This is a genomic window from Verrucomicrobium sp. BvORR034 (assembly GCF_000739635.1).
Lineage (GTDB): Bacteria > Verrucomicrobiota > Verrucomicrobiia > Verrucomicrobiales > Verrucomicrobiaceae > Verrucomicrobium.
In genome coordinates this window covers 1-57,671 of sequence record NZ_BATQ01000092.1, presented here as the reverse complement: position 1 = coordinate 57,671, position 57,671 = coordinate 1, and the positions used below count along the sequence as shown (strand labels likewise).

Below are 57,671 nucleotides of genomic sequence, written 5' to 3'. Positions count from 1 at the left end.
TGGAGTCAACACATAATTTATCTTCCCCAGCCAGTTCTTAAATCGTCGGTCTTTAGTCGGGTCTTCTACTTGAAGCAAGTCACCCAACATTCCGAGACGATCCAAAACATCATGCCCACATTCAAACTCAGCAAGGGTTTGCCTTAGATGTAGATGCGTCCTGTCATAGTAAACCATTTGCTTTAGCTTCCTATAGGCTACGCTGACAAAGTCAATTTCCATGAACTTGCTTGTTAATTCGTTGATGAATATGATGCTTTAGGCACAAAACCTTGACACGACGACAAATAACATGCCATTTTCACAATTGATCCTGAACTAAGAAACGCGCCATTTCAGGGACGTGCACACCTTTGAGAAATTCCTTACACTTAGCGCGAGCCGCTTCTTCCGCCTGGCGCACCCTCTCATCATGCGGTTTCGAGAGCAATCTCTTAAGCACACCCGAGACAATGACACAGTTTACTGGAGCGCAAGACGACAAGGCAGCAGTCGGGTCCATCCACTTTGCGGTGGAGACGCTGGCGTGGCCCGGGCTCACTTCGGTCGTCTCGTCTACATCAATCAGATAAGGAATCACAAAAGCATAACGTAATACATTTTTAGCGGTGTACCGCGAAATGCACCCGGGAACCGGGAATGGTCTGCATCTTGACTTATTGGGCATGAAACCCGTCTCTTGACTTACGCGATCGCAAAGTGCATCTAATATTGTCTCGTCTGAAATTGTCTGTCCAGGAACGATGCGCACCATTCCTCCTGGCAATGCAAGCATGTTAGAGAACTCATACCCCTGCTTTTCAGCCTTTTGGACAAACAGCACTTGCTCACCACAGCGAGCGTACAATACAGCTCCAATGCCTACTTCGCTACCAGCAATTTGGAGAAAACTCCCCTGATTCGAACATATCTCCAATAGCCTTGGAATGCAACTTGTATTAGACTCAGTCATTTTGGAAGCAACTTGAAGTAAAGGCGCACGAAAATCACGAGCAAATGCTGCAGTTAAGGATGTGCAGCAACCATACTCGGACTAGCGGTCAACTCCCGCCCCGTCGCCGTCTGAGCCCGGCTGATATTGATCACAACACCCAGCGCCAATGCCGTGAGCGGGACATCCACGGCGCAGTTGGCCAGTTGGATTTGCGAGGCCGAGATCAATTCTTGTACCGTCTCAGCTTTCATGGAGGTCTTGAAGCTGACACGAGCAATGGCACTGGAAAGGATCCAGAAGGTCCACCAGATGGGCAGCAGCGGGGCGTGGGAGCGGTTGGGCACGCTGGAAAGCCAGAGGGCCTTCATGGCCTGGTAGGGCTTCCAGAGATTCGCGATGGGGATGAAGAACCAGCCTACGGCCCAGCCGGGAGTGATTTCCTGGGGATAGCCAAAGGCCCAGACGTTCTTTTGGGAACGGACGATCCAGACGCAGAAGACGACGGCGGTGACGACATAAACGCCCAATTGGATCAGGCCGATGGCTCCCTCGCGCAGGTCATTCAGCTCCCCCTCCTCTTCCGTGTAGGGGCGCTGGAGGAGCTCAATCTGCATCCAGCTCGATCCGGCAGACAGGACATTGAGCACGAGGTCCAGCGCCAGGAAGATGATGAGCGCCACCTTCAAGCCCTCGACGGAACGATAGACGTACGATTTCTCCATGGAGCAACCAATGGAGCAGATGGCAGCGGGCAAAGCAAACCACTAATTTGCACTGATGGAACACTTATTAGATCCAGAAGGGTTATTCGAAGCCCCCCACTTCGAACTTGACCTGGCGGGGAAATCCCTGATCCGGATCCTGTCATCGCTCCTGGGGAGATCGGACGAACTGGCAACCGAAGCGACAAAGGCTTTCGATTCACAGGGTATCCAACCTAGGCCAGTCCTCGTCCACAGTCGTCATCCCCTCTCCTCATGCTGAAAGACCTCTTCGATCAATACCCGCACTACCACCACCTCGTGGCCTCCACGCAACTGGTGCTGGCGATGCTGGGCATGGGCATGGTGACGAAGTCGCGGGACTTTGTGGAACTGGTTTTGGAGCCGAAGCCGATGATCGCGGGCGTGCTGTACCAGGTGGTGGGCATCCCGCTGCTGACGGCGGCGATGGTGTTCCTCGTCAAGTTCCCGCCGGAGGTGGTGGTGGGGTTCATCATCATCGCCGCGATGCCGGGAGGTTCGCTGTCGAACATCTACACGCATCTGGGCCGGGGGAATGTAGCGTTGTCGGTGGCCCTCTCCGGAGTCACCACCCTCCTCGCCCTCGTGACCGCGCCGCTCATCATGAGGCTGCTGGCGGGCGATTACCTGCCGCCGGAGATCACCATGCCGGTGGGCATGGTGATCCGGGAGATCTTCGTCTTCCTCATCATCCCCTTCGGGGCAGGCATGGCCTTGGGGCGGATGCTAAAGGATGACACCGCACACTGGGGCTCCAAGTGGGTGGTGCGGGTGAGCCTCTTCTTCTCCGCCATCCTCGTGGTGGGGTCCCTGGGCAGCGGTCGCATCGATTTCAGCCGCTATTCCGCCCAGATCCCCGTGGCCGTCTTGCTCTACTGCCTCATCATCCAGGTCGTCATCCTGCGGGGCTCGCAGTATGTCCTGAAGTTCTCCAGCCGGGATGCCATGGCCCTGGGCATTGAGTCGAGCATGAAGAACATCAACCTTGCCGTGCTGATCTCCGCGTCCCTCTTCGGCCTAGAGGGCAAGAACGCCGAGTATGGCGCCGGAGTGCTGTTTGTGCTGCTCCTGTACGGCGGCGTGAGCCTCGGCGTGGCGGCGGTGCCCGCGCTTTCCCATCTGCGGCAGGCGAGGAAAGAAGGTCACTCTAGGTGAGCCAACGTTGGCCGCGCTTCTGGAGGCCGATGCCGGATCATTTCACTCCCCCTTCGCTGGCTCGATCTCGTCCGTGGGGTCCTCCACTCCATGGCCGAGCCCTAGGCCTGCCATGCCGCCCATGCCCATGCCTAGCCCCATCGCACCTCCACCTCCGCCCCCGCCGCCGCTGCCACCACCACTGCCGCGCTCACCTCCGCCCTCGGCCTTCTCTTTGGCCTTGCCGCGGTCTCCAGAGCTGGCTCCGCCGGGTCGGGTCGGTCCCTGCATGGGGATCTCCAATCCTGAGGGAATAGGTTCCAGGTCCAGGGCTTGGCGAATGAAGTCACGCAACGAAACGACCAGCTCATGCGTGTGCAAATGACGTCCGGCGACCAGCTCACGGGCCGCATGGGAGGCCATACGCACTTGTTCCTCGGTACCGAGCAGAATGATGTCTGAGAGCGCTGCCTCCACCGCATCCCGCATGCGCCGGGAGCGGTCCGATCCGCTGTTCAATTCCGCCGCCGCGATGCCCCCTTCCCCAGTATCGCCAGGAGAAGCCCGTTCGGCGCGTTTCCGCAATTCACGCCGATGGATGGGATCCACTGTAAGGTCGCCCGTGAAAGAGCCGCCCAGCGTCTTGTACGCCGCGATGAGCACGCGCAGGCGTTCGTTGATCTGCCTATTCGAACGCTCCCGCCTTTGTTGGATGGTGGACATGATCACCAGACGCAATCCCATACCGACCAGGGTGACGAGCGCCAGCGTCAGCAAGGTGGAGAGAAGACTCTGCCAGGAACTGAGGTCGATAGGAGAGCGGGATAAGGGAAGAGGCCTCAGCAAGCCCTCAGAGGCCACCGGCCCAGTATCTGGTACTGGTCAGCACCTCGTTCGCTGAGGATCAAAACAACCTCCCGCGCCGTCCAGGACACAGGTGCCACGGACTGGTCTTGGACCTGATGCTTCCCATACAAAAGGGTCATGTGAGGGACGAAGCGACCTTCATGCATGGGACCAAAAATGGCGCGATCCTCTTCGAGGATGGCCTCATAAAGGCGCTTCAGCTCCGCATTGGCATCGTCGTCTTGGGTAAGGACGAGGGGGCGATCTCCATTGCCATATCCGAAAGTGTTGAGCCGGTCAAAGGTGATCTCGAAACAAGGTGTGTGAGGAACGATCGCCTCTGCGGCTCGCTTCATCGCCGAGCTGAATTTCTCCAGTACATCCTCCGGAAGCGTGTGAAAGCTGTCGCCGTTCAAGGAGACATGTAACTTGGACAAAGGCCGCAACCGGCCACTCGTACGATGCTCTTTGAGGAAGGAGGATCCGATGCCGAGCGCCTGCTCAGCCGTGAACCGATCTGGCAGGACCGCCAGGAACAGATTGAATTTTGGCGGTGTTCGTGGGGCAGCCTTTCGCGGCTGTTGCGGAGGCTTTCGAGACCCGAAGGATTCACCCCCGAAGAGTTCAAGTTGATCACTCATGGTGCAGACCGTGGCTTTGCAGATCGCTAGGTTCAGGTTCGATGAAGAGAATAAGGGTAAGGCAAACGATGCAGCGTGTCTCCTGAAAGACAAAGACAAGACCACCCCCTTCCCTCAAAAAAGAAAATGAGGAGGCATGTCGAGTTCCCGCGATCCTAGTCGACTACCCTATGAGGCGGGGGCCCTGAATGGCACACCGTCGAAATTCCAGATCAAACCTAATCTACGAACAACCATGAGATTCCTGATGATGATGATTCCCCGCGGTTACCAACCCGATACGCCGGCGTCCGAGAGACAGGAGGATGGCTACGAGCCGACGGCAGAGGAGATGGCACCCATGGGGCGGTTTAACGACGAGATGGAAGCGGCCGGGATTCTTCTGACGGTGGACGGCCTGCACCCGCTGTCCCGAGGGGCGCGGGTGGCGTTCGCCAAGGGCAAGCCCACCGTAACGGACGGGCCGTTTATCGAGACCAAGGAAGTCCTTGGCGGCTTCTGGATCATCCAGGTGAAGTCCAAGCAGGAGGCCCTGGACTGGGCCCAGCGCTGCCCGGCCTCGGATGGCGATGTGATCGAGTTGCGGGAGATCTGGGAGATGGAGGATCTGCCGGAGGAGGTGCAGAAGCGCGCAGCGGAGCGGGGCAAGTGATGGGGAATGACTGAAAGTGAACCACTAACTGACACTAACGAAACGCTAATGGAATAACGTTGGATCGGAAAATGTTCAGGGCTGAGGGCGGGGATGCCCAGGTTCCCAGTCTACTTCGCGACCTCCGCCCCCTTGGCTGCGCTCTCGCGGCTCTTCACGCCGGAAACTGAAAACACTGTGGCGACCGACGCCCTCGACCATCCTGAACACAAGAAGCTCAGGGCTGTAGGCCCGTAGTCATACCAGCCGTGGGCATCACCCACGGTCATGATAGCAAACAATTGCTGAGGGCTGTAGGCCCGGCCTCATTCAGGGATGCCTGTCGGAGCTTGGCTCGGTGACTTCGTCCACTAAGCCCGGAATCAGCATTCAAAGCCAGATTAAAACTGCGGGTTTATCGTGCGTGGAGTCCACGTCGATGGAGCAATGGTGTCAATGATACCTGCATCCAAGGCTTCGACTGGAGTGAACGAACGCCCTCTCTCGATGACCTCTTCTGCCTCAAGGGCGGTGAGATTCGTTAGAGTTCTCAAGCGCTCTTTCGTCTGGGCCTTGATGCGGACGAACAGCTCATGAGTGCCAGGATTAACGCTAGTGGATATCACTGGTCCGCATTGAACCAGCGAATGCGCGTTTGCCACTCTTTGCCCGCGTGTTCCGGCCGCTAGGAGCAGGAGTGCCATGCCTGCTGCCAACTCTCTTGCTGCGACGTGAATGGGAACCCCCACGAACTCCATGGTGTCCATGATGGCAAGCGCTGCGGTAACGGCACCGCCTTCTGAGTTCAGGACAAGCGTAATCGGGTCCCGCTTGTCTTGCATCTGCAAGTACAGAAGTTGGGCAATGACACGGTTGGCCATTTCATCGTCAATCATCCCGACTAGCTGGATTTCCCGCCTGCGCCAGTCCATTCCTGCAAACCCAGGCTCGGTATTCGATGCTTCAGGTACGCCAGATATCCCAACCTGCTGGCTGCTCTGGGACTGGGACTGTTTACGACGAAACCACATGAGAACACGAGAAATTGAAGCTACCGCAATCAGGACGGCACCATGGCAAGTTGTCAATGATCAAGTCAACAACACAGAGACGCGCTTCGTTGCCCCGTCCGATGATCAGTGTCAGTGCCGAATGAACGGACTTTACAGCGCCCCATCCGTCTCCAATCATTCCTGTTCCCCACCCCCATTTCTTCCTTTCTGCACCTAGCGATGACCACCCGACTCGACCCGAAATTTACCGCCCTCCTCACTGACACCGCTGCCAAGCTGGAAACGCTGGAAATCTGGCCTCGCGTGCTGACGGAGGCGGCCCCTGCCCTGCAAGAAACGGCGGTCGATCTGGCCCAGCAGCTTCGTGAGTTCGCCACGACCCTTGTGGAAGCCCAGGAGGCCAAGGTCTCGGCGGAACTGGCAGCCAAGGTGGCAGCCCTTCAGGCCAAAGAGGAAGAAGCTGCGGCCCGGGAGGCAGAGAAAGCCCGTCTGCTGGCTGAGAAAGAAGCGGCCCGGATCGCCAAGGAAGAGGCAGCCGCAGCAGCAGCGGCCGAGAAGGCCCGACTGGCAGCCGAACGCGAAGCAGCCAAAGCCCAGGCCGCGGCGGAGAAGGAGGCTGAGAAAGCCCGTATCCAGGCCGAGAAGGAAGCCGCACAACTGGCCAAGGAACAGGCGGCCGCCGAAAGAGAGGCGGAGAAAGTGAAGCTCCTGGCAGAACTGGCAGCAGCACGTATCGCCAAAGAACAAGCCGCGGCCGAAATGGCAGCCGAACGAGCTCGTCGTCTCGCGGAAATGATCGCCGCAAAGGAACAGGCCGCAGCCGAGCGGGAAGCGGAGAAAGCGCGGATTCAGGAAGAGAAGGAAGCCGCCCGTCTTGCCAAGGAACAAGCGGCTGTCGCAGCCGCAGAAGAGAAAGCCCGCATCGCAGCGGAGAAGCAAGCGGCCAAGGAGCAAGCGGAAGCCGAGAAAGCCGCCGCCAAGCTGGCCAAAGAACAGGCCGATGCCGAGAAGGCCGTGGAGAGGATCCGGCTTCTGGAGGAGAAGGAAGCAGCCCGCCTTGCCAAAGAGCAAGCGGCCGCTGCCGCGGCCGAGGAGAAAGCCAGGCTCCAAGCTGAAAAAGAGGCCGCGAGAGAACAGGCCGCCGCTGAAAAAGCCCGCCTTCAGGCAGAAAGGGAAGCCGAGCGCATTGCCAAACTGGAAGCAGCGGAAAAGGCCAAGGCCGAACGGGAGGCCGCCCGCGAGTTCGAGCGTGAACAGGCCCGTCTGGAAGTCGAAGCCTTGAAAGCTGCGAACGCGGCCCTGAAAGCCAAGCAGGCCGCCGAGGCCGAAGCCGCCCGTCTGGTGGAGGAAGAAGCTCGTGCCAAGCGCGAAGCCGCTGCTGCCAAGATTCGTGCCGAACAGGAAGCAAAAGAAAAGGTTCGTCGCGCCGCTTCCCTCGCGGCCATGGCAGCGGAGAAGGCCGCGTTGGAGGCAGAGAGGAAGCGGCAGTTAGAGGGTCAAGGGGTAAGGGAAGAGGGATAAGGGTCGTTAGGCCGGTGCGTCAGCACGTCAGTACGTCAGTGGGATCAATCGAGCGCGCTGCTGGTGGTTGATGCGCAATGGACTTGCCCCGCAGGGTTGCCCTTCGCCTGCACAGAATGCTTGCCTTTCGTATCCGCGGTGATCCTGAGGCAGGCTAAAGCCTACGACTACTTTCGTCTTCCCGCGGAGGCGATGTTCCTCGCCACACCACGCAATCTATAGTTGCACCCCATCCGGTTCTCCCTCAATTCCGACACCATCAGACACGCGCACTCGCCATTTCCCACCTTTCGATTCACCCACCTCTATGAAACTCACTCCCCTCGCCTTTTCGCTTTCGTCCACCCTGGCTCTCCTGGTGACGGGTTGCCAGTCGGAACCTGAGGGCAGCGATCAGAGTCCTGCACCGAGCGCGAGTTCCAGTGCCAGCAACAGCCGCTTCTCTTCGGCCGCCTCCGTCGATGCTTCCGGCTGGGTGACCACCGCCAGCGGGCTTCGCTATCAAGTGCTGGCCTCCGGGCCTGGGACGGGTCAATCCCCTGCCCCCTACGATTCCGTGACAGTGCACTACAAGGGTACGCTGACCAATGGCAGCGTGTTTGACAGCTCCATCGAGCGCGGTCAGCCCGCGACCTTTGGCGTGGGTCAGGTGATCCCCGGCTGGACTGAGGCCCTGCAGCTCATGAAGCCCGGAGACAAGTGGATGCTCTACATCCCCTCCCAACTGGCTTATGGCAGCCGCGCCGTGGGTGGGAAGATCCCGGCGAACAGCGATTTGATCTTCCAGGTGGAATTGCTGAAGGTGAATTGAAACCACTGATCTGCACTAATTGAGATCAATAGGCATCTTAAGAAACCGCTGACAGACACTCGCTGACGCTTACAGAGTTCGCGGAAAGAAGTCAGCACCAGCGCATGGTCAGATGAATTCTGACCGTGCGATGGCGGAACACTCTGAGGTCTGCCCCTACTTCACCTCCACGACATCCACCACATTGAGCTGGATGAACTGGCCGTTATAGGGTTGCGGAGCTGGGGCAATGTCGGGGACGACGAGTTTGGAGAAGTTGGTGATCATGCGGCCGTTCTGGCCGTTGCCGTGAAGGGTCAGCGTGGCACCGCCTTCGATCTCGATCGTGGCCGTGTAGTCGATGGTGAAGATGCGGTGGCCGACCTTGTCATCGCGATTGAAGAAGAAGTGCGAGGCGGGCGAGGAAACCGTAAGCTGATAGATGTTGTAGGTGGCGTTGTTCGGGCTGCCGCCGATGTAGAATCGCTCGCCCACCTGCTGACCGTCCTTGTACATCATGGGCTCCACCACGCCGCGCACGCGCAGGGTGACCTTGTACCGCTTCCCTGCCTCGCCTCCGAACTTCTTGGTATCGGTGAATTTGTCGTTGGTCGCCGGGTCATCCGTCTTCCGGGCGGAGATGCCGTCCGCGCCGGGTTTGGGGTTCTCTGGCATGGGGTCCTGGCACGGGAATTCGAAGCGATAGCCGTCGAGTTCGCCAGCGAGTTTTTTCAGATCACCGTCAGCAGCGCGGGCGGATAGGGTGAAGGCGACGACGGTGAGGAGGGAGAGAAAGCGCATGGGTGATTTAGTAGGCAGTGGACAGTTGGCGGTGGTCAGGGTGTTGAGGCTGAAACTGTACGGAGTACAGGCTTCAGCCTGCGGAAATTAAACGTTATGAGATGGATCCGTACCAGCCTCGTGAACTAAACATTCATCCCCAATGGCCATCTCCCCGTTAAACGTCTAACTCACAACTCTTAACCCCTAACTTATAGCTTGATTCCAGGAATCCCCTTCAGGGCATCTTGAAGAGCCTTGTTGGCTTCCTTCTCAATGTCTTCGACGTTGGGAGTAGCGGGCTTGGAAGCGGGGGCTGAACCTGCACCGGCTGTGGAGGCGGGAGTCTTGGACCAGTCGAGACCTTGGGTGAAGACCTTGACGTTGCTGCCAGTGCCTTCGGGCTGGATCATGATGGTGAGATCTGCGCCGTTGAGCTTGCGCTTGAGGATCGCATTGCTCTTGCTGATCAAGCCCCCTGCGCCGTCCTGCCAGCCTTGGGCTTTGAGCTTCTTGGAGAAGTCGGTGGCCACGGTGCTGACTGGAGCATCGGCCTTGAAGAGAATGTGACCGACGACGGACTTGTACTCAATGTCGCGGGCACCAGTAGGCAGTGGGAGGTCGGCGATCGGAAGTTTCGGGCCGGAGGCGAAGGGCTCGGACTCCTCTTTTTCTTTCTCCTTCTCCATCTTCTTGGTAGTCGATGGGGACTCAGCGGCTTCAGCAGCAAAGGCCCCCTTGGGCAGTGGGGCGGAGAACGTGAGATCAACGTTCCACGTCTGGCCAAAGAACTCCTGCTCCTTGCCGGTGGTCAGGCGTCCGGAGACCTGCGTGTCCGTGACGGTGAAGCCTTCCATCTTGATGACGCCAACCGAGGAAAAGGGCGACTTGGAATGGGCGGTGTGAGCCACTTCGCAGCCAAAGATGCCACCGTCCTTGAACACGCTGATGATCAGCGCGCTACCCAGTTTTTTGAATCCCGCATCGAAGTCCGGTTTTTTGGAAGCCGAGGGATTCTTCTCTGTGAACACCAACCGAATCGCGGCCTGGTCGCTGAAAGGCTCACGGGTTTGGACGACGAGGTGTTGGATCTTCCCGTCTTTGCCATCTCCGAGGAAGGTACCGCTGACGGTGGCTTTGTCAGATTGTGCGTGGAGGGATCCGGTCAGAATGACACCGGCAAGGAGCGCCAAGAGATGGGTCGGGCGAAGGCGGAGAGAGTTCATGGTTTCCGCAAGGCTTCATGGACGGCGTCCGAAATGCAAATGAATTTCAGGGCGAACCACTGATGGAACACTGATCAAGCATTCATGGTGGAAAACTGAAATTTCTGGAACTGCTGACGGACACTGACTGAAGCTCACGTCACAAGATGCAGATCATGCCGAAGGCATGTCAGCGATGTTGTTCGGCGATGGCAATGACTCTGGCACCACCTTCAGGGTACCATCATTTCACATGACTACCAGGGGTATCGCTACGCTCAACCCCTGGCTAATTTCTTTGATGCCTCCGGCATCAAGCGCCAGAAAGACAGCGTCCGGCGATTTGATGCCGAAGCCATGACAGATGGTAGCCAGGGTTCGAGGGAGTGAAGCGACCGAACAACCCTGGAAAGCCGCCCGAGAACCCGCATCCTGAAGGGATGCCAGATCGCCGGCCATGACTAGGTATCGATCGCGATCACCCGGATCAGCCCCCTACTTTTCCACTGGATATCCCTGCCACACCCACTCCAGCGCTTGCGGCAAAAACTGCGACTTGGCGGGGCCGACGCTGTGGCCGGTATTCAGGCAATAGACATATTGATAGGGGTAGCCTTTTGCCTTGAGCACCTTGGCCATGCGATGGTTCGCCTCCACCCAGTCGTGCATGTTGTCGCGCATGACATTGGGGTTCAGGAGATCACGATCCCCCACGGCCATCCAGATGCGGAGGGGCTTGACAGGGCTCGCGGGGATGAGCTTGTCATGGAAGTCCCATGCGCCGCCGGGCGTCTCGGGGTTGAAGGGCCACTGTTGGTTCACAAAGGTGCCGGAGGTGGTGATCACGCGATGATAGAGGTCATTCCGATACCAGGCCATGGCGAGCGCTGCAGAACCGCCGGAGCTGTTGCCCATGGTGGCGCGGCCTTCCGCGTCCTTGGTGAGCTTCACGCCGTAGTTCTTCTCCACCAGAGGCAGCACTTCGTTCTCGATGAACTCGGCAAAGAGCCCGGACATCGTGTCATACTCCCTACCCCGTTCATGCCCTTGGGCATCACCGCCGCCGCTGGAGATCATGATGGCGATCATGGCGGGCACACGCTTCTGGGCGATGAGATTGTCCAGCGTGCGGACGAGGTTCATGTCCGGCTTGCCCATGCCGGGACCATCGTGCGTGACGATGAACGGGGCCGCAGTGCCTGCCTTGTATTGGGCCGGGACATAGACGGTGATGGTGCGCTTGTAGTCGATGGGATGGGTCTCAACGATCAGCGTCTTGGGATTGTTGGGATCGACCGTGCCGAACACATCGCGGGCAATACCAGGATTGAAGAGCTTGCAGTCCTTCGAGTCGATCTGGAACTGCTTGACCTTGCCTTGGGGAACGCCCTCCACTGCCTTGGACTCCGGAGCCGGAGTGTAGTCCGGGCCGATAACGAAGTCCCCGTTCACATTGACGGGCGGGTTCACCCCAGGCTTGCCATCCAGGCGGGTGAACTTGGGTGCACCGGGAGCGTCGAACGGCCGGGTCGGAGGTTGGGGACGGTCGGGTTTCTTGGGCTGGCTCGACGGCTGGGGTTGCTGGCCGAGGGCCGGCAGGGACACGGCGACGAGGCCGAGACAGAGGAGGGATCGCAAGGACGATGGACGCATGGGAGGAACGAGGGAAGGAGTGCGATTGAAGACAAGGGAACGCGATTGGAGGACAGGATTCATCGACGATCTGGAGAGCCCTGATGAGAAGACCTTCATCTTGGACGGAGAGTGTGGCCATGGTCCGGCGAAGTCGCGCAGATGGCAATCGGCATGGGTTGCCGAAGTGGCAGGGAGATTCTCACTAGAAGACAGCCTAATGAGCGGGAGACGAGTTGGACGCCTGGGAGACTTGCGACTGACGCACTGAAGTGCTCGGACTACTTTGCTGGCGCTCATTGGGCACGCAGTGGACCTTCGATATTGGGGGATCTCCTCCCCCAACAAAAAACGCCCCGGACCTCAATGAGATCCAGGGCGTTAACTCATGCTATTGAGCCATCAGGGTTCTATCCCCAACTTGCCAATCAAGCCAGGTCGAACCGGTCCAGGTTCATCACCTTGGTCCAGGCGGCGACGAAGTCGCTGAGGAACTTCTCCTCGGAGTCGGCGGTCGCATAGACTTCGGCCACGGCACGCAGAATGGCGTTGGAGCCGAAGACAAGGTCGTTGCGGGTGCCGCTCCACTTGGGCGCACCGGTTTTGCGGTCGATGGCGGCGAAGGCGTTGCCACAGGGGGAGACCTGCTTCCACTCCGTGTCCATGCTGAGCAGGTTCACGAAGAAGTCGTTGGTCAGCGCCTCGGGGCGCTCGGTGAGAACGCCGTGCTTGGCACCGCCGGTGTTGATGTTCAAGACGCGCAGGCCGCCCACGAGCACCGTCAACTCTGGTGGCGTGAGGGTGAGCAGCTGGGCCTTGTCGATAAGGATGGCTTCAGCCGGGATGGTGTAGCGACCCTTGAGATAGTTGCGGAAGCCATCGGCGATGGGTTCGAGCACACTAAAGGACTCCACATCCGTCTGCTCCAGGGAAGCATCGGCACGGCCCGGGGTGAAGGGCACGGTGAGGTCCTTGCCGGCGTTCTTGGCTGCCTGCTCCACCCCTGCGGAACCGGCGAGCACAATGAGGTCGGCCAGGGAGATCTTCTTGCCACCTGTCTGGGCGCTGTTGAACTCATTCTGGATGCCTTCCAGCTTCTCCAATACCTTGGCGAGCTGGGCGGGGTTGTTCACCTCCCAGTCCTTCTGCGGGGCGAAGCGGATGCGGGCACCGTTGGCACCACCGCGCTTGTCCGAGCCACGGAACGTGGAAGCGGAAGCCCAGGCGGTACCGACGAGCTCGGACACCGTGAGGCCGGAGGCAAGCACCTTGGCCTTCAGAGCGGCGACATCTGCGTCATCCACCAGGGCGTGATCCACCAAAGGAATCGGGTCCTGCCAGATGAGCTCCTCAGCGGGCACTTCCGACCCGAGGTAACGGGCACGGGGGCCCATGTCACGGTGTGTGAGCTTGAACCAGGCTCGGGCGAAGGCGTCTGCGAACTGATCCGGGTTCTCCAGGAAGCGGCGGGAGATCTTCTCATACTCAGGGTCGAACCGCAGGGCGAGGTCGGTTGTGAGCATGGAGGGCGCGATGCGCTGGGACTTGTCATGCGCATGCGGCACCGTACCGGCACCCGCGCCGTTCTTGGGACGCCACTGGTGGGCACCCGCGGGGCTCTTGGTAAGCTCCCACTCGAAGCTGAAGAGGTTCCAGAAAAAGTTGTTGCTCCACTTGGTGGGCGTGCTGGTCCAGGTGACTTCCAGACCGCTGGTGATGGTGTCGCCACCCTTGCCGCTGCCGAAACTGTTGCTCCAGCCGAGGCCTTGATTCTCAAGGCCGGCGGCCTCGGGCTCCTTGCCCACGTTGTCGGCCGGGCCGGCACCGTGCGTCTTGCCGAAGGTGTGACCGCCGGCGATCAGCGCGACGGTTTCCTCGTCGTTCATAGCCATGCGACCGAAGGTGTCGCGGATGTCCTTGGCAGCGAGGATGGGATCAGGATTGCCGTCCGGACCTTCCGGGTTCACGTAAATAAGTCCCATCTGCACAGCAGCGAGGGGGTTCTCCAGGTTCCGGCTGTGAACCTTGCCATCGGCGTCGTCATCGGAGACGAGCACGCCGTGGTCTTCCACCACGCCCGGGGAGCCATGCTTGTAGCGGACATCGCCACCGAGCCAGGTGGTCTCGCGGCCCCAGTACACATCATTGTCCGGCTCCCAGGAGTCTTCACGGCCACCGGCGAAGCCGAAAGTCTTGAAGCCCATGGTCTCCAGCGCGACGTTGCCGGTGAGGATCATGAGGTCCGCCCAGGAGATCTTGCGACCGTACTTCTGCTTGATGGGCCAGAGAAGGCGGCGAGCCTTGTCGAGGCTGACGTTGTCCGGCCAGCTGTTAAGCGGCGCAAAACGCTGCTGCCCCCTGCCGCCACCCCCACGACCATCAGCCGTGCGATAGGTGCCGGCGCTGTGCCAGGCCATGCGGATGAAGAGCGGGCCATAGTGGCCGAAGTCGGCCGGCCACCAGTCCTGTGAATCCGTCATGAGCGCGGCGAGATCCGCCTTCACCGCAGCCAGGTCCAGGCTCTTGAACGCCTCAGCATAGTTGAACTCCTTGTCCATGGGATTGGACTTGGAGGAGTGCTGATTGAGGAGGTCCACCCGCAGTTGGTTGGGCCACCAGTCACGGTTGGTCGTGCCACCCCCGGAGGTGGCGTGGAAGACAGGGCATTTGGCTTCAGTGCTCATGGATTTGTTTTCGTGAGGAGTTGGAATGCGACGGAGTTGAAAAGATGACAATGACGTGAGTCCAGAAATACGCGCCGCAGCGCAATTTCAGACAAGGTTCCTGGCCTGTAGTTGCCATTTCGGCAAAGCAAGGCCCGGGACGAAGCGTCAAGTTAAGAGGTTGAAACTGAAAGTCCTATTGATTGTCCCTATGCCATTCATAGGAGGACGCTATGGCAGCAAGCCGGAGCAAGCGGCGGGCGGTCAGTTTGCGGATGGGCATGTGGAGGCGACCGGGGGGCGCTCGCAGATATTTGTAGCATGTAGCTGCATTTGTGAAAATGCGGATCAGGGGCGCAGGCGAACGGAGGATGCCGCGAGTGAATCGGACATCGCCAGGCTACGCAACGCTCCTCGTTCTCACGGACACAGCTACACTGAGGTGGCCATTCATTACACCACTCCCGTGAGGTAATAGACCGCGATGACCACAAAGACGGCGACCGTCTTGATCAAGGTCACGGCAAAGATGTCGCGATACGATTGCCGATGCGTCAAACCCGTCACGGCCAGCAGCGTGATCACAGCTCCGTTATGCGGCAGGGTGTCCATGCCGCCGCTGGCCATGGAGGCCACGCGGTGCATGACCTCGGCGGGCACCCCGGAATTGAGCGCGGCGGGGATGAAGGTCTCCGACATGGCAGCAAGCGCGATGCTCAGGCCACCGGAGGCGGAGCCAGTGATCCCTGCCAGCGTGGTGACGGTGACGGCTTCGCTGACGAGCGGATTGCGAATCGTCTCCAGCGCCCGGGTCAGGGCCACGAAGCCCGGCAGCGCTGCGATCACTGCGCCGAAGCCATACTCGGCTGCGGTATTCATCGCGGCCAGCATCGCGCCTGCAATCGCGGGCTTCGAGCCCTCCAGGAATCGGGAGGAAACCGCCTTCCAAGCCAGTACCAGCACCGCGGCGATGCCCACCAGGAGAGCCCCCTGCACCGCCCACACGGCCGTCACCCGGGAAATCTCCTGCGTCACCGGAGCCGCCTTGCCAATCGCAGTGGGGAGAAAGGAATGCGTCTCCCCATAGAACTGCGGGATGGCCCCGGTGAGCACCTTGTTCAGCACGCCGACGAGCAGTAATGGAATGAGAGCGACCAACGGATGCGGCAAACGATCATGATTGAGCGAAGCGGGTTCGTTGACCAGATTCTCGCCATATCCCTCCCCTACCTGCTCGGCCCAGCGCCGACGCCAGTCCAGATACGCCAAGCCACAGACCAGGATGAACAAACCGCCGATGCTACCCAGCCAGGGAGCGGCGTAGATGGTGGTCTTGAAGAACGGCGTGGGGATGATGTTCTGGATCTGCGGCGTACCGGGCAGACAGTCCATGGTGAAAGTGAAGGCCCCGAGCGCGATGGTTCCAGGAATCAGCCGCTTGGGAATGCTGGCCTTGCGGAACATCTCTGCCGCGAAGGGATACACCGCAAAAACCACGACAAAGAGCGAGACCCCACCGTACGTGAGCAGCGCACACACGGCAACGATGGCGGCGATGGCCCGCTTTCCTCCCACCAGGGCAATAACAGCGGTGACGATGGACTGCGCGAAGCCAGACAGCTCAATGAGCTTGCCAAAAAGCGCGCCCAGAAGAAACACCGGGAAGTAAAGTTTCAGGAAACCAGCGAGCTTCTCCATGAAGAGCCCGCTGAACATGGGGGCGACCAGACTGGGGTCCGTGAGCAACACCGCCCCCAAGGCTGCCACCGGCGCGAAGAGGATCACGCTGTACCCGCGATAGGCGATCCACATCAGGAAGATCAATGCCCCGAGAACGATCAATACACTCATCATCTGATGTCTGGTGGTGAGAGCGGGGTGCGGTTCACTGGGCGGTCCAGCCGCCATCGATCGCGAGATCCTGCCCCGTCACATTGCGGGCTGCGGCACTCATAAAAAACTCCACGGCCCCGGCGATTTCTTCGAAGGTGATGAAGACCTTCTTGGGCATGGGCTCCAGCATGATGCGCTGGATGACATCCTCCTCCGAGATGCCGCGCACCCGGGCCTGGTCCTTGATCTGCGCATCCACCAGCGGCGTGTGCACATAGGAGGGGCAAATCGTGTTGCTCGTGATATCGGTGCCTGCCGTTTCCAGCGCCAGGGTTTTTGAAAAGCCCAGCAAGGCATGCTTGGCCGACACGTAGGCTGACTTGCATGGAGACGCGACCAGGGAGTGGATGGAGCCAATGTGGATGATGCGGCCAAAGCCCCGCTCCCGCATGCCGGGGAGAACACTGCGCGTCATGAGGAATGTACCTCTAAGGAGCACGTTTATGAGCAGGTCCCATTTTGCCGTGGGGAACTCATCCACCCTCGCCACCTGTTGCAGACCGGCATTGTTGATGAGCACACTGACCGGGCGCCCCGCCAGCCCTTCCCAGAAGCTGAGCACTGCCTCCTCGTTCGTCAGATCCAGGCCGAAGGGCTCCGCCTCACCCCCCGCTGCTTTTACTTGATCAGCCGTTTCCCGTGCGCTGTCGGCCTGCAGATCCGTGGCGATGATGGCATGCCCCTGCGCAGCCAGACAGAGGCTCAGCCCACGGCCGATCCCGCCTCCTGCGCCAGTGATGACGATAAGTTGTTTCATAGATGAGATAGATAGAGATCGCGCAGCACACGGCGCATGACCTTGTTCGACGCCGTGCGCGGCAGTGCATCGATCGGCACCACGTCGTGGATTTTGAAGAGCGGGTTCAGTCTGTGTTTGATCCGGTCTTGCATGGCTGAGTGGAGCGCCCGGGTGTCTGCTCTGGGCTGGGCGGCACCGACCACATAGATGACCAACTGGTCCGGCCCTCCCCCCGGAGCCACCGCAATGGCAGCCGTCTCGATCACGCCAGGGACAGCCTGTAGCGTGCGCTCAATCTCCGCGGAGCTGACCTTGATTCCGCTGAGGTTCATGGTGTCATCCGCCCGTCCGTGGGCGCTCCAGTAGCCGCCCGGCAAGGTTTTCATCTGATCGCCATGACGCCGCAGCACCTCTCCATGAGGGCCCTCCGGGCACCCGGCATAGTAGGACTGGTGATGATCCCGGTTAAGCAGGCTGAGAGAGAGGCCAATGGAAGGTGGCAGCAGAAACACCTCCCCCTCCCCTTCCTTCGTCTCCTGCCCGGCTTCATTGAGGATGACAAAATCACCGCCAAGCGCTTTGGCGTTGAAGGTTCCAGGAATACATGGACGAGTCACCACCCCGGTGATGTACCCACCGCCGATTTCGGTACCGCCGCAGTACTCGATCACCGGGCGTCCACCTGCCTGCGCCATGAGCCAGCGCATGTCATCGGCATTGGAGCACTCCCCCGTGGAGCTGAAGGCCCGGATACGAGAGAGATCGCAACCGCTGAATGTGTCCGTCTTGCGCCAGGTCTTCACCAGCGTGGGGATCACACCCAGCATCGTCGCACCCGAGTCCTGCACGAACCGTCCAAAAGCCGACCCTGCGGACGCTCCCTGCCAGAGAGCCATCGCAGAGCGGTTCAGCAGGCTGGCAAAGATCAACCACGGCCCCATCATCCAGCCGATGTTCGTAGGCCAGACGAGCACGTCCCCTGGTCGGATGTCATGGTGGAAGTGAGCATCCGCCCCGCATTTGATGGGGGTGGCGTGCGTCCAGGGGATCGCTTTGGGTTCGCCCGTGGTGCCGGAGGAGAAGAGAATGTTGATCGCATCTTCTGGGGTTCCTTCCGCAAACGTCGTGGTGCCCTCCTCCGGCAGAAACTCCCCCCACGTGATGTCCTCAGCCCTTGCCAGGGCGCTGGACGCTTCCAGCACCACGGCACGGGGTGTGGCGGCTGCCACGACGCTGGCGTAGAGCGGCAACTGCTTGCCCCCGCGCAGGACGGACTCCTGGGTAAACACCACTGACACCGGAGCGATGCCCAGGCGCACTGAAATCTCAGGGGGGCAGAAGCTGTCGGCAATGCCCACCACCGCGCATCCCGCCTGGATGGCCCCCAGATAGATGGCCACAGCCTCCGCGCTCATCGGCAGAAAGAGGGCGATGCGATCCCCGGCCTTACATCCCAATCTGGCCAACCCCGCCGCGACGCGTCCGGAAAGCTCCGCCAAGGCACCGCGGGTCATGCGTTTCATCGCACCCCCTTCGTCCTGGTGCAGGATGGCGATGGCATCCGGCTCCCCTTTGACACAGCTCGCTGCAATATTGAGCCGCGCCCCAGGCAGCCACTCGGGATGCTCAGGCCCGCTGGAAAAGTCGGCGATGCGATCCGGCAGGCGCTGGAATTGCAAGCCCAGCCGCTCGATGGCTCTTCGCCAGTACGCGTCGCGATGGGTCACGGACCACGCATGCAGCTCCTCCCAACTCGCGGCTCCCGCCTGCTGCATGAGCCAGGCGATGTTGGTGCTTGAGATGAACTCTTCAGTGGGAACCCAGGCAGGTTCAGGCAGATGGTTCATGGCTGCGATCTCAGGGTTTCCGCAATGCGACCGCGCAGCCCATGCCGCCCCCGACACAGAGGGTGGCCAGCGAGCGCGCATGGGATTGATGCGCCAGATGCACCAGCAAGCGCGCGCCAGATGCGCCGATGGGATGCCCCAGTGCAATGGCCCCGCCATCGGCGTTGACCTTGCTTTCATCCAGTCCCAGATCGCGGATGCAGGCGAGCGCCTGCGCAGCAAAAGCCTCGTTGATCTCGATCGCGTCAAACACTGCCGGGTCGATGCCCAGAGCCCGCGTGGCATAAACAGGCCCCAGCCCCATCAGATCGGGTTCGCAGCCCACTGCCGAGGTCTTTTCGATCAAGGCCAGCGGCTCCAGCCCGGCTTCCCGGCCAGACGCCTCATCGCACACCACGAGCATCGCCGCGCCATCATTGAGGCCGGAGGCATTGCCCGCAGTGATCGAGCCGTCCTTCTGAAAGGTTGGCTTCAATGCAGAGAGCTTTTCCGCGGTGGTGTCTCCTCGAGGGTGCTCATCGTCGGAGAGCTCCTCCAAGGGCACCAGCTCCTTGGTGAAACGGCCCGCCTCCCGAGCCGCCAACCACCTCTGCTGACTGGATGCCGCGAACTGATCCTGATCGGCACGGGAAATGGCGTGGGAGGTTGCCAGTCGCTCAGCTGTGAGCCCCATGTGCTGACCGCTGAAGGCGTCCACCAACCCGTCCCGCAGCAGGGAATCCACTATCACGGCATCTCCCAGCTTGTACCCGGTACGGGAGCGCGGCAGGAGGTGCGGTGCATTGGACATGGACTCCGTGCCTCCACAGAGGATCATGCGCGAGTTCCCCGCCTGGATGGATTCCACCGCCAGCCGCACAGCCTGCATCCCAGAGGCGCACATCATGTTCACCGTAAAGGCCGGCACGCGCAGCGGCAGGCCGAGTTTCACGCCAATCTGGCGAGCGATGTTCATGCCCTGCCCTGCGGCCAGGACGTTGCCGACGATGACCTGATCGATGCGTTCCGGATCGATGCCCGCCAGCGCGGCGCGACCCGCGGCAACCGCGAGGTCCACGGCAGAAAGTTTGGCGAGGGAGCCCAGAAAGCGCCCTTGGGGTGTGCGTTTGGCAGATGCGATCCAGATCATTTTTCGAGCGAGGAAGGTGATGGATGGGCAGGATAAGGGGCCGGACCTCTTTCTTGCCAGCTTTTCTTGTCGGCGGCTGTAAAGGCCCGCCGCAAACTGGCCGCCGGAGGAGTTTCCGATGCTGGACCTTGGAGAACAGGATTTCCCAGTTTGGAAGCGGGCTGGGAGATGCTACCTTGCAGGCTCTCTCCGCCAGTCCACCATGCCCGTCGCCTCTCCCGTCCCCCGCCCCCTCCTCGACCTCTCCACAGAAGAGCTGTCGGCCTGGATGGTGAAGCACGGGTACAAGCCGGCCCACACCCTGCCCGTGCTGCGAGACGTGTACGGTGCCAGGGAGGAAGGGGCCCAGCCTAAGGACCGGCTGCCAGCCGATCTGATCGACCGCATACACTCCACCTTCCCCGCTGCAGCGGCCACATTGGCTCAGCGGCAGGTGTCAGAAGACGGTACCTGCAAGCTGCTGCTACGGCTGTCAGACGGTCGCACCGTCGAGTCCGTCCTCATGCCGGACTATCACCCGGAGCGTGCGGCAGGCTGCATCTCCAGCCAGGTGGGCTGCGCCATGGGTTGCGACTTCTGTGCGACCACCCAGACGGGGTTCGAAAGGAACCTCACCTCGGGAGAGATCGTGGAGCAGTTCATTCATCTGCGGCGGGAGGCCCGGGTGGGAGGGCGCACCCTGCGAACCATCGTCTTCATGGGCATGGGCGAGCCGATGCTGAATCTCCGCAACGTCCTGCCCGCCGTGGAACGCATGGCGGATCCCCGGCTTGGCGCACTGGGCTGGCGGCAGGTCACCATCTCCACGGTGGGGATTGTCCCCGGGATCGAGGAACTCACCAAGGCCAATCTGGGGGTGCATCTGGCCGTGTCCCTGCATGCTCCGGATGACGACACCCGCACCGCCATTCTCCCCATGGGGCGACGGTTCCCCGTGCAGGACATCCTGGAGGCCGCCGACCGCTACCAGGAGAAAAGCGGACGTATCACGACTATCCAGTACTGTCTGCTGGAAGGGGTAAATGATTCCCTGAACCAAGCACGGGATCTGGCAAACCTGGTGAAGGACCGGCGCATGCACATCAATCTGCTGCGCTATAACCCCACGGGACTAAGTCTCAAGGGCCGCACCTATGCTCCCAGCAGCATGGAGCAAACGGAGTCATTCCTGGCCACCCTGCGAGAATGCGGAGCCGTGGCTCATTTGCGTAGGGCTCGCGGACCGGACATCGATGCCGCATGCGGACAGTTGAGGAAGAGAGTGGGAGCGTAGAGGGAAAAGGGATAAGGGCGAGAGTCGCCAGAGGCCCGACGCTATCCCCTATCGGAGCTGCCCCAGATACTTCTTCTGAAAATCTGCCGAGACATCTTTGCCAGCGGCGATCCATGCCAACTCGTCTGCCCGTACCTTTTTGGCGTAAGCCTCGCCTTGCTCCAGAGACTTGCGCCGAACTGTCTTCAGTGTGGTTTCATCGACACCTTTGGAAGTGCTAATCTCCTTGAGCACCTTGTCCATCAACCGCTTCTTCTCTTCGGACCCAGCGACACGCTGGGAGGCTTGCAAATAACACAGGCTTGCGAGCTGGGCGGCATTGTCCTCCCCGCTACCAAAGCTCAGAAGATCCCCCAATGCTTCCTGCAGGATCGGGTTGTCAAAATCTGTAAAGTACATCATCCCCGTCACGCCACCAATCGCCGCCTTACGCTGATCTTCGCTGAATGAAATCGGCTGATCACTACTCCCGCTATAGCCCCCGGCTTCTCTCCTCGCCACAAAGCTGGCAAAACCCTTTGTACGAGCGAAGTATTGATCAATGCTCTCGTCTCCAGGATTAACCAGCGATTCAGTCGCCTCACGCCTTTCAAGAAGCCATTGCACCAGCCAGAGTTGGTATTTTTCACGCCCAAAATGGGCGTTTAGATTGATCGAGAGAGCCTTCTCAATCCAGCTTTTGGCCGTCACCAAATCTCCCGTGTAGATGTAAAACGTCCCCAGGTTGGAGTATGTCTCATACTGCCCCGGCAGCTTCTTCTCCTTTGCCATCATGACGTCGATGGCCCTCTGATGGGACCCCAGCTTGTGCAGCGAGACCGCCAGATCGTCGTAGTCGCTGGCCGCAGCCTTGCCTGACTCCACGAGCGGCTCCTTCTGTTGCACCCTCCAGGCATGATACTCCTTCGAGTGACGGGGAAACACGCCGCTCATGGTGCCTTGCACCTCCGGGAAGCGGGCTCGTTCGGTAGCGAGGGTGTCGCTATCCCATAGACAAGCATGGGATAAACCCGGAATCATCGCACACAAGATAAGGACTGCACTGTGAATCGTGGGCATGTCCCATTTTGCAACGAACTGGAGCAAATAATCAAGCGGATTGTGGGCATGCAACCGCCAGCGAGAGGCCTTGGTGGCAAGGCCTCTCGCTCGTCGCATCTCACTTGCTTTCGCTATCGGCCAGATTCCCCCTCACCCCAACGCATGCGTTGCATGCGTGATGGCCCCGCCCGCACGTAGAGCAGCAGCCACGATGGTCGCCTCAGTCAGCTCGGTATCGGTGGCTCCGGCCTTGCGGGCGTTGGCCGTATGGATCTCGATGCAGTACGGGCACTGCGTCGTGACGGCCACAGCCACCGCGATCAGCTCCTTGTACTTCACGGGAATGGCACCCTCTGCGACAGCCAGCCGGTCAAAAGCCCAGAAGGCTCTCATGGCCTCAGGGGCCAGGTCGTTCATCTTCGGGATGTTCTTCAAATGATCTTGATGGTACATGATACAGGTTCCTCAGGTTGGTGGTCAAAGGGCCAACCAGCCCTCAACGCTTGGTGGCCACGACTTCCAGATACTCCGCTTCGACCGCAGTCGTTCCGGGGTCTTTCGCGGAGTTGTAACGAGTCTGCAGCGCAACCAAATCCTCCCTCAGCGCGATCTGGCCGTCTGCTGAGAGCGACTCGAAGGCTCGGAGAGTTGGACCATAGTACTTACGAAAAAAATCGACCGTCTCCGCCGGTGGGAACGGGTACCGCATGACATCCGCCTGACGGGTCAGACGCAGATTTACAAAGCCGTCCCGCAGCCGCTCCTCGACCCGCCCCTCAATCCCCCACTCCATGGGAGAAGGAACTCCAACTGGCGGAGGGGGCAGGTGCTTCTTGAAAACACTGAACATCTTTCCGATGAATCCCTCCGGTGTCCAGTTGGCGAGAGCGATCTGTCCGCCCGGCTTGGTCACACGCCAGAGTTCCGCCGCAGCGACGGCGGGGCGAGGCGTAAACATCACCCCAAACATGCTCACGGTGAGATCGAACGTATTGTCCGGATAGGGCAGCGCTTCGGCGTCCCCCTCCTGAAAGTCGATGTCCAATCCCGCGGCGTGGGCGCGATCTCTGGCCTGCTCCAGGAGGTTGGCCGCGATGTCGATGCCGCTGACCACGCAGCCGGACTGGGCGGCGAGCACCGCCAGATTGCCCGTGCCACACGCAACGTCCAACACGCGCATCCCAGGGCACAACGGCTGACGGGACATGAAGTGCTCGGCGAAGTTCTCGATGCTCCGGGCCACCTGGCCAAAGTCTCCGGCCTCCCAGGTGAACTTCTGCTTGGCCTTGATTTCCTTCAATTGAGGAATCTCCGGCGAGGATGATTGGGTGCCAGTCGTCGGTTGCTTTGGCCTCCTTTCGGTTGGGTTCAGGGTCGCGGTTTGCATGGGTGTATGGCGGTGTTTATCACCACGATCAGCTTACCCAATTCCCACGCCTCCTGCTTTGCTGGGCAGTCCAGCCTTTTGACTGTACGGCTCAAGACTCGGACAAACCTGCCATCGCCGGCCCATCCGCACGATACGTCATGGGGGAAACACCGAAGCGATCCTTGAACACCCGGCTGAAGTGAGAAACGTGTTCGAAGCCACTCTCGAAGGCCACTTCAGTGACATTGAGCGCTGAGCTTCGCAGCAGGGTGGCAGCCAGGTCCAGGCGCTTCAGCAGCAACCACTTTCCCGGAGATTCCTGGAAGGCGGCCTGGAATTCCCGCTTGAAGGAAGAAAGGCTGCGATGGCAGAGCTTCGCGTACTCTTCCAGGGAGAGATTGTAGCGGAAATTGGTCTCCATGATCTCCGTCACCGAAGGTGCCTCAGTAGTCCCCACCCGGCGGAAATATGCGGCCAGCGCCATATTGGTCCCGCTGGTGAGCACACTCATCACCAACTCCTTGAGCTTGAGCCGTACCAGCGGTTCCGGGGGCTTCTCCACTCCCACCAAATAGGTCCGCATGGACTGGAACAAGGCATCCAGCCCCACATCGTGCTCCACCCGCACCGCGGTGGTTGGCGGCGGACTGACCGCCCCTGCCAGACTCAGCGCCTCGATCACCTCCCGCACGGTGCTGCGCATGAGGGCGTCCGGGATGAAGACCATGAGCAGACAGACCTCCGAATCGAAAAACTGCTCCACCACCGTCGCCCCCTTCTTGATGAAGAGCGTCTCCCCGGGACTGGCCTTCCACTCCCCATCACACGTGTGCCACGTCTTGGTGCCCGTCACCACATGGACAAAGTAATCCTTCTCCGTCCAGTTGGGGAGCATCTTGATGTTTGCCCCACACGTGTACTCCGCGAACAGGAACTCCCCAATCTCGAGCTTGCTGTAGCTCGGATTGTTGCGAACAGCGTCGTAGAGGTTGAGCATAGGGACACTGGGCGGCCTGATGACAGTACATCATCTCCCAGATTTTTGCATGCAACAAGGCAGAAACACCCGCCTGTCACTTGCGCACTTGCAGGTACTTCGACTGAAATTCCGCCGCAACATCTTTGCCAGCAGCAATCCAGGCAACTTCGTCAGCCTTTACACCTTTGTTGAGGTTTTCCCCTTTCAGCAGAGCGCTGTCCAGTGTCTTTTTCAGGTCCTTCTCTTCGCGCAAGTGGGATGCGCTCACCGCTTTGTGCATGAGGGCTTTCAACTTGGCCTTTTCCTCGGAATCAGTCACCTTCTCTGACGTGCAGATAGCACAATCCCGCGAGTTGGGACGCATTTCCTTCCATCTTGCCGTACGAGAGCAAATCGCCGAGGGCCTCCTGAAGGATCGGATTGTCAAAGTCAGCAAAGTACATCATCCCGATCAAGCCGCCTATGGCTGCATCCTGCTGCACTTCCGTGAACTTGATAAACTCAGGGTCCCCGGTGGCCCCTCCCATTTGCTGGCGGGCAACAAACGCAGCAAACCCAGTGGGCACGTCCCCAGGGTCATGAAACGGCGCCTTCTTCTTCTCATCTTCGGTCAAGACAGTGCTGCGTCTTTCCCGCAGCCACATCACCAGCCATCGCTGATGCTTCTCTCGACCAAAGTGCGCATTCGGATTGATGGCCAGCGCTTTTTCGATCCATTTCTGAGCAACGCTCAACTCGCCTGCGTAGATGTAGAAAGTACCCAAGTTCGAATAAGTCTCGTATAACCCTGACACCTTCTGTTCCTTGGCCATCATGGTGGCAATGGCCGCTTTGTGATCACCTAGCTTGTGCTGCGAAACCGCCAGATCATCATAATCAGATGCGCCCGCTTTGCCAGACTCCACCAGCGGTTGTTTCTGCTGGATCCGCCAGACGTGATACTCCTTCGAGTGCCGCGGAAAAACGCCGGCCATGATCCCAGCCACATTCGGAAAACGGGCACTTTCTGTGGCCAGGGTATCGCTGTCCCACAGACAGGCCTGGGCGATTCCGGGCACGGTGGCGCAAAAGATGAAGGCGGCTTTCTGGAGGGGATTCATGCGCGGATTGTGATGGCAATTCGATCAAAATGGCAAACAGAATGTTTCGACGCCCCTCTCACCTCCCTCCTCTTGCAGGCCCGTGGAATCACCCTACCAAGGTGGACACCAGTTTCTGCACACGACGGGAGCGCACCTGGGGCGTGGTCGCTTTCAGCACGGGCAGGATGAGGCTGTAGCGGGCGCTTTTGGAGAGAGCCTCGAAGGCCTTCGCCGCCAATGGATTGGCAGCCAGCGCGGAAGCTACGTCATCCGGGATCGCGGCCTCACTCTGCGACTCATACGCCACCGCCCAGCGGCCGTCTGATTCCGCCAACTTAATTTCCTTAAACCCACCCTCATGCATCCGTCCCTCGGCAATCAAGGCTTGGGTGCGCTGCACATTGAGTTTGGACCACGGACTCTTCGGGCGTCGTGGGGAATATCGCTGCAGGTAGTGGGTTTCATCATACCCCTTGCGATGGCTGTCGATCCAGCCGAAGCAGAGCGCCACGTCCAGCGCATCGCTGATGGAGAGCCCCGGTCCGCGATAGCCTTTCTTGGCAATCAAGAGCCACACTCCACCGGTCTCCGCCTGATGCGTCGCCAGCCAGCTCTCCCATTCGGAGGCGTTGGCGAATCTTTGGAAATCGTCTGTGCTCTGGGACTTGGGCTTCATGGAAGGGGGGTACAATGATCGTCCAGGAAAAGGCCAGCGGGAACAAGCACAAACGCCTCTGAAGGTCACCAACCCATGGCCAGCACCGCCGCCCATCCCTGCCCTGTGTGAATTCAGCGTAGATCCCACAGAATTTGGTCGACCACAGCCGTCACAAGCGTTCCCTTTATGACACCCCCGGCGGTTGTGCACACATCATGAATCTATGAAGGACGAGGAACTGGATACCCATCAGAAGGCGCTGAAGATCAATCTCGACCGCCGCTGGTACGGGACGATGGCGGAGATCGGGGCCGGGCAGGAAGTGGTGCGGTGGTTCTTCCGCGTGGGCGGAGCCGCAGGCACGGTGGCGAAGAGCATCTCCGCGTACGACATGGTGGTGAGTGATGCCATCTACGGCGGCACGGAGCGATACGTCTCACGCTCCCGGCTCCAGTCGATGCTGGACTACGAGTTTCAGTTGAACGTGGACCGCCTCAGCGAGAAGCGTGGGGACAGCACAGCCTTCTTCGCCTTTGCCGACACCGTGGTGGCCCGCAGCTTTAAGGGCGGGAACGAGTGTCACGGCTGGATGGGCGTAAAGTTCCAGTCCCGCCCGCGGGATGAGCCCAGCCAGATCCTGCTGCATGTGCGCATGCTGGACTCTGAGGCCGCGCTCCAGCAGGAGGCCCTGGGCGTGGTGGGCGTGAACCTGCTCTACGGAGCCTTCTTCCTGCATCACGATCCCGACAAACTCGTGGAGAGCTTGCTGGACAAGCTGACCACGGGGCGGATTGAGATCGATGCGATCGAGTTCAAGGGCATCGAGTTCCGCTCCGTGGACAATCGATTGATCAGCTTGAAACTCGTGCAACTGGGCCTCAGCGGTGCCGCCATGTTTGGTGCCACCGGAGAGATCCTCCAACCCTCTGATGTGCTCTACAAGAAGGCCGTGATGGTCGAGCGCGGCAGTTTCCGCCCCCCCACGCACGTTAACCTGAACATGCTGGAGTGCGCCTTGGACAAGTTCCGCCAGGACCCCGCCGTTCAGGGCAAGGAGGTGTTGCCCATCTTTGAGCTCACCATGCGCAATCTCATGGCGGGTGGCAACGAGGTGGATCGGCGCGACTTCCTGGCCCGTGCCGATGTCCTGGCAGCTTGCGGTGTCACCGTGCTCATCTCCGACTACTTCGAGTACTACCGCCTCGCGGCCTACCTTTCCTGGCGCACGAAGGAGCGCGTTGGCATCGTGATGGGCATACCCAGCCTGCTGGAGATTTTCGACGAGCGCTACTACACTCAGCTGCCCGGAGGCATTCTGGAGTCCTTCGGTCGCCTCTTCAAAAACGACCTCAAGCTTTACGTGTATCCGCTACAGGCGAATTCCCCTGCCGGGCTCACCACCGTCCAAACTCTGAAGGTCGCCCCCGAGCTGAAAAAGCTCTACGGATACCTGGCAGACCGCGGCAGTTTTGTAGAGCTGGACAACTACAACCCCGACTACCTCCGCTTCTTCTCCCGCGACGCTTTGGCAAAAATCGCCGCGGGCGATGAATCCTGGCGGCAGATGGTGCCGCAGGCAGTCGCGGATGTGATCACCAGCCGGCGGTTTTTTGGCTATCGAGGATAAAGACGCCCCGGAAGCAGATGGGCAGCCATCTTACTGAAGACTCGCAAAGCCTGGTCCCGCTGTCCCCGACGCGTCGGGATGGAGTGCGTGCGTGAAGCGCCGCTTTCACGGCCCACGCAGGCTCCTCGTACCTGTTGAGGGTAAGCAGAGAGGTTGCAGCGGACGGTCGGAAGACACCAGCCTGCTACACCGTGACGCGGTCGAACCACAAGGCTGCAAAGAAAGCGGGGAACCAGCTTTCAACCGGCTCCCCGTCCATCATCACTCAAGAAATGAATGGCGCGAATGGCGACTAACCGTGGTCCGGAATCTCCGGGTCAACCAGCTTCGCCAGCTGTTCCAGCGATTCCTGCCAGCCCATGTAGCAAGCCTCCGCCGGAATGACGCCGGGAACGCCCTCCTGTACGGCCGTGATCTCCGTGCCACAAAACACCTTCTTCAGAGTGATAGTGGTGATCATCTCACCGGGGAGGTTCGGATCGTCGAACACGTCGGTGTAGCGGAGGAGTTCATTGGGCTTGAGCTCGAGGTATTTGCCGCCAAACGAATGGCTCGATCCCGTGGAAAAGTTGGTGAAGGACATCTTGTAGATCCCGCCCACACAGGCATCCATGTGATGCACCTTGCCGGTGAATCCATAGGGTGGCAGCCATTTTACCATGGCATCAGGATCGATGAAAGCACGGTACACTCGCTCGGGCGTGGCGCGAAGCACACGGTGCAGTTTGATGGTGTTGGTCGCCGGGGCGTTGGTTTCGGTGGACATAAGGCAACAGATTGAAGTTCAGTTTGGTTTGGGGTGAGTGACCAGGCAGGGTTCCCGGCGCTCAGTCTCATGACGAAGGAGTCCGGGTCGCAAGGACAAAAATCCGAACTTTTCTCACGGACTCCCCTACCAACGGATCAGCACACAGAAAAGGCCGGACCAAACGCAAGGCAGCATGAAACAAAAACGCCTCGCGAAATGTTCCCCCACTCTCACGAATTCCCCCTCATTTGACTCATCGCGAGCTGCCACGCCTGCGAGGCCGTAACAAATCGAAGGCTGCCTTCTTTCGCGCGCCGTGCCAGGGAGAAGGTGTTCTCTACAAAACTCTCCCAGTAGCCGGTGTCTGCAATGTTCGACCTCACCGCAAAAGCAAGGTGGGTGGGCACGGGATGCTGCTGGACGATGCTCTCGAGGGCCTCGTCCACCACTTGATTCGGAGCCCACAAGCAAAGGCTTCCTCCCTGATAAGGCGTGAGCGGAAGGATACCGAGTCCCTCCTTTTGCACCAGATCAGGCACTGTAAAATCGCTCACGCTGGGACGATAGGCGTGGGCCGGTGCCATGGAGCAATCCGGCAAGCACCCTGTACCAGACTCTTCCTCCACCAGTCGCTGCATGGTGGGCAGCAGTTCCAGTGTCATATCCAGGGCGATACCTTCCTCACGCAGCACGCGGAGCACCATCTCATCCAGATAGTGGTCCCCACCCCGATAGACTGGCGGAGCCTTGCCGAAATGAGCCCGATATTCCGCGATGGCTGAGCGAAGGCAATGCTCCATCCACACGGAGTCCCCGTGATCCTGAGACCACTGGTTGTTCTCCTCTTGCCAGCGCCAGCCGTGCATATGAAGACCAATCTCATCCCCTGCCGCCTGGGCAGTCTCCCAATGTTGGGAGTAACGCTGGAGGGCGAAGGAAGCCGAGCCATTGCACCTCTCGATCTGCGGATCTGCGCGAGGGAACCAAGTCAGCGGTACAGATGCCGCGCCCGACTTCTTCACCAGGATGTGCCGAAGGGCTGGCCATTTCTCCAGGAACACATCGGTTCCACGCCATGAAGGGTCGGCGAGATCCACCACCCGCGCGTCAGGCTCCACATCCACACATAGCACTACAGGAATGGGCGCCTGAGGCTTCTGAAACTGTCCCGCACGGGCCGCGGCCACACGATCCAGGAGGGTCAATCGCAGCGGATTGGCTTCCACCTCGCGCTGACGCAACTCTGCCACTTCCACTTTCAGCTCTTCACAGAGTTTGCTGAGCGCCCGGGTATGCTCCAGTTCACGGCCCCGCGCCTCTGTCACAGCCTTCAGCTTCTCCGCAAGCTCTGCCTGTCGCAGCTTCGCCTTGGCGACTCTATCCGCCCATTCCGCCACTGCCTCCAGGTGTCGGGCTCTACGAATAAAGGGCAGCTTCATGGGCTCAATCGATGGTGCTCCGCCAGGACAAGTTCAACCCCGCAGAGTTCGCATCGCCAGAACAGCAACGCCAACTGAATTTCCCAGATTGATACACCGTGTGGCTCCACTTTCGCCAGCGCTACTGGCTCACCTCAAACTCAATCTCTCCCGTCCGCTGATACTCGCTTCGCAGCTGACGCTTGATTTTGATCTTTGCCGATTTAGGCAGTGCCGCATTCAAGAGATAGATGCTGACGCCAGGTAGATGCCGGTTTTCAAGACTCAGCTTGTGGCCACCTGCCGCCAGGGTTTCAACAAGGATGGAGTAGTCCAATTCAATGCTTGCTGTCCCGCTTCGCAGTTCAGATGGCGCTGGGAACTTCGAGTGCGTCAGTTTCAGTTCCAGATTGCGGTCATCCAGACGTGCCACGAGGTTCTGCCGCAGGGCCTCCGCGTAGTCGGCGGCTTCTTTGTCTGAGACTGCGCCATTGCCATCCCGGTCGATCTGCGCAAGCACCTCATTCGCCACCTCCACTCCAGGGGTCAGCGTGAGTTGCAGGCGCACCGCACTGGGCTCAATGACGACCATGGTCGCCTGCAGATACTCATCGAGCCGGTGTGCCGATGCAGAGGCAAACGCCAGCAAGGCAACGAGAAGGAGCAGACGACGGAGCATGGGGCTCAAGGTTCCTTCGTCCACTTCGCCCCATACTCATTCGTAGGGTCACGATAGATAGTGTGAATGTGCTTCTTCGTATCCCCTCCCAGACGTTGCGGGGCATATTCGATCAGCACGGTGGGGCCCTGGATCCGGAAGTAGGCGGAACTGTCCTTTTCCGTGGGACCACTCCAGGCGAACCAGGTTTCCTCCAGATGCTTCTTCATCTCCTCCAGCTTGGCCTTGGCCACGGCCTCATGCATGATGCCCGTCCACTCTGTCGCCAGTTCGAGGAGCAATTCACCTTGTTTTGGAGTCAGTTCAGAACCTTTCAGTCCCTCGGGCTGGATGACTTGACCATCCCGGCCAGGCCCCAGCACCAGATCCCGCATCTCAAAGCCCAGCACAGCCTGTTTTCGTTGTGACTCGTCCAGGGAAGCCATCAACTCATGGGCCTTGTCAGTCTCTCCTCCGAGCGGGCGGATGGTCTTCCCCTCCAGCTCGTAGATGGCTGGCTGCGCGGCCGTGTGACTGGGTGCCAGCGTAGCATTCTGCCCGGCGAGAGTGATGTTCAGTGCCAGATGATGCCCACCGAACTGGATCATCCAGGGGGTTGTGGTTGAAGGCGTGCCCAGAAAAGAGATGTAGTACTCGTCGCGGCCAAACATCTTCCTTTGTGAACCCTGGTTTAGCACCTCATCCGCCTCCACGATCTGCACCACCTTCTCGTAGCCCTTCGGACTCAGTGCCGTCGCCAGCAGGGCCATGGCCGCCTCCCGCTGTGCCGGGGTCAGATCCCCCATACGCAGCCCCCCGCGTTTCACAAACGAGGTGGGCAGGTTGGACCACCGCTTGCGCTGCTCCTCGTCATTGAACTTATAAACCGCTCCCTTGCGCCCTGAGTCGTCGAGGGAGACGAGAAACTTGTCCGCCGCCTGCGCGATCCGTCTGGCAGCTTCTGAAATGGCCGGGCTTGCCGATGCAGTGGGCTCCGCAGCGCGACTTTTCACAAGTGCCACCGAGCTCAAAAACAGAGCGAGACAGAGGTGGCTACAGGATGTCTGGAAGATACCGTGCATAGCTGGAGAAGGGATGGAAGTGTCCGCCGCTCAGACTGAGCGGGGACACGAGTCTAACCCGCAGCGATGCGAACAGTCTCCAAAAAATTTGGCTTCGATTTGCAGGTGAGCCGACGGGGGCTCTTGTCGCAGGAGCGTCCTCCACTCTAACCAGCCAATTCTGCAAACACCACACAAGAGGGATTGCCCACCGGAGTGTAGTGACCGGTGAACTTCAACCCACCAGACGACCGATCCACCCGAAAGACAGTCACATTGTCCGCCCGCTGATTGCAGCAGTACAGAAACTCCCCACTGGGATCAAAGGTGAAGCTGCGCGGGTAGTTTCCGCGAGTCCATTCTTCAGTCACATAAGTGAGCGTGCCATCCTTGCCCACAGCGAAGATGCTGATGCCATCATGCAACCGGTTCCCCGCATAAACGTACCGGCCGTCTGGAGAAACGTGAACGCCCGAGCAGAAATTGCTCCCGGCGTAACCCGGTGGCAAGCTGGAAAGCGTCTGCCGGGACGTGAGCTCCCCCGTTCCGCCGTCATAGTCAAAAAGCACGATGGTGGAGCCCTCCTCTTGCAGAGAGTAGAGCCAGCGACCCTCCGGATGAAAGGCAAAGTGACGAGGCCCATCCCCCGGAGGCAGGGAGACATGCGGCGGATCATTTGGGCTCAGTGTGCCCTTGCTGGCATCGAACTTCCAGACATGGATCTGATCGAGGCCCAGATCCACGTGGAGCACATACCGGCCCGAGGGATCGGCAGTGATCATGTGGCAATGGGTTTGGTCGTGGCCGCTGAACGCAAAACTGCCGGGAGGCGCATTCGTGGCCTGACGCGGACCGATGACACCTTCGTCCTTTTTCACATCCGTCGCCTCCCCCAGTCGGCCATCTGGCAGCACCGGCAATACTGCCACGGCGCCGCCAAAGTAGTTGGCCACAAAGAGGTGCTTGCCCGAGGGATGCAGGCTGACGTAGGTAGGCCCTTTGCCGCCAGAGTTAACGGAGTTGAGCAGCGTCAAACTGCCGTTCTCAGGACTCACGGTGAAGCTGCTGACCGTGCCAGCTTCATTGGCACCCACTCTGTCGGTTTCGTTCGCCGAGTATAGATGCGTCCCCGCACGATTCAGCACCAGGCAGGACGGACTGGTGCCCATTTCATGGATCCCGGCCGCAGTGAGCGCTCCTGTAGTGCGATCCGCTTGGAACAGGTGGATGCCCTTGCCATTCCCCGGTGGCAGATCCACCTGGGTTGCCTTCATGTTCTGCAACGGCGAGCTGAACGTGCCTACATAAGCGATGAGTTTCCCCCCTGCGCTTCCCTTCCCGTCAGCCGCTGGCAGCTGGATCGGCAGCAAAGCGCCTGTGATCGCAGTGGCGGAGGATTTGAGAAACAAACGGCGGGAGGATGGAGCGCGTGTCATGGATGGAAAGAAGGCTTCCAAGGCTACGCCACTACTCACAAAGGTATTGCAGACAAGGCCCGCAACTCAGTCTTCAGCGCCCGCGCCATGCAACACTCTCTGAGGGATCTTCATCGGTTCAGCCGTCCGCTCAGTCCTCGATGCACTACTGCCAGCCGACACGGGCCAAATATGGAAGCCGCCTGACCAACTGCCCGGAATCTTCCAGGTCCCCCAGATCCCAGGCACCGGGCCCTCCCTGAAGCCGCGGTACTGCACGAGGTGCCCACTCGGGTAACTCTTCAGCCAGTCGGCCTCGCGGCTGGTCTCGTTGTAACTTCCCTCAATACGAAACACACCCAACTCATCCACGCCGGTCCCAGACATACGCCCATCCTCAAACGTCAACACAAGATCCTGCGTTCCACGCTGACCGGTCCGATATTGATAGTAGCCCGTCCAGGGCCCGCTGGGGAATTCGTTGGTCATAGTGGGAGTTCGCAGCAGGGTAACGATGCAAAACAGCACAGCCTGTCACGATGATTGCTCCGGCAACGACTCCTGGTGATCGACAGCAACGCGGACTGAGCAATCTAATGTTTGAACTATCATCAGCTTTCACCCTTTGAATTTATCTCACCAATGAGCGCCATCCAAGCACCCGAACCCGGAGGGTTCACCATGAAAACCCATGGAAAACTTGGAGCAGAAATTCTACCGCGGAGCGGTAGGCCCTCATCGCAGTCAAAACTGCCCCTCAACAAACGCTGTCGGGCAAGCACCCCGCCCGTCCCAGAATCCAACCTACAATCAACTACTCGCAACACCCTCCATCCAAATTCTCCCCACCATCTTCCATAGCCTCAGCTGAGGGTCGCTTCCAGTAGCTGTACTGGGGTGTCCATTCACCATCGCTTATCCCTGCAAGCGACAGCACATGCCAGATACTACAATAGAGGTCGCCCGGGCCGAAGATGGCTGAACTCCTCCGGAAGATGCGGCCATCTTCCCGCCGCTCGTAGCACACGATTCCGGGCATATTGTCCTCTCCGGGGAGCACGGTCTGCTCCTTGAGGTAACTGCCTCCGCCGTGGGAAGCCATCCGGAAACGCCACTGCCGGGAGTGAGCGATCCGTTGCTGCACTTCGGGCGTGTCCTTGGAAAGCAGCACCACTGCGAAGCGGTCTTCCAGATGCGGCAGAAAGGCGTTCAGGCCATCTGCCCAGAGGGTGCAATACCGGCAGGCCTGCCCCATGTTGTGAATGGCAAAGAGCAGATTCTTACCGCAGAACAACGATGCCAGATCCACTGAGCCCGTAAGGGTGTCGAACGTGTAGTTCGACACCTCCCTGCTTTCGCCACCAGACTGCTTGCGCAGCTCCGTCAGCTTCTTGGTCAGTTCGTAGATTTGCTCTTCGAGTTGCTGGATTTCGGTGCTCATAGTTCAGGCATGCTGGGGTGAAGTTTCACAAGTCTGAGGGAAGGCATCGACCGGACACAACCGGTGCCAGCAAGAACCTCTACGCCACCGCGATCACTGCACTTTGCGCTGTAGGCAGCAAGGGGTGGAGCGATGCGTTATGAAAGCCAGCATCCGCCAGCATCTTCTGGCAGTCGCCAAACGTGTAGGCGTCCCCTTCCGGCGTTGTGCCCAGCATGACCAGGCTGAAGGACGCTGACGGTGGCGGGGTGATGCGATCTTCGTTGGGGACAAACTCCACGATCACTACCCGCCCTCCCGGACGGAGCGCCGCCTTCACCCGTTTGAGAAAGCGCGTGCAATCAGCGATGTTGAAATGATGCAGGAAGTTGGGCACCAGCACCACGTCATAGTCGGCACCCAAATCGACAGTGAAGGCATCTCCAACCAGCTTGCTAAAACGATCCGCTAGTCCCGCGGAGATCGCATTGGCTTCCGTCACTGCCAGGACAGCCTCCCAATCCAGCGCAACGAGGTGCACTCCGGGATGCTGCTGGGCAAAGGCAATGCCAAAGGCACCGTGACTGGCGGAGATGTCCAGCACCTTGGCCTGGCGGGCCGCATCCACCTGCACTGGCGGGACCAGTCTCGCCACCGCCTGGGCGGTCCCTTGCATCATCGGACTCATGGCCTTGGCAAACTCGACCCACACGGGGTGATCCGGCGCTGTGGTGCCGTCCTTGGACGTGTGCACCCTGCCACTGCGGACGGTGGATGCCAGGTCACCGAACGCTTCCGTGATGCTGGGGGCCAGCATAAACTGAAGCGTGCCGCCAAGGTAAGCGGGCGAGTTTTGGTCCAGGAACAAGGCAGAATCCTGCGTGAGGAAGTACCTGCCGTCCACCTTGCTCAAAAAGCCAAAGATGGCGAGCGAATCGCACAGAATACGAACGCCACGCACGGGACACTGGCAGCCCTCTGCCACCCCCTCCGCAGTTGCCACGCCCGATGCCAGAACCGTGAACACACCAAGCTCCACCCCCGCCTTCAACGCAGCCGTTCTCTGATACGCATTGATCGTCTCAAAAAAGAGACCCGGCGAGGGAGCAGACGTTTCGGCGGAGGACATGCCCCAACGCAACCCACGAATAGGCCCGAATCAATTAATTATTTTTTCGGAACAGTCCCGTGGACAATGGCGCGGCGCTAGCTCACCATCGATCCGTCTCGCGCAACGAATTCAGCAACAAACCCCTTGGGTTTACCCCGGCCTCGAATTTGTGAAACCCATCCTTTTCTGTCTTCAGACAGTTTCTGCGGCATTTGCCGGCTGTCTGGTCGCCCCGGTGCTCATGGCCAGCGAGCTGGATGCCAACCGGATACGGGCCATCACCCGGGCTTTTGACGAACGAGAGTATCAACCCGGCCCGGACAACTCCGCCGAAGCACACCGCAACTGGGTTTCGTCACCAAAAGCCAAGGAGGACATCGCCTACATGACGGCACACTACGAGGCCATCCCAAGCCTCACCCGCTCCAACATGGCGACCGAGCTGGCGCGGACCGGCCTGCCTGAGATCGTTCCGTTCATCAACCGGGACTTGGCAGACGATTCGGACGGAACGGACGCCTTGCCAGGTATTTTCTACGGATGTCATGTGGCCAATGCAACAGATTCATACAGGAAAGGATTGGCAGAAGGCGTCGCACGATGGTGCATCAAAGACAGTCCCGAGCAAGATGATGCCATACGTCTACTGCCACATCTCGACAAGGAAGTCGCCAGACGCACCCTTCTCAGCGACAAGCTTCTCTCTGCAGACAACCCCCACGTCGTGGACATCCTGACGGGCTGCAACAGTGCCTGTCTGACCATCCCGCTGGAGCGGCTCGAACCCCTGCTCACAGCATGGCAGGCTACAGCCCTCGATCTCAATTCCGCCTATCTCATCCGCCGCGGCTACACCGAGGCCGTACAGGCTCTGGCCGCCCATGCTCCCGCTCGCGCCATCGCGCTTGCAGAGGCAGGGGTCAAGGCAACGCCACAGGACAGCAGCAACTGGGCCGAAGTCCTTCTGGCAGCTGCGGGCCTGACCGGGCTCTATGACCGCCTGTGTGATTTCCATGAACCCACCTCTTTTGCCGGGCTTCCAGAAGCCGCCAAGATCTACTTCTCCGTCTCCTACTTTGAGGGAGACAGCTCCAACGGTGGCATTGGTCAGGCCTTGGGGAACCCGACCGGGAACTACCTGCCATGGGTGAAGAAAGGCTATGAAGTGATTGGGGACAAGCAGGCCATGTCCTGGCTTGCAGCCATGTGCAAGCCTTTTGGTGAACCAGGCCCCGCAGCAACCCAGGAAAAAAGACTGGAACAGATGAGTGCCATGAAACCCGACTACTGGGAACAGGAGGACGCCTTGTTCAATGAATGGTCCAAATCACATCCCGACAATGGCCGTCCAGGCGTCGAGTGGATGCTGGCAGTTTATGTCGTCCGTCATGCGGATGCGTTGCGCCCCCTGCTCCAAAAAAAGTGACCGACCTCGCATCTCCTGGCCATGCCCTTTGCTGAGGCTGAGGAGCCGGATATGAGCGCACGCAAACCTTGAATGAGAAGGACGTAAACGCAATTTTGCCCGCATCGCCCACCCCATCGAAGTCAGTTTTCGGCCCTATTTCGCAACATTTTGACTGAGTCCTGTCCATGGCAGACCCCTTGAAACGTTCATCTTGGATATCGCATCGTTAAATCTTCCAACGTATTCGTTTTGTATGAATTCTGGCAACACTTGGATCGGCACCTCGGGCTTTCAGTACCCGGAATGGAAAGACAAATTCTATCCAGAGGGCCTGTCGAAGGCAAAAATGCTGACGTATTATGCGTCCCAGTTCAACTCCACGGAAATCAACTACACCTTCAGGAGCATCCCCTCCGCCAACACGATCCAGCGCTGGTACGATGAAACTCCCGCTGGCTTCCGCTACAGTCTGAAAGCCCCCCAGCAAGTCACCCATTTCTCCAAACTCAAGGATTGCGGTGACATCATGGACACATTCTTCCAGTCGGTAAGCGGACTGGATGACAAACTCGGTCCTGTGTTGTTTCAACTTCCACCTACATTCAAGGTCGATGCGGAACGCTTGGAGACGTTCCTCGCCTCTGTCTCATCGCCGAAGAAATCGACACGCTCCAAAAGCAACCCCACCGATAGAAAACTCGCGTTCGAGTTTCGTCACGACTCGTGGTTCACCGAAGACGTGTACGGCATCCTCTCCGAGTTCGACGCCGCCCTCTGCCTGGCTGAATCCGAAGAGTTCGAGACACCGCGTATAGTGACAGCCAGCTTCGGCTATCTGCGGCCCCGGCGGGAGGATTACAAACCCGCTCAGATCAAACGGTGGGCGCAGTTTGCGCAGGAGCAGCTACAGGCCAATACATGGTCTGAGGTGTATGCCTACTTCAAGCACGAAGAGACTTGTGTCGGCCCTGAGTTCGCGAAAACCCTGCAAAAGCATTTGCCCCCGGTCTCGCCCGCCTGACCTGGCATCCCCTATTTTGAAGGGCAGCGAAGTGCGGCTCCACTACAGTGAGTTACGCCGATGCCTCGGGTGGCGGAGTGGCTTCCTCAGTCACTTCGTCCGATTTGGCATTCTTCACCTTGGCTTTGCCAGGAGCCTTCGAGGTGGGATTCGGCATAGGGATAAAGCCCCCTCCCTGACTGCCGTCCCAACGTCCACCAGAGTTCCCATTTTTAAAGGGTCGAGGGGCTCGGTTTCGTTGCTTCTGGTTTTTCATCGTGGACAGCTTGGAAGGGCGGTTGGGAGGAAAACCGTACACCCAATTTGCCTCTTCATCAAATGGCACTGCAGTCCCCTCGATATGGAATCTTGCCACACCATCGTTTTTTTGGTACGCCATCGTGAATGACGTTCTTAAGTTTCTCCGGCGTTGCCTCCCCGCTCCTCGGCTGTAGCCTCGCACTGGCAGCGACCTTCGGGACCCCGCGGGCCCTGGCACAAGCGCCCGCCGCAGACAGTGAACCGAAAACAGCCTATCCTGAGGTGGACAAATTTGCCGGCAGCATCAAAGGCACCATTTGGGAACTACGCGGTACCAACACGCTCAAGCGCCTCCAATACACTGGTGAAGGCATGGTGTCACTCAACCCAAATGGACGCGCCAACGCCCCCTATGACAGCGCCTTCGTCGATGTAGGGGTGGTGCGGCTCAACTTCTCGGGACCGAACACCGCATGGTATTTCTTCAGCGATGATCTCAAGTACGTCACTCCTACCACGGTCGTGGGTGAACTGGCGTACAAGCTGGCCAAAGGCTACACCCCCAAGCCGATCAAGAACTTCCCGGCAGACATCGTGGGGCAAGTCTGGGATTCTGAAGAAGACGATCGCAATCTCAAGCCTTCCCGCCTTCGCTGGAATGGCACCGAGCTGGAGGTAGGCGTACTGCGAGACAAGGTATGGGACGTGGAGAAACATCCCGTCTTCCTGGCCGAGCGTCGGGTGCTGGAGCAGAAGGTCGCACCCGCCCAAGTCGCCTCCTGGTATGTTTTCTCCGCCGATGGCACGGAAGCATGGATGCTCCATGTTCAGGACGTCTTTGGTGGCCAGCCCTCCACGGCAGCGGCCAAAGCTAAACGCACTCCGGGCCAGACCTCACTGAAGCCACAACATAACGATCTGGCCAATTTTGCCGAAGACCTTTTGCCCACGTCCGAACAAATACGGCTGGACACCATCCGACGTTATTTCCAGAGGTCGCTCAACAAGCAGCCAGACATTGCCAAGGCTACTCACGAACGCCTGGGTGGGAAATGACCGGGGAGCAGGATCTCTGCGATCTGAGGTTAACGGAGGCCGGGCGGAAGGTGCTAAAACTTGAAATTTTGGCCTCTCTGTCGCGTTCAAGATCGCCTCCGGCCACCTTCGGTGCTCGTAGTTTCCCCAGCCCTGCCATGATCCCCCCTCTTCTCTCCACCGCTCCACTTCGCACCTTGCTGGTTCTAGTCTTGAGCTTGGGCGGGCTCTCTGCCCCTCTTGCGATCGCAGCTGACGCAAAGACCAACTTGCTGATCATCACGGCAGACGACATGAACGCTGACTCTCCGGGGTGGATGGGCAATACGGTGATCAAGACCCCGCAACTCGACGCCTTCGCGGCCACCGGCCACCGATTCGTCAACAACCATGTGACGGCGCCCATTTGCCAGCCCTCCCGTTCCGCCATCATGACGGGTCGCGTCCCCCATCGGAATGGCGCTCTTGGCTTTGGCCCCATCCGGGAAGATGTCCCCACCTTGGTAGAACTGTTGCAGAAAGAGGGCTACTTTGCCGCCTGCATCAACAAAGTGGTGCACATGGCTCCGCGCACCAAGTTCCCCTGGAACAGCGTGGCCGATGGTTCAGGAAAGAATCCCGCCCAGATCGGTCGAGACGTCACGACAGCCCTGGAAGCCGCTCGCGCCGCAGGAAAGCCGTTCTTCATCAATGCCAACATCACGGATCCGCATCGTCCTTTTTACGGAACCACCAAGGCTGGAGGAAACAAGAAGCGCCAGGCGGCAAAGAACGCCAACAATGCCGCCACCGAGGCAGAGGGTGACACCGACAAGAATGAAGCTGTCATCACGCCCTACACGCCCGACCAGGTTCAAGTCCCCACGTTCCTCGAGGACGTTCCCAACGTGCGCAAAGAAGTGGCCCAGTATGACAGCAGCGTGCTGAGACTGGACGAGAGCTTCGGTAAGATTTTCGCTGCCTTGCGGGCCTCGGGGCAAGCTGACAAAACCCTCGTTGTCTTCCTCTCAGATCACGGAATGTCCTTCCCCTTTTCCAAAGCAACGGTTTATCGCAATGGCACCTGGTCACCGGTCATCTTGCGCCTTCCTGACGGCGACCCGCTTCACTCTCCCAAGGTGCACGAAGAGTTTGTCAGCAGCGTGGATCTTCTTCCGACCGTGCTTGAACTCCTCAAGGTGTCCCCGCCTTCCGGTCTTGATGGCACCTCCTGGGTTCCTTTGCTGAGAGGCGAAACTCAGCCAAATCGCGATTCAGTGATCACCCACGTCAACACCGTCTCCAGCGGCCAGAGCTTCCCACAGCGATGCGTGCGCACCAAGACCCGCTCCCTCATTTTTTCCGCCTGGGCAGGTGGTCCGCGGGACTTCAAGGTAGAAGCCATGTCCGGTCTCAGCTTCCGAGCCCTTGCCGATGCAGCTGCAAGCGACCCCAAGATCGCCGGTCGCGTGACTCAACTGCTCAAGGGCATCTCCCTCGCACTCTATGATCTCGAGAAAGATCCTGATGAGCGGACCAACGTCATCGCGGGCCCGAACTATCTGGACGACGCCACCAAACTTATCTCCCAACTGGAAGAACATATGACCCGGACCTCGGATCCCCAGTTGGAAAACTTTGTCCGCGCGGTCGAATCGCTACAGCCCAAGATGCCCCTCAAATGAGGAACAGCTCTCTTGCTCGCGAAGGTTAAATGAACTAACAGTAATCAGATCCAGCCGCCCGCCCCGCTTTCCACATCGATCTTTTCGCATCAACCGAGGCCAACCCGAACGTACAGACGGTTTGAATCTTGCAGAATTTTTCTGCCCTTAGGACAAACTCAGTGCGACCTCTTGCAGAAGCGAAACGTAAGGAGAATAGCTCGCATTAGCATCACTCACTACCAGGAAAAAACCCTAAGTTGCCAGTTGCGCCCATCTTTATTTTCTCCATGGTGAGCAGTTACTGGCGGGCGTGAACCGCCTCCGGTGGAAACAACCAAATTGGAACCCACAACATCCAACGAAACATGAAAATCGTTCGCAACAGCCTCCTCGCTCTGGCCAGCCTCACCCTCGCGGCGTCCAGCTTCGCCGGTACTCCCGTCTCCCCGCCTCCCGCACCGCTCGAGCCCGCTCCCGCTGGCGGCCTCTACTTCTCGCTCAACGGCGGTGCCGTCTGGCTTGACGATGTCGGCGCATACGGGGCCAACCTCGAATTCGACACTGGATTCTCCATCCTTGGTGCAGTCGGCTACTCCTTCGGCAACGGCCTCGCCGTTGAGCTGGAGTCCGGTTACATCGGCGTGGACGGTGCAGAAGGTTCCTACCGCGGCCTGCACGCAGACGTGGACGGTGAATTCCGCCAGGTTCCGATCTTCGCAAACGTGGTGTACACCATTGATCTCACCGACCGCCTCGGCGTCTACATCGGTGGTGGCGCTGGTCTCGTGTGGAGCGAGGCCGAAATCGACTCCGTGGGCGGTTTTAACACCGACTTCACCTCCAGCGACGAATGGAACTTCGCCGCTCAGGCCAAGGCCGGTCTGACCTTCAAGGTCACCGAAGCCGCCAGCCTGAACGTGGGCTACCGCTACTACTACGGCCAAGACGCCGTGGGCGGCCTTGATGACGCCCAGGGCTCCGTCCTGGAAGGCGGCATCACCATCCGCTTCTAATTCACGCACGCCGGGCCTCCGGCGTCTGAATTTGCCATTGTTGATTTGTATTGTGTTTGGTTGGAGCGGCCTTCGGGCCGCTCCTTTTTTGTGGACGAGTTGGGCCGACTCGCACCCCTTACAAGCAGGGATCCGAGTTCAACAAGGGTCACACATCTCACTTCCAAACATCCAGGCCTCGACCAGCGCAGCTAGAAGCTGTTCGGAGTCCAGACTTCAGTCTGCTCAGTTGCGCTTTGAGCCATGCGGCAAACTAACGTTTGAACAACATTCAACTGCCCCTGCGCTGAGAGGCTCTGTTTGTAGTTCAAACTTTAGTTTGCTTCAGTTCATCTCTGACGCACTGAGGAGAGACTGCAAACTCCATCCCAACAGTTCCTCCGCAGCGACTTTCACAGATCTCACCCTCACAAACAACAAGGCCTGCCACGTGTACCGTGACAGGCCTTGTCAAAACAATCGCTAAATCTTCCCCTGCCTACTTGATCTCGTCGCCAGTCTTGGCGTTGGCGATCAAGAACTGTTCCCGGGTGTAATTCGGATCCGTACGGAAGGTCATGCGGGCCTGGTACTTGCGCTCCAGTTCGACCAGGATCTGATCATCTGAAGTGCGCAGACGCTGCATCACATCCGGGTGGATGACCACGAGCACGTCGCGATCATGCTCAGGCAGACGGGACATGATGGAGGACAGCCGGCGCTGGAGCTCCACGCTCATCGTCAGCGGCGTCTTGATCTGGCCGTGACCTTTGCAGTGCGGGCACTCTTCATACATGGCGTCGCTCAGGCTCTCGTGGAGGCGCTGGCGGGTCATCTCCATCAGACCGAACTGGGAAATCGGCAGGATTTGCGTCTTTGCCTTATCCCGCTGGGTGTGATCGACCATTGCCTTGTACACCGCCTGCTGGTCCTTGCGGCCCTTCATATCGATGAAGTCCACCACCACCAGACCGCCCATGTTGCGCAGCCGGAGCTGGCGGGCCACCTCAGCGGCGGCCTCCATATTCGTGTCCAGGATCACCTTGTCCACGTTGTTCCCGGCACCCTTGTTGCGGCCCGTGTTCACGTCAATGGAGATAAGAGCCTCCGTCTGGTCGATGACAATGTAACCACCACACTTGAGCCAGACCTGACGGTAGAACGCGGAATCGATCTGCCTTTGGATGTGGTACTTCTCAAACAGAGAGCCAGGTCCTGGGAAATAATTGATCCGGCGCTGGGCACGACGCGAGATAGGAGCCACCAGTTCCTTCATCCGCTGCACCACAGCCTGATCATCGCAGACGATTTCATCCAGATCCTCCGTGAGGAAGTCGCGCACGGTGCGCTCAAACACATCCGGCTCTTCAAAGCAGCACACCGGGGCCTTCTGCGTGTCACGGCGCTCCGCGATGTCCTTCCACTGCTCCACGAGGATGCTCAGGTCCCGGATAATGTGGCGGGCCCGCTTGCCGGAAGCTTCCGTGCGCAAGATGACGCCCATGCCTTCGGGGAGGCTCAGCTTTTCAATGATGCGGCGAAGACGGAGGCGCTCCTTGGGATCGTCAATCTTGCGGGAAATACCACAGGAATCGTTCAAAGGCATGAGCACCAGAAGACGTCCCGCCAGGGAGATGTTCGTGGTCACACGTGGCCCCTTGTTACCGACTGGCCCCTTGGTCACCTGCACCAGGATCTCAGAACCCACCGGGTACAGATCAGGAATGTCCTTGGCCGTGATGGCCTTCTTCTTCTTGCCGCTGCCGCCGCGGTTGATCTCCTCCATGCCAGCATCAAGTGCCGCGGGAATGGCATCCCAGAAATGGAGGAAGGCATTTTTCTCAAGACCAATATCAATGAACATGGCCTTCAAGCCCTGCTCAATGTTCTTGATGCGTCCCTTGTAGATGCTGCCCACCAGGTGGGTGGTGCCCACACGTTCGACAGAGTACTCCTCGAGCACTCCGCTCTCAAGCAGGGCGACCCGGTTCTCGAGCTTTTCACAGTTGATGACAATTCGCGTTCCGCTGTTCACATCTTTGTGTCCGGTGAAAAACTCCTTAATTCTTTGCACAAATCCCAAAGCCATAAAATTGATCGTAAATTGCTAAAGTTGAGCCCACAAGGCTAACCATCCCTCCCGAACAATCTCTTCAGGAAGTTGGCCCGGCGTGGTGGGGGTGCTTGATTCTTGTTTTGCTTCGTTCCTTCCGCGTCAGCTTCATCGCGAATGGTGGGACGCGCCTTCGGAGCCTCCTCACGCTTCGCACTGCGACGCGGTTCGTCATCGTTGTCCACGGCAGGCTCCTCTTCCTCCGTTCCTGGCTGGAACGCAGTGGGGAGTCCATCGTATGAGACAGTGTCTACAGGGTTGAAGTTGCCCTGCACTTCATTGACCTTGGCGAGCTCGACTTCGTAACCTTTGTCGAGTGCCAGGGCCTGTTCCAAAATGCGTTTGGCCACGGGAGCGGCCGTCACCCCACCGCCTTTGCCCCCCTGCACGAGGATGCAGGCGGCAAACTTGGGATTCTCGTACGGGGCGAAGGTGATGAAGAGCGTGTGGTTGTCTTTTACAAATTCCTTTCCGTTCTTGCGCCAGTTCTGGGCGGTGCCCGTCTTCCCGGCCACATCCACACCGGTGATCTTGGCGGCCTTGGCCGTGCCCCCCTGGTCATTCACCACGCGCCACATGCCACGCCGCACCAGTTCCAGCTTCTGGGGCGTGAGACCGAAGTCCTTGAAATTCGCACGCACGTCCGGAACCTGCTCGCGAATGAGCTCCGTGCCATCCATCACCTTGTTCAGCAGGTGCGGACGGTACGCAATGCCGCCGTTGCCCACGGCTGCGGCTACGCCTGCCATCTGTAGCGGACTGGCCTCCACCGCGCCCTGACCGATCGCCATGTTCGCGATGCTGGCCTCGGAGAAACGTTCTGCCGCGGTCTTGTTCACGCGCCACCAGCGCTCCACAGGCAGGATGCCCGGTGCCTCTTCTTCCAGCTCGATGCCGGTGCGCTGTCCCAGGCCGAACATGTCGCCAGCCTTGGTCATCGCTGCGTTGCCAGCGTGGTTGGCGTAGCGGTAGAAGTAGCAGTTGCACGAGCGCATGATGGCCTCACTCAGTCCCAGCGTGCCGTGGGCGCCGCCCTTCTGGCCGATCCAGCATTTCATGAACTTACCACCAAACTGAATCCCGCCCGGGCAGTTGACCATGTCCCCTTCCACACCCGCCAAAATGCCGGCAAACGAGGTCATGATCTTGTAGGTGGAGCCTGGCACGAAACCGCGCACAGAACGGTTCAACAACGGCACACAGGGATTCTCCAGATAACCGGCAAAGTCATCCTTGCTGATGGAGGGGATGAACTTGTTCGGGTTATAGGAAGGTACGGACGCCATGGCCATCACCTGGCCAGTGGACGGATCCAGCACCACCACAGCACCTCGGCCGATCGCCGGCGCACCTTCGCGCAAAGCCTTCTCCGCGATCATCTGAATCCGTGCATCAATCGAGAGATAAACGTCATGCCCCTTGCGCGGCTCCTGATAGTCCACCTCCTTGACGAGACGGCCTTTTTCGTTCTGCAGCCAGATGCGCATCCCCGCCTTGCCCCGCAGGTCCTGGTCGAAAGTCTTCTCCACGCCATACACGCCGTAGTCGTCCGGCACGAAGAAGTCCCACTCATTGATCTCTTCCTTTGAAGCTTGCTGCACATCCGGCTGGTTCACATAGCCAAGGACATGGCAGGCAAAGGAGTCAAAAAGATACTGGCGCACCGGACGCACTTCCACCGAGATACCCGGCAGGCCCAGACGATGCTCTGCAAATCGGCTGAACTCCTCAAAGGTCAGGTCACTGCGGTACACCCAAGGAACCACCCCGCGATTCGTACGGTAGTGGATGCGCAACTTCTTCGCATTGAAGTCTGCTGCGAGTCCCAATTTGTTGAGCGGCTCAATGATGCCTTCATTGACGATGGCAACAATGTCCGTCTCCTCCTTGCTCCGGGGAACGCCACCTTCAGTATATTTGTAAGTGAAAAGCGGCACATCACGCTTTTCCGCCTTCGCCTGCTTGGTGTACTCCTCGACCAGCGTCTTCAGGTTCACACGCACCTCGAACGAGGGCTTGTTGGAAACCAGCACCACTCCGTTCCGGTCACGGATCTCCCCTCGCGAGCCCGGAATACGCGCCCGCAGGTTTTTGGTTCCTGGAACCTTGTTCTTGAGTTCTTCGTGGTGGTCGATGCTGAGATTCCACAGGCGCTGAGCCAGCGCACCGAATCCAATCAGGATCACCAAGGTAAAGAGGTACAGACGGAAGCGATACTTAACCACCATAGAATCGGTAAACTAGCCCTTCTGTCCGCACCTCATAGTGGACGAGTCGCGCAAGCGTATGAAGCATGAACAGAAGGAGCGGTGAGACCAACATGGCCAGCAGTGCATCCGTCACCAGCTTCGTCCACAGGCCGGGATGGAATTCAAAACTGCCCCTCAGGAATGACATCATTAAAAACTCTATCAGAAGACACAGGAGCGTGGCAATGCCAACCATGATGACCGGCAACTCCCACCGCCCCCGTTTAAAAAGCGGCCGGATGCCCTGCATGAGCGTGCCAGTGACGCCAAAAAGAAACATAGAGTATCCAACCGGCAGCGCCGTCCCAGTGGGAGGCTGCTTTTCCACGGGCAGTTCCCTGGCCAGGTCCGCCGACTCCACCGCGACCGGTTTCTCCGGCTTGTATGGCAGGTGCCGGGCGTCCCAAACCAGTCCGGTGAAGAGCGCCAGGAACAGCATCATCGGAAATGACACCGTCAGGGAGGCAGAGAAAAACAGCACAGGTGGCAGCAGCACCCGGGCGTGGTTGGCAAACTCAATGGCTGGCAAAAACTCCTGCGCCCCAAAGCTCAGGGCCACGAGCAGCACCACGATGATGTTGTACAAGAAACTCATGGTTGCACGAGCGAATCCATGTGGACAACAAAGACGTCTTCGATGAGGCCGAAATTCACAGCGGGATCCACCACTGCCTCACCAGAAATGTCTTTGAATTCAAACGCCTTCACCTTGCCAAGCGCCAGCCCTGCGGGAAACACGCCGCCGTCGCCGGAAGAATAAATATTGGCCCCAGGCTCAAGCTTGAGGGTTCGGTCCAGAAACCGCAGGCGCAAATCCGGACGCGTCTCGAATCCTCCACGCTCGCCGCTGAGAATCCCCTTGGCCTGCGTGCCCTCGATTCGAGCCGCCACGCGGCACTCTTCATCTGTGAGAAGGATCACCTCTGAGGTGTGAGCCGCCACTTTTCCGGTTTTGCCCACCAAGCCTGACTCGGTGATGACAGGGCTGTCCGTGCCGATGCCATCCAGCGAGCCCTTGTCGATGATCACCGTCGTCCACCAGTTGGAGGCGGAGCGGCGCAGCACATGGGCAGCGGTCAACTTGAAGGCGGACTGCTGCCGATACCCAAGCATCGAGCGGAACTTGTTGTTCTCCTCAAGCGTCATGTGGTACTTCTGCTCGAAGATCATCAGTCGGTTCATCTCCCGGCGCAGGCTCTCATTCTCCTGCTGGAGCCGAGCGGCATCCACAGGATTGCTCACCACCTCATGCACCTGGTTCTGGGCATGAGCGCCCATCCGGATGAAGGGCGAGAGCACATTCATCACGGAGGTTTGGATCGCCCGCGTCTGCGGGGTCTTGAGCGTGAACACTGCCACCAGCGCCACGAAAAAGAGCAGCAGGGCGATGACGTTGATCTTCTTCATGCTTGCAGCACTCCCCTGTAAAGCCGCCAGCCCGGGAACGCTGAAATCTCAGCGCTCACGGGTCTGACCATTGGTATCCATGACCGCCTATTCGTTGGTGCTGACTTTGCGGAGAAACTCAATCTCGCTCAGCACCCGGCCTGCACCTTCCGCCACAGCGCTGAGCGGGTCGTCGGCCACATGGACCGGGAGAGCCGTCTCTTCCTGCAGAAGCTTGTCGAGGCCGCGCAGCAAGGCACCGCCACCCGCCAGCATGATGCCGCGGTCCACCAGGTCGGCGGAGAGTTCAGGGGGGCAGCGCTCCAGCGTCGTGCGCACCGCATCAATGATCGTGTTCAGAGGCTCCAACATGGCCTCGCGAACTTCCTGGCTCGTGATGGTGATCGTCTTCGGCAGACCTGCCACCATGTCACGGCCCTTTACTTCCATCGTCGTCTCCTTGCCCAGCGGGTAGGCCGATCCGATGCGAAGTTTGATTTCTTCCGCCGTGCGCTCACCGATCATGAGGTTATACGCACGCTTCATGTAGTTGATCACGGCTTCATCCAGCTCGTCACCCGCCACACGGACGCTGCGGCTGTACACGATACCGCTCAGCGAGATGATCGCCACCTCGGTGGTGCCCCCACCGATGTCCACAATCATGTTGCCAGCAGCCTCTTGCACGGGCAGGCCCACGCCGATGGCCGCTGCCATCGGTTCTTCAATCAGATAAACTTCACGGGCACCAGCTTGCTCAGCGCTCTCCTTGACGGCACGCTTCTCCACCTCAGTGATGCCGGACGGGACCGCCACCACCACGCGCGGACGCACGAAGCTACGACGATTGTGAACCTTCAGAATGAAGTGACGAAGCATGGCCTCCGTCACCTTGAAATCGGCAATGACCCCATCCTTCAGAGGACGGATGGCCACAATGTTTCCGGGAGTGCGTCCCAGCATGCGCTTGGCGTCATCTCCTACGGCCACCACTTCGTTGGTGCCCGCTTTCACTGCTACCACGGAAGGTTCACGTAGCACAATGCCGTGATCCTTCACATACACGAGGGTGTTGGCGGTGCCGAGGTCGATGCCAATGTCACTGGATGCAAATCCGAATAAGCTTCTGAAAAACGACATGAGGTTGTTGAAATGGAAAGGGTGGAAAAGAGCGAAAAAACGGCAGTCAGGCGTGAGCTTGAGAGAAAGATATCAAAGAAAAGCGAAAAATCAGGAAATGAAAACCACGCCCAATTCCAAACCGTTGACCTTCAAGTAAAAAACCCTGCTAATTTTCGTCAAGGGAAAGATTTCCAGGGCGGATACCACTACAGGCAACGGGATTGCGCGACGAATTTTCCCCCCGCCTATCGTTCTCCCTCTTTGGTTTGCAAGCGGAATCCACGGTCTTGTAAAAGAAGGGCCTTTTTTGCCGACACAGCCAAAAATCTCGTTTCACCCGGGTCAAATTCCACGCTCTTTTAGCTGCCCATCCTCGACCTCATACACCAGTCCCCCCACACCAGTTTCACTGGCCCAATCCGTGAAGGTGGTGGTGATGACTTTTTGGCCGTGCGCTGGCAGGTAGGCAAGGAGGGCCTGGCGCCGGGTTTTGTCCAGCTCACCAAAAATATCGTCGATCAATAGAAGAGGGGGTTCCCCCTGCGCCTCCTCCAGCACCCTGGCCTGAGCCAGCTTCAGTGCCAGGCAGAGTGTCCGCTGCTGCCCCTCGGAGGCAAAGGCTCCCGCTGGCCGACCGTGAATCGTAAGCGCCAGATCATCCCGATGCACCCCCACCTGCGTGGTCCGGAGCCGGGCTTCGCTGTCCCGTACTTCCAACAGGGCTGCCTCCAGATTTTCCCCAGGATAACCGGGCAGGTAGGACACCGCCCCTGGCTCGGCTCCAGCGCTGAGGCCCAAGTGGGCCGCGGTGACCGGCTCTTGGACCCTCTGGATCAAATCTTCCCGGCACCGACGGATCACGGCTCCATGCTCAGCCAGGATGCGACCATAGGCATCCACCTGCCGCCAGGAAATGGCTGCATCCCGTTTTAAGAGGAAATTCCGGCTTCGGAGAGCCCGCTCGTAGCTCTTGAGGGCATTCAGGTATTCCGGGAAGAGTTGGGCTGCCGCAAAGTCCAGGTAGCGTCTGCGGTGTTCAGCCCCTCCCCGGGCGAGGTTCATATCAGAGTGATCCATCCACACCACCCGGGCGGACTGCATCAAGTAGTCCCCCGCCCGTGGGCAGACGGAATCATTCACTGCCACACGGCGAGCGGTCGGGCTCTGGGCCACTCTCAGCTTGCGCCCCCCTACCGCGCCCTCCGTCACGCAGGCCTGGGCACCGAATCGAATCAGGTCCGAGCGAGTGGACGTGCGGGGCGACTGCAACCGCATCAGCACACACGCCGCCTCCAGCAGCGAGGTCTTGCCCTGCCCGTTTTTTTCCAACCAACAAGGTAGTCTCAGGATGCAGCACGAGACGCGCTTCCGTAAAGCAACGAAAATCCCGCACCTGCATCCACTCCAGCAACATGTGCAGCGATGATGCGAGGGTGAAAGGCCTTGTCCAGCGCTCTCTTTCCCCCTCCCTAAGACAATTCGGCATGGAACATGCTAAAAATACGGTCGTCGCGGTGGTCTGGCCCGAATTCAGGCCCAGTGAGTGACAATTTGTTCGATTGGGGTTCCCTCACCTCAGGGCTATCCCCTGAACCCAAAACATTCTACCTATCACATGAGCACCCAAGTCTACCTCAGCCGCAACTTCACCGAATTCGGAGCCTTCACCGTCGCAGAGATCCTTGATTTCAAAAAGCGCGGCATTGTTTTGGACGGAGACTTCATCCGTGAAGACGGCAGCAGCACCTGGGTGCCCTCTCTCGACTTCCTTTCCTCCCTTCCAGAGCCCACCACCCCAAAGGCGGCCCCCAAGCCGAAGGCGGTAAAGGAAGCGAAACCTGCCAAGGAATCCAAGCCCGCCGCCAAGACTCCTGCAAAGAAAGCCGCCAAGAAGGCCAGCACTCCGGCCGACTAGCCCCTTGATCGACACACCGCCCGCCCTTGATCGGTCGAAAGCAGCCAATCCATTTGCGCGAACCCCTGCTCTGCTGCATCAGTAGGGTTCCATGTCTGGCTTCAAGACCGTCAAAGGCTTCCGCGATTTCTTCCCTGAAGACTGCGCTCTGCGTAACTCCATCTTCAAACGCTGGCGCAGTGTCGCCTCGCGTCATGGGTTCGTGGAATATGAAGGCCCGACGCTGGAGAGCACGGATCTTCTGAAGAAGAAGAGCGGGGACGAAATCACCCAGCAGCTGTTTTGCTTCACGACGAAGGGTGAGGAGGAGGTCTCCATGCGCCCAGAGGTCACTCCTACCCTGGCACGGATGGCGGCAGCCCGTCAGCGTGATTTCCCCAAGCCCCTCAAGTGGTTTCAGATCGGTCCCTGCTACCGCTATGAGCGACAGCAGCGCGGCCGTCTGCGGGAGTTCTACCAGTTCAATGTGGACATCCTGGGTGAGGCATCCCCTGCTGCCGACGCTGAGCTTGTCGCCCTCGCCATTGAGAGCCTTCGCTCCTTCGCCCTGGAGCCGGGTGATTTCATCATCCGTCTCAGTGACCGCCGTCTGTGGACCGAGTTCCAGGCCACCTATCAGCTGAATGAAACCCAGAGCGGCGAGTTCCTCCAGATCATCGACAAGATGGAGCGCACGCCTGCGGAGGTCACCAATACCAAGCTTGAGGCGCTGGGGATGAGCCTTGAGAAGGTTCAAGCCTTTATCAGCAGCATCAGCGCCGACCATCCTATATTTGCAGAGCTTCGGGAGAATCTCGAAGCGCGTGACCTCTGGCAGTATGTGAAGATCGATCCCGGCATCGTGCGCGGACTCGCATACTACACAGGGACCGTCTTCGAAGCCTTCGACGTCAAACACGGCCTGCGGGCCATCGCGGGCGGTGGCCGCTACGACAACCTCGTGGGCCACCTCAGCGATGGAGCGGTCCAGATGTCTGCCTGCGGCTTTGCCATGGGCGACGTTGTTCTAGGCGAGCTCATCAAAGCCACTCCAGCGGCTCAGGAGCAGATGAAGCGGGACATGGACCAGTCCGTGGCCGTGGACGTCTATGTCTTGTTGGCGGATGAAACCCGACGCCGCGAGTGCCTCCAGACCGTCACCCAGCTTCGCACCGCGGGCTGGCGTGTGGACTACAGCCTTACACCGCAGAAGGTGAACAAGCAGTTCCAGGCAGCAGAGAATTCCAAGGCCCGCTTTGCCGCCATCATCGGAGGTGAATACCCCACCGTGGTGCTGAAAAATCTGGCCACCCGCGACCAGATGGAAGTTCCAGCCGCCAACCTCGCAGAGAAGATCGGGGAGCAGATGAGCAATCCGGTGTACAACCATCTGCTAGCCTAGAGCACGAGGAAACAGCATCAGCGTGCAATACAAGGTGATTACCAGCCGTAAGTGTGGACCCACCTTGTCGAAATGCGTTGTTTTTCCATCCCCCGATTGATTTTTGCCGCCGCCAGCACGCTGGCGGCCACAGTGCTGCTGGCCGCACCGCTGCCCTGCGCAGCGTCCACACTGATTTATTTTCAGTTCAACGGCACTGATGGAGCGTCCGCTTCCGCCATCACAGACTCCTCCAGCTACGGTCTGAACGGCACCGCCAGCGCCTCGGGCTCTGGACAGGCGCCCAAATACAGTTCCCAGACCGTCGGTCCGGTCATTACCAACGGCATCGGCGGTGAGATCGTCAACGCCAACAACACCTCGTCCCTGAAGTTTGACAACACGGGCACGGTGACCAGTGGCGATGGTGGACGCATCACCGTTCAGGACCCAATCGGCAGCGATTCTCTCCTCGAACCCAGCAGCTTCACCGTCGAGGCCTTCATCAAGGTTCAAGATTCCATTCAATACCCCACCCTCGTCTCCAAGAGCCGGGTGGACGGCGGTGGCTCCAGCTGGCTCGTGGACACGAATAGCAACAACACCCTGCGCGTGCGCACCGATCACCAGGCAATAGGGGTCGCGACCAGCCCCGCTCCTCCCGGGTTCAACCAGTCCATCAGCAGCACGCAAAACATTGCCGATGGGAACTGGCATCATTTTGCCGTCACTTATGATGCCACTGGGAAGAGGTTCACGATCTATCTGGACTATGTCTCGATCGGGACCGGCACGCTCAGTGGCGGCGAGCTCAATCTCGTTTACGACGACAATCCTCTGCTCATCGGTCAAGGCGGCGGTGGTCGTGCTTTTGACGGTTGGATGGATGAGTTCCGTTTCACGGATTCTGTTCTCACCAGCGACCAGTTTCTGAGGGCAGTCCCAGAGCCCGGTCGGGCTCTGCTTCTGGCGCTTGCTGGCGCGATGATGCTGACCCGGCGTCGTCGTCCGCGTCCCCAGATCGGGTGATCCTCATATAGTAGAGACAGGCACGCAGGTAGCTGCCGCTCGACACCCCGTCCAACTCCAAGCGAGGAGCGCATCGCGCTTGGGGGGACGTTTCATCATGCCCAGATGATCTGGTGAGATTCCTTCCGTCAGCACCCGATTTCCTGCCTGCACGGCACATCTTCTGCATTCGCAGCCTCCCGTAAAAAACCTGCGGGAGCTTGGCCTGCCACCTGCTTGCACAAATGGCTCCGAGCACTCCACCGTCGTCGTGCAGGCTCACAAGTGCACACGTTTTAGCAAAAAGGTAACACACTCGAAACCGACCCTCTCATCATGAAGATCAAGATCCTCTCTCTTCTCGCTGCCCTGGGCTGCGCGCTCCAGCTCCAGGCCGAGCCGCTCAAGGTGGCCTATTCCGACTGGCCGGGCTGGACCGTGCTGGAGGTCGCCAAACAAAAGGGCTGGTTCAAAGAGGCCGGGGTGGATGTGGAGTTGCTCTGGTTCGAGTACCTGCCTTCTCTGGATGCCTTTGCGGCGGGCAAGGTGGACGCCGTCCTGGCCGTGCACACGGACGCCCTGGTCACTGGGGCCAACGGAGCGAAGAGCAAGATCATCGCCGCGACAGACTACAGCAACGGCAATGACAAGATCATTGGCAAACCCGGCATCAAATCCATCAAGGATCTCAAAGGCAAGAAGGTGGGCCTGGAGCTGACCCTCGTGGAGCACCTCCTTCTGTTGAAAGCGCTGGAGATGAATGGGCTGAAACAAAGCGATGTCGAGCTCGTCAATGCCGCCACCAACGACACTCCTCAGACCCTGGCCTCTGCTCAGGTGGACGCCATTGGTGCCTGGTACCCCATCGCCGGACAAGCCCTCACCCAGGTGGCAAACTCCACGCCACTGTTCACCAGCGCAGACGCTCCTGGTCTCATCTATGACGTCGTCGCCGTCAATCCCGTCAGCCTGAATGATCGCAAGGATGACTGGGGCAAGTTCCTCAAGGTGTATTTCCGCTGCATCGACTACATCCTCGACCCCAAGACGGAGGAAGACGCGGTGAAGATCATGGCCGCCAAGGTGGGTGCCGATCCTGCCGAATATAGGAAGAACATCCCCGGCACCAAGTTCCTCACGCTCAAGGAAGCCAAGGCGGTGATGAAGAAAGGCGACGGCCTGAGCTCCCTCTATGGATCGCTCACCATTGGCGACAAGTTCAACGTGGACAACAAGGTCTATAAGGAGTCGCAGAAGCCAACTTCCTACGTCGCTCCCAGCCTCCTGCAGAGCCTGGAATAAGGCCCCATTCCACCGCCTGGACGTGCCCGGTTCCCATCTGGAGCTGGCACGTCCTGTGCGGATGTCTTCCCTTTGAACTCCCGGCGCTCTCATGGCATCTCCCTCTCCTCTCCCCAAGCGCAATTCGGACTTCCTCGGCCTCAAAAAGGAACTCCCGCCCCGGCGGAACTGGCTCCTGGGCGCGGCATCGTTCCTCCTTCCCCTGGTGCTTTGGTCCATCGTCTCCTATGTCCCGTGGCTGTGGCATCCACTGGTGCACGTGACGGATGCTGGCGAGGTGGAGATGTTCTCTGAGGGCATGGACCTGCCCCGGGCTGATTTTGATCGCGCCAATACTCAGGCCGTGACCGAAGGCCTTACCCCCGGCAAGGGAGTTCGCGTCAATCCCGTTTACCTCCCCGCCCCTCACGAGGTGGCACGCGCCTTTTATACGGCCTTCACCACCCCACCCCGTCTTCCCGGTGAACCCTGGCTTCACCAGAGTCTCTGGCACAGCATCAAGGTCATCGCCTCAGGCTTTCTTCTGTCCTCACTGGTCGGGGTGCCGTTGGGTATCCTGTGCGGTTCGTTCCGCTTCTTCTCCCGTCTCCACGAGCCGTTCATCGAGTTCTTTCGTTATCTCCCCGCACCCGCATTTGGCGCTTTGTGCGTCGCCATGCTCGGCATTCATGATGCGCCCAAGGTGGCGATCATCTTTATCGGCACTTTCTTCCAACAGGTCCTCGTTATCGCCAATACCGTCAGGAAGGTCGATCCCGGTCTGATCGAGGCGGCCCAAACGCTGGGTGCGTCCCGCAGGAAACTGGTCACCCGGGTGATCATCCCCTCCAGCATCCCGGAGATCTTTACGGACATGCGCATTCTTCTTGGCTGGGCCTGGACCTACCTCATCGTCGCCGAAATTATCGGTGCCACCTCCGGCCTCACCTGGTTCATCAACCAGCAGGCCCGCTATCGGAATTTCGACAACGTGTATGCCGCCATCTGCTTGATTGGCTTCATCGGCCTGGGCACCGATATCCTCCTGGCCAAGCTTGGCACTCTGATCTTCCCCTGGCGGCGGCGCAATCGCGGCCCCTCCTTCTTGGGAAGCCTGATCTCCCGCCTCATTAAGCCGCTAAAGAAATCGATCAGCAACGCGGGCTCCGCTACTGCGCCTGCAACCGTGACCACGCCCACCCCGACCCCGGCTGCTGCTGACACCCCGCCTTCCGCATGAACGCTTCCCCTTTGGCCTCTTCTACAGACTACCGTACTCAGGATCCGGCAGTGGCAGATCGCTTCAAGCGTCTCTACCAGCGTCCCGTCATCCTGACCGTGGACAACCTGCGCAAGGACTTCGGGTCCAACGGCACCACCCGCACGGTGTTCGACAACCTCAGCTTCAACATCCACCGACGGGAGTTCATCACCGTCATTGGGCCCTCCGGCTGTGGTAAATCCACCTTTATCCGGATCGCCGCCGGGCTGGACGACGCCTCCGGCGGCCAGATCCTTCTGGATGGGCAACCCGTCTCCGGTCCCGGCCCAGATCGCGGCATGGTCTTTCAGGGGTACACCCTGTTCCCCTGGCTCACGGTGAAACGGAACGTCATGTTCGGGCTGGAGATGCGGGGCAAGGACAAGTCCACGGCCGAAAACGAAGCTGGCCTGTGGCTCGACATGGTGGGACTGTCCAAATTTGAGAACTCGTATCCGCACGAGCTGTCCGGCGGCATGAAGCAACGGGTGGCGATCGCCCGTGCCCTGGCCAATGAACCCCGCGTCCTGATTATGGACGAGCCGTTCGGCGCCCTGGACGCTCAGACCCGCGCCCAGATGCAGAGCTACCTGCTCCAGATTTGGCGCAAGGTGGATGTCACCATCCTCTTTATCACCCATGATCTGGACGAGGCCTGCTACCTCTCCGACCGCATCCTCGTCCTCGGCACCAATCCAGGTCGCGTGGTGGAGTTCATTGAGAACCCTGTGCCCCGCCCTCGCAGCCCGGCGCAGTGCACCTCTCCTGAATTTCAGGCGCTGAAACACCGACTGGAAGAGCTCATCCATCCGCCCGTCGAGATCGAGGAACAGCAACTTCCCATGGTCCGTCTCACCGAAGCCGGCGATGATGTGGAATAGGAAGCGACGACCGGACGAGGCACCTTTGGCGATTTTGAGTTTGAAGATTTCGCCACTTGCTCATTTTCTGGACTTTTTGATCCTTTCCTGCTTGCCAAACCACGGCAAAATTGGCTAACTTTCACTTAATTCTTTCATGAAAAATCGTATCACCCTCATGCTTGTCGGTGCCCTCACCTTGGGCAGCCTCGCTTTCGCGGACATTCAGGCTCCTCCCGGGGCTAAATGGAACTGGAGCCGCAAGCTCTCCCGCTCTCTCGCGAACCTGGCTTACGGCGTGACGGAGTATCCTACGACCTGGAGCAAAGTGGAGCGTCAGGACGGCGTCAATGCCGCCGCTACCTCCATGGTGGTTGAAGGAACCTCCCGCACCTTGGTGCGCGTGGGCTATGGCCTGTTCGAACTGGTCACCTTCCCCTTCCCGGCCTACAAAGGCGGCTACAAGCCCCCGTACTACAAGGACGAGCGTTTCGACACTTGGTATGGCTATGAGGAATTTCCCCCTCAGCTCGGCTTCACCTCCCAGGCCCGCTACAGCCGCACGCAGAGCAACTAAGCTTTCGGTCTGAGTTTGATTTCGTGAAAAAGGCGAACCGCAAGGTTCGCCTTTTTTGTTGGTTCGCAAACCACCACAGTCCAAGGAGCGGCGGTTTGTGCCTCAAGCACAACCGCTGTGGGGAGCGGAGAGAGTAGTCTCCAAGCACCAAACTCAAGCCGCTACGCCCTCATCGTCTAACCCTCACTCCTTTGGT

53 protein-coding genes (1 of these 53 running past the window's edge) are annotated in these 57,671 nt (G+C 59.2%); 18 read left to right on the top strand and 35 right to left on the bottom strand.

The genetic code is table 11. The features are described from left to right. From BV034_RS15825 to BV034_RS15815, 3 genes are all read right to left on the bottom strand, one after another. Positions 1-222 carry the beginning of a reverse transcriptase domain-containing protein gene (locus tag BV034_RS15825; protein WP_265593055.1) on the bottom strand. 1,713 nt of this gene lie to the left of the window's left edge, so only the first 222 of its 1,935 coding nucleotides appear in the window; it begins with the start codon at positions 220-222; its stop codon lies beyond the left edge, outside the window. A 79-nt stretch (positions 223-301) separates the two neighbouring features. Next, positions 302-952 carry an NUDIX domain-containing protein gene (locus BV034_RS36070; protein ID WP_265593054.1) on the bottom strand — a complete coding sequence of 217 codons (651 nt, stop codon included), beginning with the start codon at positions 950-952 and terminating at the stop codon, positions 302-304. 53 nt (positions 953-1,005) lie between these two features. Continuing rightward, entirely contained in the window at positions 1,006-1,656 is a 651-nt protein-coding gene (locus BV034_RS15815; RefSeq protein ID WP_050027971.1) for a DUF4328 domain-containing protein, read from the bottom strand. Between the two features lie 255 nt (positions 1,657-1,911). Here BV034_RS15815 and BV034_RS15810 point away from each other — a divergent pair, with 255 nt between their 5' ends. Continuing rightward, positions 1,912-2,832 carry a bile acid:sodium symporter gene (locus BV034_RS15810; RefSeq protein ID WP_050027970.1) on the top strand — a complete coding sequence of 307 codons (921 nt, stop codon included), beginning with the start codon at positions 1,912-1,914 and terminating at the stop codon, positions 2,830-2,832. A gap of 42 nt (positions 2,833-2,874) precedes the next feature. Here BV034_RS15810 and BV034_RS15805 read toward each other — a convergent pair whose 3' ends face one another. Both BV034_RS15805 and BV034_RS15800 read right to left on the bottom strand, forming a co-directional pair. Beyond that, complete coding sequence (locus BV034_RS15805) at positions 2,875-3,534, bottom strand: hypothetical protein (RefSeq protein ID WP_265593053.1); 660 nt, start codon at positions 3,532-3,534, stop codon at positions 2,875-2,877. A 116-nt stretch (positions 3,535-3,650) separates the two neighbouring features. Further along, on the bottom strand, positions 3,651-4,298 hold the full coding sequence (locus BV034_RS15800) for a 2'-5' RNA ligase family protein (RefSeq protein ID WP_050027969.1): 648 nt from the start codon (positions 4,296-4,298) through the stop codon (positions 3,651-3,653). Positions 4,299-4,533: 235 nt separating this feature from the next. On the opposite strand from BV034_RS15800, the gene BV034_RS15795 reads away from it, so the two are divergent. Continuing rightward, complete coding sequence (locus BV034_RS15795) at positions 4,534-4,950, top strand: YciI family protein (protein ID WP_050027968.1); 417 nt, start codon at positions 4,534-4,536, stop codon at positions 4,948-4,950. Positions 4,951-5,330: 380 nt separating this feature from the next. On the opposite strand, the gene BV034_RS15790 is transcribed toward BV034_RS15795, so the two are convergent. Further along, positions 5,331-5,960 (bottom strand): ATP-dependent Clp protease proteolytic subunit, encoded by a 630-nt coding sequence (locus BV034_RS15790; RefSeq protein ID WP_081887860.1) that lies wholly within the window; start codon positions 5,958-5,960, stop codon positions 5,331-5,333. A gap of 201 nt (positions 5,961-6,161) precedes the next feature. On the opposite strand from BV034_RS15790, the gene BV034_RS15785 reads away from it, so the two are divergent. Beyond that, positions 6,162-7,463: a hypothetical protein gene (locus tag BV034_RS15785; protein WP_050027966.1), complete on the top strand. Its 1,302-nt coding sequence runs from the start codon at positions 6,162-6,164 to the stop codon at positions 7,461-7,463. Between the two features lie 307 nt (positions 7,464-7,770). Then, on the top strand, positions 7,771-8,274 hold the full coding sequence (locus BV034_RS15780) for an FKBP-type peptidyl-prolyl cis-trans isomerase (protein ID WP_050027965.1): 504 nt from the start codon (positions 7,771-7,773) through the stop codon (positions 8,272-8,274). Between the two features lie 156 nt (positions 8,275-8,430). Here the strand turns inward: BV034_RS15780 and BV034_RS15775 are convergent, their stop codons facing one another. The 8 genes from BV034_RS15775 to BV034_RS15740 all read right to left on the bottom strand — a co-directional run bounded on the left by BV034_RS15775 (position 8,431) and on the right by BV034_RS15740 (position 20,141). Then, entirely contained in the window at positions 8,431-9,054 is a 624-nt protein-coding gene (locus tag BV034_RS15775) for a hypothetical protein (protein ID WP_050027964.1), read from the bottom strand. Positions 9,055-9,245: 191 nt separating this feature from the next. Further along, on the bottom strand, positions 9,246-10,259 hold the full coding sequence (locus tag BV034_RS15770) for a hypothetical protein (protein WP_050027963.1): 1,014 nt from the start codon (positions 10,257-10,259) through the stop codon (positions 9,246-9,248). Between the two features lie 474 nt (positions 10,260-10,733). Next, complete coding sequence (locus BV034_RS15765) at positions 10,734-11,891, bottom strand: alpha/beta hydrolase-fold protein (protein WP_265593052.1); 1,158 nt, start codon at positions 11,889-11,891, stop codon at positions 10,734-10,736. Between the two features lie 407 nt (positions 11,892-12,298). Further along, positions 12,299-14,554, bottom strand: a complete 2,256-nt coding sequence (gene katG / locus BV034_RS15760; protein ID WP_050027962.1) for a catalase/peroxidase HPI — start codon at positions 14,552-14,554, stop codon at positions 12,299-12,301. A 432-nt stretch (positions 14,555-14,986) separates the two neighbouring features. Continuing rightward, on the bottom strand, positions 14,987-16,384 hold the full coding sequence (locus BV034_RS15755) for a GntP family permease (RefSeq protein ID WP_050027977.1): 1,398 nt from the start codon (positions 16,382-16,384) through the stop codon (positions 14,987-14,989). A gap of 34 nt (positions 16,385-16,418) precedes the next feature. After that, complete coding sequence (locus BV034_RS15750) at positions 16,419-17,183, bottom strand: 3-hydroxybutyrate dehydrogenase (protein WP_050027961.1); 765 nt, start codon at positions 17,181-17,183, stop codon at positions 16,419-16,421. Continuing rightward, positions 17,180-19,012 carry an AMP-binding protein gene (locus tag BV034_RS15745; protein ID WP_050027960.1) on the bottom strand — a complete coding sequence of 611 codons (1,833 nt, stop codon included), beginning with the start codon at positions 19,010-19,012 and terminating at the stop codon, positions 17,180-17,182. The genes BV034_RS15750 and BV034_RS15745 overlap by 4 nt, the downstream gene beginning before the upstream one ends. A 10-nt stretch (positions 19,013-19,022) precedes the next feature. After that, on the bottom strand, positions 19,023-20,141 hold the full coding sequence (locus BV034_RS15740; RefSeq protein WP_050027959.1) for an acetyl-CoA C-acyltransferase: 1,119 nt from the start codon (positions 20,139-20,141) through the stop codon (positions 19,023-19,025). Between the two features lie 202 nt (positions 20,142-20,343). Here BV034_RS15740 and rlmN point away from each other — a divergent pair, with 202 nt between their 5' ends. Next, positions 20,344-21,414, top strand: a complete 1,071-nt coding sequence (gene rlmN / locus BV034_RS15735; protein WP_050027976.1) for a 23S rRNA (adenine(2503)-C(2))-methyltransferase RlmN — start codon at positions 20,344-20,346, stop codon at positions 21,412-21,414. 48 nt (positions 21,415-21,462) lie between these two features. On the opposite strand, the gene BV034_RS15730 is transcribed toward rlmN, so the two are convergent. The 7 genes from BV034_RS15730 to BV034_RS15700 form a co-directional block, all read right to left on the bottom strand. Beyond that, positions 21,463-22,527 carry a hypothetical protein gene (locus BV034_RS15730; RefSeq protein WP_265593050.1) on the bottom strand — a complete coding sequence of 355 codons (1,065 nt, stop codon included), beginning with the start codon at positions 22,525-22,527 and terminating at the stop codon, positions 21,463-21,465. 78 nt (positions 22,528-22,605) lie between these two features. Further along, positions 22,606-22,908 (bottom strand): carboxymuconolactone decarboxylase family protein, encoded by a 303-nt coding sequence (locus tag BV034_RS15725; protein WP_050027957.1) that lies wholly within the window; start codon positions 22,906-22,908, stop codon positions 22,606-22,608. A gap of 43 nt (positions 22,909-22,951) precedes the next feature. After that, a complete protein-coding gene (locus BV034_RS15720; RefSeq protein WP_265593049.1) occupies positions 22,952-23,842 on the bottom strand; it encodes a class I SAM-dependent methyltransferase in 891 nt (296 codons plus the stop codon). A gap of 91 nt (positions 23,843-23,933) precedes the next feature. Next, complete coding sequence (locus BV034_RS15715) at positions 23,934-24,821, bottom strand: AraC family transcriptional regulator (RefSeq protein WP_050027956.1); 888 nt, start codon at positions 24,819-24,821, stop codon at positions 23,934-23,936. Positions 24,822-24,897: 76 nt separating this feature from the next. Then, positions 24,898-25,095, bottom strand: a complete 198-nt coding sequence (locus BV034_RS15710; RefSeq protein ID WP_265593048.1) for a hypothetical protein — start codon at positions 25,093-25,095, stop codon at positions 24,898-24,900. 19 nt (positions 25,096-25,114) lie between these two features. Beyond that, positions 25,115-25,903 carry a hypothetical protein gene (locus BV034_RS15705; protein WP_050027954.1) on the bottom strand — a complete coding sequence of 263 codons (789 nt, stop codon included), beginning with the start codon at positions 25,901-25,903 and terminating at the stop codon, positions 25,115-25,117. An 88-nt stretch (positions 25,904-25,991) separates the two neighbouring features. Next, on the bottom strand, positions 25,992-26,561 hold the full coding sequence (locus BV034_RS15700) for a YdeI/OmpD-associated family protein (RefSeq protein ID WP_050027953.1): 570 nt from the start codon (positions 26,559-26,561) through the stop codon (positions 25,992-25,994). 205 nt (positions 26,562-26,766) lie between these two features. On the opposite strand from BV034_RS15700, the gene BV034_RS15695 reads away from it, so the two are divergent. After that, a complete protein-coding gene (locus BV034_RS15695) occupies positions 26,767-28,170 on the top strand; it encodes a hypothetical protein (protein ID WP_050027952.1) in 1,404 nt (467 codons plus the stop codon). Positions 28,171-28,462: 292 nt separating this feature from the next. Here BV034_RS15695 and BV034_RS15690 read toward each other — a convergent pair whose 3' ends face one another. From BV034_RS15690 to BV034_RS15655, 8 genes are all read right to left on the bottom strand, one after another. Next, positions 28,463-28,936, bottom strand: coding sequence for an SRPBCC family protein (locus BV034_RS15690; RefSeq protein ID WP_050027951.1), 474 nt, complete (start codon positions 28,934-28,936; stop codon positions 28,463-28,465). Positions 28,937-29,148: 212 nt separating this feature from the next. Next, positions 29,149-30,357, bottom strand: a complete 1,209-nt coding sequence (locus BV034_RS15685; RefSeq protein WP_050027950.1) for a hypothetical protein — start codon at positions 30,355-30,357, stop codon at positions 29,149-29,151. A 121-nt stretch (positions 30,358-30,478) separates the two neighbouring features. Beyond that, entirely contained in the window at positions 30,479-31,015 is a 537-nt protein-coding gene (locus BV034_RS15680; protein WP_050027949.1) for a hypothetical protein, read from the bottom strand. Positions 31,016-31,020: 5 nt separating this feature from the next. Then, entirely contained in the window at positions 31,021-32,007 is a 987-nt protein-coding gene (locus BV034_RS15675) for a DUF3500 domain-containing protein (protein WP_265593047.1), read from the bottom strand. Between the two features lie 215 nt (positions 32,008-32,222). Next, positions 32,223-33,491, bottom strand: coding sequence for a lactonase family protein (locus tag BV034_RS15670; protein WP_050027947.1), 1,269 nt, complete (start codon positions 33,489-33,491; stop codon positions 32,223-32,225). Between the two features lie 66 nt (positions 33,492-33,557). Then, complete coding sequence (locus BV034_RS15665; RefSeq protein WP_050027946.1) at positions 33,558-33,959, bottom strand: hypothetical protein; 402 nt, start codon at positions 33,957-33,959, stop codon at positions 33,558-33,560. A gap of 325 nt (positions 33,960-34,284) precedes the next feature. After that, positions 34,285-34,911 carry a DUF899 family protein gene (locus BV034_RS15660; protein ID WP_050027945.1) on the bottom strand — a complete coding sequence of 209 codons (627 nt, stop codon included), beginning with the start codon at positions 34,909-34,911 and terminating at the stop codon, positions 34,285-34,287. A gap of 79 nt (positions 34,912-34,990) precedes the next feature. Next, a complete protein-coding gene (locus BV034_RS15655) occupies positions 34,991-36,019 on the bottom strand; it encodes a class I SAM-dependent methyltransferase (protein ID WP_050027944.1) in 1,029 nt (342 codons plus the stop codon). A gap of 151 nt (positions 36,020-36,170) precedes the next feature. On the opposite strand from BV034_RS15655, the gene BV034_RS15650 reads away from it, so the two are divergent. The 5 genes from BV034_RS15650 (at position 36,171) to BV034_RS15625 (ending at position 42,364) form a co-directional block, all read left to right on the top strand. After that, positions 36,171-37,427, top strand: coding sequence for a DUF4375 domain-containing protein (locus BV034_RS15650; protein WP_265593046.1), 1,257 nt, complete (start codon positions 36,171-36,173; stop codon positions 37,425-37,427). A 235-nt stretch (positions 37,428-37,662) separates the two neighbouring features. Beyond that, positions 37,663-38,430: a DUF72 domain-containing protein gene (locus BV034_RS15645; protein WP_050027942.1), complete on the top strand. Its 768-nt coding sequence runs from the start codon at positions 37,663-37,665 to the stop codon at positions 38,428-38,430. A 384-nt stretch (positions 38,431-38,814) separates the two neighbouring features. Then, a complete protein-coding gene (locus BV034_RS15635; RefSeq protein ID WP_050027940.1) occupies positions 38,815-39,726 on the top strand; it encodes a hypothetical protein in 912 nt (303 codons plus the stop codon). A 137-nt stretch (positions 39,727-39,863) separates the two neighbouring features. Continuing rightward, the gene (locus BV034_RS15630) at positions 39,864-41,369 is read left to right on the top strand and encodes a sulfatase (protein WP_050027939.1); all 1,506 of its coding nucleotides are present in this window, start codon (positions 39,864-39,866) and stop codon (positions 41,367-41,369) included. 347 nt (positions 41,370-41,716) lie between these two features. Further along, positions 41,717-42,364 (top strand): outer membrane beta-barrel protein, encoded by a 648-nt coding sequence (locus BV034_RS15625; RefSeq protein ID WP_050027938.1) that lies wholly within the window; start codon positions 41,717-41,719, stop codon positions 42,362-42,364. 478 nt (positions 42,365-42,842) lie between these two features. On the opposite strand, the gene BV034_RS15620 is transcribed toward BV034_RS15625, so the two are convergent. The 6 genes from BV034_RS15620 to recF all read right to left on the bottom strand — a co-directional run bounded on the left by BV034_RS15620 (position 42,843) and on the right by recF (position 50,542). Then, the gene (locus tag BV034_RS15620; RefSeq protein ID WP_265593045.1) at positions 42,843-44,417 is read right to left on the bottom strand and encodes an Rne/Rng family ribonuclease; all 1,575 of its coding nucleotides are present in this window, start codon (positions 44,415-44,417) and stop codon (positions 42,843-42,845) included. A gap of 53 nt (positions 44,418-44,470) precedes the next feature. Further along, positions 44,471-46,684, bottom strand: a complete 2,214-nt coding sequence (locus BV034_RS15615; protein ID WP_050027936.1) for a penicillin-binding transpeptidase domain-containing protein — start codon at positions 46,682-46,684, stop codon at positions 44,471-44,473. Next, positions 46,674-47,300: a hypothetical protein gene (locus BV034_RS15610; RefSeq protein ID WP_050027935.1), complete on the bottom strand. Its 627-nt coding sequence runs from the start codon at positions 47,298-47,300 to the stop codon at positions 46,674-46,676. The genes BV034_RS15615 and BV034_RS15610 overlap by 11 nt, the downstream gene beginning before the upstream one ends. Next, positions 47,297-48,112: a rod shape-determining protein MreC gene (mreC, locus tag BV034_RS15605; protein ID WP_050027934.1), complete on the bottom strand. Its 816-nt coding sequence runs from the start codon at positions 48,110-48,112 to the stop codon at positions 47,297-47,299. The genes BV034_RS15610 and mreC overlap by 4 nt, the downstream gene beginning before the upstream one ends. Positions 48,113-48,199: 87 nt before the next feature. After that, entirely contained in the window at positions 48,200-49,231 is a 1,032-nt protein-coding gene (locus BV034_RS15600; RefSeq protein WP_009962381.1) for a rod shape-determining protein, read from the bottom strand. A 324-nt stretch (positions 49,232-49,555) separates the two neighbouring features. Beyond that, a complete protein-coding gene (recF, locus tag BV034_RS15595) occupies positions 49,556-50,542 on the bottom strand; it encodes a DNA replication and repair protein RecF (protein WP_050027933.1) in 987 nt (328 codons plus the stop codon). Between the two features lie 286 nt (positions 50,543-50,828). Between recF and BV034_RS15590 the strand changes: the two genes are divergently transcribed. The 7 genes from BV034_RS15590 to BV034_RS15560 all read left to right on the top strand — a co-directional run bounded on the left by BV034_RS15590 (position 50,829) and on the right by BV034_RS15560 (position 57,475). Continuing rightward, a complete protein-coding gene (locus tag BV034_RS15590) occupies positions 50,829-51,128 on the top strand; it encodes a hypothetical protein (protein ID WP_050027932.1) in 300 nt (99 codons plus the stop codon). A 91-nt stretch (positions 51,129-51,219) separates the two neighbouring features. Further along, on the top strand, positions 51,220-52,509 hold the full coding sequence (hisS, locus tag BV034_RS15585; protein WP_050027931.1) for a histidine--tRNA ligase: 1,290 nt from the start codon (positions 51,220-51,222) through the stop codon (positions 52,507-52,509). Positions 52,510-52,581: 72 nt separating this feature from the next. Beyond that, positions 52,582-53,517, top strand: coding sequence for a LamG domain-containing protein (locus BV034_RS15580; protein ID WP_081887861.1), 936 nt, complete (start codon positions 52,582-52,584; stop codon positions 53,515-53,517). Positions 53,518-53,832: 315 nt separating this feature from the next. Then, positions 53,833-54,798 (top strand): ABC transporter substrate-binding protein, encoded by a 966-nt coding sequence (locus tag BV034_RS15575; protein WP_050027929.1) that lies wholly within the window; start codon positions 53,833-53,835, stop codon positions 54,796-54,798. Between the two features lie 91 nt (positions 54,799-54,889). Next, the gene (locus BV034_RS15570; protein ID WP_050027928.1) at positions 54,890-56,017 is read left to right on the top strand and encodes an ABC transporter permease; all 1,128 of its coding nucleotides are present in this window, start codon (positions 54,890-54,892) and stop codon (positions 56,015-56,017) included. Beyond that, positions 56,014-56,919 carry an ABC transporter ATP-binding protein gene (locus tag BV034_RS15565; protein ID WP_050027927.1) on the top strand — a complete coding sequence of 302 codons (906 nt, stop codon included), beginning with the start codon at positions 56,014-56,016 and terminating at the stop codon, positions 56,917-56,919. The genes BV034_RS15570 and BV034_RS15565 overlap by 4 nt, the downstream gene beginning before the upstream one ends. Positions 56,920-57,055: 136 nt before the next feature. Continuing rightward, on the top strand, positions 57,056-57,475 hold the full coding sequence (locus BV034_RS15560) for an exosortase system-associated protein, TIGR04073 family (protein WP_038169231.1): 420 nt from the start codon (positions 57,056-57,058) through the stop codon (positions 57,473-57,475). Positions 57,476-57,671 lie beyond the last annotated feature (196 nt).

Bases quoted from the DNA above. Each gene is read 5' to 3' on its own strand.
- BV034_RS36070 (WP_265593054.1), bottom strand. From the start codon at position 952: ATGACTGAGTCTAATACAAGTTGCATTCCAAGGCTATTGGAGATATGT.
- BV034_RS15815 (WP_050027971.1), bottom strand. From the start codon at position 1,656: ATGGAGAAATCGTACGTCTATCGTTCCGTCGAGGGCTTGAAGGTGGCG.
- BV034_RS15810 (WP_050027970.1), top strand. From the start codon at position 1,912: ATGCTGAAAGACCTCTTCGATCAATACCCGCACTACCACCACCTCGTG.
- BV034_RS15805 (WP_265593053.1), bottom strand. From the start codon at position 3,534: ATGTCCACCATCCAACAAAGGCGGGAGCGTTCGAATAGGCAGATCAAC.
- BV034_RS15800 (WP_050027969.1), bottom strand. From the start codon at position 4,298: ATGAGTGATCAACTTGAACTCTTCGGGGGTGAATCCTTCGGGTCTCGA.
- BV034_RS15795 (WP_050027968.1), top strand. From the start codon at position 4,534: ATGAGATTCCTGATGATGATGATTCCCCGCGGTTACCAACCCGATACG.
- BV034_RS15790 (WP_081887860.1), bottom strand. From the start codon at position 5,960: ATGTGGTTTCGTCGTAAACAGTCCCAGTCCCAGAGCAGCCAGCAGGTT.
- BV034_RS15785 (WP_050027966.1), top strand. From the start codon at position 6,162: ATGACCACCCGACTCGACCCGAAATTTACCGCCCTCCTCACTGACACC.
- BV034_RS15780 (WP_050027965.1), top strand. From the start codon at position 7,771: ATGAAACTCACTCCCCTCGCCTTTTCGCTTTCGTCCACCCTGGCTCTC.
- BV034_RS15775 (WP_050027964.1), bottom strand. From the start codon at position 9,054: ATGCGCTTTCTCTCCCTCCTCACCGTCGTCGCCTTCACCCTATCCGCC.
- BV034_RS15770 (WP_050027963.1), bottom strand. From the start codon at position 10,259: ATGAACTCTCTCCGCCTTCGCCCGACCCATCTCTTGGCGCTCCTTGCC.
- BV034_RS15765 (WP_265593052.1), bottom strand. From the start codon at position 11,891: ATGCGTCCATCGTCCTTGCGATCCCTCCTCTGTCTCGGCCTCGTCGCC.
- katG (WP_050027962.1), bottom strand. From the start codon at position 14,554: ATGAGCACTGAAGCCAAATGCCCTGTCTTCCACGCCACCTCCGGGGGT.
- BV034_RS15755 (WP_050027977.1), bottom strand. From the start codon at position 16,384: ATGAGTGTATTGATCGTTCTCGGGGCATTGATCTTCCTGATGTGGATC.
- BV034_RS15750 (WP_050027961.1), bottom strand. From the start codon at position 17,183: ATGAAACAACTTATCGTCATCACTGGCGCAGGAGGCGGGATCGGCCGT.
- BV034_RS15745 (WP_050027960.1), bottom strand. From the start codon at position 19,012: ATGAACCATCTGCCTGAACCTGCCTGGGTTCCCACTGAAGAGTTCATC.
- BV034_RS15740 (WP_050027959.1), bottom strand. From the start codon at position 20,141: ATGATCTGGATCGCATCTGCCAAACGCACACCCCAAGGGCGCTTTCTG.
- rlmN (WP_050027976.1), top strand. From the start codon at position 20,344: ATGCCCGTCGCCTCTCCCGTCCCCCGCCCCCTCCTCGACCTCTCCACA.
- BV034_RS15725 (WP_050027957.1), bottom strand. From the start codon at position 22,908: ATGTACCATCAAGATCATTTGAAGAACATCCCGAAGATGAACGACCTG.
- BV034_RS15720 (WP_265593049.1), bottom strand. From the start codon at position 23,842: ATGCAAACCGCGACCCTGAACCCAACCGAAAGGAGGCCAAAGCAACCG.
- BV034_RS15715 (WP_050027956.1), bottom strand. From the start codon at position 24,821: ATGCTCAACCTCTACGACGCTGTTCGCAACAATCCGAGCTACAGCAAG.
- BV034_RS15705 (WP_050027954.1), bottom strand. From the start codon at position 25,903: ATGAATCCCCTCCAGAAAGCCGCCTTCATCTTTTGCGCCACCGTGCCC.
- BV034_RS15700 (WP_050027953.1), bottom strand. From the start codon at position 26,561: ATGAAGCCCAAGTCCCAGAGCACAGACGATTTCCAAAGATTCGCCAAC.
- BV034_RS15695 (WP_050027952.1), top strand. From the start codon at position 26,767: ATGAAGGACGAGGAACTGGATACCCATCAGAAGGCGCTGAAGATCAAT.
- BV034_RS15690 (WP_050027951.1), bottom strand. From the start codon at position 28,936: ATGTCCACCGAAACCAACGCCCCGGCGACCAACACCATCAAACTGCAC.
- BV034_RS15685 (WP_050027950.1), bottom strand. From the start codon at position 30,357: ATGAAGCTGCCCTTTATTCGTAGAGCCCGACACCTGGAGGCAGTGGCG.
- BV034_RS15680 (WP_050027949.1), bottom strand. From the start codon at position 31,015: ATGCTCCGTCGTCTGCTCCTTCTCGTTGCCTTGCTGGCGTTTGCCTCT.
- BV034_RS15670 (WP_050027947.1), bottom strand. From the start codon at position 33,491: ATGACACGCGCTCCATCCTCCCGCCGTTTGTTTCTCAAATCCTCCGCC.
- BV034_RS15665 (WP_050027946.1), bottom strand. From the start codon at position 33,959: ATGACCAACGAATTCCCCAGCGGGCCCTGGACGGGCTACTATCAATAT.
- BV034_RS15660 (WP_050027945.1), bottom strand. From the start codon at position 34,911: ATGAGCACCGAAATCCAGCAACTCGAAGAGCAAATCTACGAACTGACC.
- BV034_RS15655 (WP_050027944.1), bottom strand. From the start codon at position 36,019: ATGTCCTCCGCCGAAACGTCTGCTCCCTCGCCGGGTCTCTTTTTTGAG.
- BV034_RS15645 (WP_050027942.1), top strand. From the start codon at position 37,663: ATGAATTCTGGCAACACTTGGATCGGCACCTCGGGCTTTCAGTACCCG.
- BV034_RS15635 (WP_050027940.1), top strand. From the start codon at position 38,815: ATGACGTTCTTAAGTTTCTCCGGCGTTGCCTCCCCGCTCCTCGGCTGT.
- BV034_RS15630 (WP_050027939.1), top strand. From the start codon at position 39,864: ATGATCCCCCCTCTTCTCTCCACCGCTCCACTTCGCACCTTGCTGGTT.
- BV034_RS15625 (WP_050027938.1), top strand. From the start codon at position 41,717: ATGAAAATCGTTCGCAACAGCCTCCTCGCTCTGGCCAGCCTCACCCTC.
- BV034_RS15615 (WP_050027936.1), bottom strand. From the start codon at position 46,684: ATGGTGGTTAAGTATCGCTTCCGTCTGTACCTCTTTACCTTGGTGATC.
- BV034_RS15610 (WP_050027935.1), bottom strand. From the start codon at position 47,300: ATGAGTTTCTTGTACAACATCATCGTGGTGCTGCTCGTGGCCCTGAGC.
- mreC (WP_050027934.1), bottom strand. From the start codon at position 48,112: ATGAAGAAGATCAACGTCATCGCCCTGCTGCTCTTTTTCGTGGCGCTG.
- BV034_RS15600 (WP_009962381.1), bottom strand. From the start codon at position 49,231: ATGTCGTTTTTCAGAAGCTTATTCGGATTTGCATCCAGTGACATTGGC.
- BV034_RS15590 (WP_050027932.1), top strand. From the start codon at position 50,829: ATGAGCACCCAAGTCTACCTCAGCCGCAACTTCACCGAATTCGGAGCC.
- hisS (WP_050027931.1), top strand. From the start codon at position 51,220: ATGTCTGGCTTCAAGACCGTCAAAGGCTTCCGCGATTTCTTCCCTGAA.
- BV034_RS15580 (WP_081887861.1), top strand. From the start codon at position 52,582: ATGCGTTGTTTTTCCATCCCCCGATTGATTTTTGCCGCCGCCAGCACG.
- BV034_RS15575 (WP_050027929.1), top strand. From the start codon at position 53,833: ATGAAGATCAAGATCCTCTCTCTTCTCGCTGCCCTGGGCTGCGCGCTC.
- BV034_RS15570 (WP_050027928.1), top strand. From the start codon at position 54,890: ATGGCATCTCCCTCTCCTCTCCCCAAGCGCAATTCGGACTTCCTCGGC.
- BV034_RS15565 (WP_050027927.1), top strand. From the start codon at position 56,014: ATGAACGCTTCCCCTTTGGCCTCTTCTACAGACTACCGTACTCAGGAT.
- BV034_RS15560 (WP_038169231.1), top strand. From the start codon at position 57,056: ATGAAAAATCGTATCACCCTCATGCTTGTCGGTGCCCTCACCTTGGGC.